This window comes from Pyxidicoccus caerfyrddinensis (assembly GCF_010894405.1).
Lineage (GTDB): Bacteria > Myxococcota > Myxococcia > Myxococcales > Myxococcaceae > Myxococcus > Myxococcus caerfyrddinensis.
On record NZ_JAAIYA010000003.1, the window covers coordinates 674,984 to 731,373 of the forward strand.

The 56,390-nt window shown below is 71.4% G+C and carries 50 protein-coding genes and 1 pseudogene (2 of these 51 running past the window's edge); 29 read left to right on the top strand and 22 right to left on the bottom strand.

The genetic code is table 11. The features are described 5' to 3' along the window. The 11 genes from G4D86_RS09910 to G4D86_RS09960 all read left to right on the top strand — a co-directional run. Positions 1–171 carry the end of a group I truncated hemoglobin gene (locus G4D86_RS09910; RefSeq protein ID WP_240360148.1) on the top strand. The gene continues 213 nt to the left of window position 1, outside the view, so 171 of the gene's 384 nt are visible here — the last part of the coding sequence; its start codon lies off the left edge, out of view; its stop codon occupies positions 169–171. 18 nt (positions 172–189) lie between these two features. Beyond that, positions 190–1,194, top strand: coding sequence for an FAD-binding oxidoreductase (locus tag G4D86_RS09915; protein ID WP_163991946.1), 1,005 nt, complete (start codon positions 190–192; stop codon positions 1,192–1,194). A 2-nt stretch (positions 1,195–1,196) separates the two neighbouring features. Then, positions 1,197–1,643, top strand: a complete 447-nt coding sequence (locus G4D86_RS09920) for an RrF2 family transcriptional regulator (RefSeq protein WP_163991948.1) — start codon at positions 1,197–1,199, stop codon at positions 1,641–1,643. Between the two features lies 1 nt (position 1,644). Continuing rightward, the gene (locus G4D86_RS09925; RefSeq protein ID WP_163991950.1) at positions 1,645–1,905 is read left to right on the top strand and encodes a hypothetical protein; all 261 of its coding nucleotides are present in this window, start codon (positions 1,645–1,647) and stop codon (positions 1,903–1,905) included. 393 nt (positions 1,906–2,298) lie between these two features. After that, positions 2,299–3,327 carry an ADP-ribosylglycohydrolase family protein gene (locus tag G4D86_RS09930; RefSeq protein WP_163991953.1) on the top strand — a complete coding sequence of 343 codons (1,029 nt, stop codon included), beginning with the start codon at positions 2,299–2,301 and terminating at the stop codon, positions 3,325–3,327. A gap of 187 nt (positions 3,328–3,514) precedes the next feature. Further along, positions 3,515–3,919, top strand: a complete 405-nt coding sequence (locus G4D86_RS09935; protein ID WP_163991955.1) for a phage holin family protein — start codon at positions 3,515–3,517, stop codon at positions 3,917–3,919. Next, positions 3,916–4,425 carry a hypothetical protein gene (locus G4D86_RS09940; RefSeq protein ID WP_163991957.1) on the top strand — a complete coding sequence of 170 codons (510 nt, stop codon included), beginning with the start codon at positions 3,916–3,918 and terminating at the stop codon, positions 4,423–4,425. Before G4D86_RS09935 ends, G4D86_RS09940 begins: the two co-directional genes overlap by 4 nt. A 51-nt stretch (positions 4,426–4,476) precedes the next feature. After that, positions 4,477–5,814, top strand: a complete 1,338-nt coding sequence (locus tag G4D86_RS09945) for a cytochrome ubiquinol oxidase subunit I (RefSeq protein WP_205519514.1) — start codon at positions 4,477–4,479, stop codon at positions 5,812–5,814. Continuing rightward, entirely contained in the window at positions 5,804–6,808 is a 1,005-nt protein-coding gene (locus G4D86_RS09950) for a cytochrome d ubiquinol oxidase subunit II (protein WP_205519515.1), read from the top strand. The genes G4D86_RS09945 and G4D86_RS09950 overlap by 11 nt, the downstream gene beginning before the upstream one ends. A 437-nt stretch (positions 6,809–7,245) precedes the next feature. Beyond that, positions 7,246–10,023, top strand: coding sequence for a hypothetical protein (locus G4D86_RS09955; protein WP_205519516.1), 2,778 nt, complete (start codon positions 7,246–7,248; stop codon positions 10,021–10,023). Positions 10,024–10,255: 232 nt separating this feature from the next. Then, positions 10,256–10,723, top strand: a complete 468-nt coding sequence (locus G4D86_RS09960; RefSeq protein ID WP_205519517.1) for an RrF2 family transcriptional regulator — start codon at positions 10,256–10,258, stop codon at positions 10,721–10,723. A 10-nt stretch (positions 10,724–10,733) separates the two neighbouring features. On the opposite strand, the gene G4D86_RS09965 is transcribed toward G4D86_RS09960, so the two are convergent. The 3 genes from G4D86_RS09965 to G4D86_RS09975 are packed head-to-tail and all read right to left on the bottom strand — an operon-like array spanning position 10,734 to position 13,081. Beyond that, a complete protein-coding gene (locus G4D86_RS09965; protein WP_240360149.1) occupies positions 10,734–11,249 on the bottom strand; it encodes a hypothetical protein in 516 nt (171 codons plus the stop codon). A 57-nt stretch (positions 11,250–11,306) separates the two neighbouring features. Beyond that, entirely contained in the window at positions 11,307–12,077 is a 771-nt protein-coding gene (locus G4D86_RS09970; protein ID WP_163991965.1) for an SDR family NAD(P)-dependent oxidoreductase, read from the bottom strand. Between the two features lie 38 nt (positions 12,078–12,115). Next, positions 12,116–13,081 (bottom strand): alpha/beta hydrolase family protein, encoded by a 966-nt coding sequence (locus G4D86_RS09975; RefSeq protein ID WP_163991968.1) that lies wholly within the window; start codon positions 13,079–13,081, stop codon positions 12,116–12,118. A gap of 107 nt (positions 13,082–13,188) precedes the next feature. Here G4D86_RS09975 and G4D86_RS09980 point away from each other — a divergent pair, with 107 nt between their 5' ends. Continuing rightward, a complete protein-coding gene (locus tag G4D86_RS09980; RefSeq protein WP_163991970.1) occupies positions 13,189–14,088 on the top strand; it encodes a LysR family transcriptional regulator in 900 nt (299 codons plus the stop codon). Between the two features lie 39 nt (positions 14,089–14,127). Here the strand turns inward: G4D86_RS09980 and G4D86_RS09985 are convergent, their stop codons facing one another. From G4D86_RS09985 to G4D86_RS09995, 3 genes are all read right to left on the bottom strand, one after another. Further along, positions 14,128–15,717 carry a glucose-6-phosphate isomerase gene (locus tag G4D86_RS09985; RefSeq protein WP_163991972.1) on the bottom strand — a complete coding sequence of 530 codons (1,590 nt, stop codon included), beginning with the start codon at positions 15,715–15,717 and terminating at the stop codon, positions 14,128–14,130. A gap of 160 nt (positions 15,718–15,877) precedes the next feature. Further along, complete coding sequence (locus tag G4D86_RS09990) at positions 15,878–16,774, bottom strand: sterol desaturase family protein (protein ID WP_163991974.1); 897 nt, start codon at positions 16,772–16,774, stop codon at positions 15,878–15,880. Between the two features lie 10 nt (positions 16,775–16,784). Continuing rightward, the gene (locus G4D86_RS09995) at positions 16,785–17,450 is read right to left on the bottom strand and encodes a TetR/AcrR family transcriptional regulator (protein WP_163991976.1); all 666 of its coding nucleotides are present in this window, start codon (positions 17,448–17,450) and stop codon (positions 16,785–16,787) included. A gap of 140 nt (positions 17,451–17,590) precedes the next feature. Here G4D86_RS09995 and G4D86_RS10000 point away from each other — a divergent pair, with 140 nt between their 5' ends. Then, entirely contained in the window at positions 17,591–18,454 is an 864-nt protein-coding gene (locus G4D86_RS10000) for a sulfotransferase domain-containing protein (protein ID WP_163991979.1), read from the top strand. 119 nt (positions 18,455–18,573) lie between these two features. After that, positions 18,574–19,659: an alpha/beta hydrolase gene (locus G4D86_RS10005; protein ID WP_240360150.1), complete on the top strand. Its 1,086-nt coding sequence runs from the start codon at positions 18,574–18,576 to the stop codon at positions 19,657–19,659. 73 nt (positions 19,660–19,732) lie between these two features. Here the strand turns inward: G4D86_RS10005 and G4D86_RS10010 are convergent, their stop codons facing one another. After that, a complete protein-coding gene (locus tag G4D86_RS10010) occupies positions 19,733–21,079 on the bottom strand; it encodes an amidohydrolase family protein (RefSeq protein WP_163991981.1) in 1,347 nt (448 codons plus the stop codon). A gap of 399 nt (positions 21,080–21,478) precedes the next feature. Between G4D86_RS10010 and G4D86_RS52725 the strand changes: the two are divergent. Continuing rightward, positions 21,479–21,688, top strand: a pseudogene (locus G4D86_RS52725) (M23 family metallopeptidase); the annotation flags it as partial. Positions 21,689–21,919: 231 nt separating this feature from the next. On the opposite strand, the gene G4D86_RS10020 reads toward G4D86_RS52725, so the two are convergent. Both G4D86_RS10020 and G4D86_RS10025 read right to left on the bottom strand, forming a co-directional pair. Further along, a complete protein-coding gene (locus G4D86_RS10020; protein ID WP_163991983.1) occupies positions 21,920–23,617 on the bottom strand; it encodes a GTPase in 1,698 nt (565 codons plus the stop codon). A 758-nt stretch (positions 23,618–24,375) separates the two neighbouring features. Further along, positions 24,376–24,540, bottom strand: coding sequence for a hypothetical protein (locus tag G4D86_RS10025; protein ID WP_163991985.1), 165 nt, complete (start codon positions 24,538–24,540; stop codon positions 24,376–24,378). 244 nt (positions 24,541–24,784) lie between these two features. Here G4D86_RS10025 and G4D86_RS10030 point away from each other — a divergent pair, with 244 nt between their 5' ends. Continuing rightward, positions 24,785–25,681, top strand: a complete 897-nt coding sequence (locus G4D86_RS10030) for a dimethylarginine dimethylaminohydrolase family protein (protein WP_163991987.1) — start codon at positions 24,785–24,787, stop codon at positions 25,679–25,681. Further along, positions 25,674–26,471 (top strand): hypothetical protein, encoded by a 798-nt coding sequence (locus G4D86_RS10035; protein ID WP_163991989.1) that lies wholly within the window; start codon positions 25,674–25,676, stop codon positions 26,469–26,471. Before G4D86_RS10030 ends, G4D86_RS10035 begins: the two co-directional genes overlap by 8 nt. A gap of 1 nt (position 26,472) precedes the next feature. Here G4D86_RS10035 and G4D86_RS10040 read toward each other — a convergent pair whose 3' ends face one another. After that, positions 26,473–27,126 (bottom strand): MBL fold metallo-hydrolase, encoded by a 654-nt coding sequence (locus G4D86_RS10040; protein ID WP_205519518.1) that lies wholly within the window; start codon positions 27,124–27,126, stop codon positions 26,473–26,475. Between the two features lie 145 nt (positions 27,127–27,271). Here G4D86_RS10040 and G4D86_RS10045 point away from each other — a divergent pair, with 145 nt between their 5' ends. Both G4D86_RS10045 and G4D86_RS10050 read left to right on the top strand, forming a co-directional pair. After that, positions 27,272–29,176 carry a lipase maturation factor family protein gene (locus G4D86_RS10045; RefSeq protein ID WP_163991993.1) on the top strand — a complete coding sequence of 635 codons (1,905 nt, stop codon included), beginning with the start codon at positions 27,272–27,274 and terminating at the stop codon, positions 29,174–29,176. A 138-nt stretch (positions 29,177–29,314) separates the two neighbouring features. Beyond that, positions 29,315–30,175, top strand: a complete 861-nt coding sequence (locus G4D86_RS10050; RefSeq protein WP_240360151.1) for an Ig-like domain-containing protein — start codon at positions 29,315–29,317, stop codon at positions 30,173–30,175. 267 nt (positions 30,176–30,442) lie between these two features. Here G4D86_RS10050 and traB read toward each other — a convergent pair whose 3' ends face one another. The 6 genes from traB to G4D86_RS10080 all read right to left on the bottom strand — a co-directional run bounded on the left by traB (position 30,443) and on the right by G4D86_RS10080 (position 39,127). Next, entirely contained in the window at positions 30,443–32,080 is a 1,638-nt protein-coding gene (gene traB, locus G4D86_RS10055) for an outer membrane exchange protein TraB (protein ID WP_163991995.1), read from the bottom strand. After that, the gene (gene traA / locus G4D86_RS10060) at positions 32,077–34,323 is read right to left on the bottom strand and encodes an outer membrane exchange protein TraA family protein (RefSeq protein ID WP_163991997.1); all 2,247 of its coding nucleotides are present in this window, start codon (positions 34,321–34,323) and stop codon (positions 32,077–32,079) included. The genes traB and traA overlap by 4 nt, the downstream gene beginning before the upstream one ends. 48 nt (positions 34,324–34,371) lie before the next feature. Continuing rightward, positions 34,372–35,520: a glycosyltransferase family 4 protein gene (locus G4D86_RS10065; protein WP_205519519.1), complete on the bottom strand. Its 1,149-nt coding sequence runs from the start codon at positions 35,518–35,520 to the stop codon at positions 34,372–34,374. 132 nt (positions 35,521–35,652) lie between these two features. Further along, entirely contained in the window at positions 35,653–36,726 is a 1,074-nt protein-coding gene (locus G4D86_RS10070) for a hypothetical protein (protein ID WP_205519520.1), read from the bottom strand. A gap of 78 nt (positions 36,727–36,804) precedes the next feature. Next, positions 36,805–37,200, bottom strand: coding sequence for a helix-turn-helix transcriptional regulator (locus tag G4D86_RS10075; protein ID WP_163992002.1), 396 nt, complete (start codon positions 37,198–37,200; stop codon positions 36,805–36,807). A gap of 184 nt (positions 37,201–37,384) precedes the next feature. Then, positions 37,385–39,127, bottom strand: a complete 1,743-nt coding sequence (locus G4D86_RS10080; protein ID WP_163992004.1) for a GTPase — start codon at positions 39,125–39,127, stop codon at positions 37,385–37,387. Positions 39,128–39,238: 111 nt separating this feature from the next. Between G4D86_RS10080 and G4D86_RS10085 the strand changes: the two genes are divergently transcribed. Continuing rightward, complete coding sequence (locus tag G4D86_RS10085) at positions 39,239–40,603, top strand: thioredoxin family protein (protein ID WP_163992006.1); 1,365 nt, start codon at positions 39,239–39,241, stop codon at positions 40,601–40,603. A gap of 3 nt (positions 40,604–40,606) precedes the next feature. Here G4D86_RS10085 and G4D86_RS10090 read toward each other — a convergent pair whose 3' ends face one another. The 3 genes from G4D86_RS10090 to G4D86_RS10100 form a co-directional block, all read right to left on the bottom strand. Then, entirely contained in the window at positions 40,607–41,770 is a 1,164-nt protein-coding gene (locus tag G4D86_RS10090) for a metallophosphoesterase (RefSeq protein ID WP_163992008.1), read from the bottom strand. A gap of 21 nt (positions 41,771–41,791) precedes the next feature. Then, complete coding sequence (locus G4D86_RS10095; RefSeq protein ID WP_163992010.1) at positions 41,792–42,916, bottom strand: helix-turn-helix transcriptional regulator; 1,125 nt, start codon at positions 42,914–42,916, stop codon at positions 41,792–41,794. A 345-nt stretch (positions 42,917–43,261) separates the two neighbouring features. Next, entirely contained in the window at positions 43,262–43,612 is a 351-nt protein-coding gene (locus G4D86_RS10100; protein ID WP_163992012.1) for a hypothetical protein, read from the bottom strand. Between the two features lie 276 nt (positions 43,613–43,888). Here G4D86_RS10100 and G4D86_RS10105 point away from each other — a divergent pair, with 276 nt between their 5' ends. The 3 genes from G4D86_RS10105 (at position 43,889) to G4D86_RS10115 (ending at position 48,196) form a co-directional block, all read left to right on the top strand. After that, entirely contained in the window at positions 43,889–44,248 is a 360-nt protein-coding gene (locus tag G4D86_RS10105; RefSeq protein WP_163992014.1) for a hypothetical protein, read from the top strand. Positions 44,249–44,318: 70 nt separating this feature from the next. Beyond that, complete coding sequence (locus G4D86_RS52730) at positions 44,319–45,245, top strand: hypothetical protein (RefSeq protein WP_240360152.1); 927 nt, start codon at positions 44,319–44,321, stop codon at positions 45,243–45,245. Beyond that, positions 45,242–48,196, top strand: coding sequence for an Lnb N-terminal periplasmic domain-containing protein (locus tag G4D86_RS10115; RefSeq protein WP_240360153.1), 2,955 nt, complete (start codon positions 45,242–45,244; stop codon positions 48,194–48,196). Before G4D86_RS52730 ends, G4D86_RS10115 begins: the two co-directional genes overlap by 4 nt. Here G4D86_RS10115 and G4D86_RS10120 read toward each other — a convergent pair. Further along, positions 48,087–48,656 (bottom strand): hypothetical protein, encoded by a 570-nt coding sequence (locus G4D86_RS10120; RefSeq protein WP_163992016.1) that lies wholly within the window; start codon positions 48,654–48,656, stop codon positions 48,087–48,089. The genes G4D86_RS10115 and G4D86_RS10120 overlap by 110 nt on opposite strands. Positions 48,657–48,921: 265 nt before the next feature. Between G4D86_RS10120 and G4D86_RS52735 the strand changes: the two genes are divergently transcribed. Beyond that, complete coding sequence (locus G4D86_RS52735) at positions 48,922–49,443, top strand: hypothetical protein (protein ID WP_240360154.1); 522 nt, start codon at positions 48,922–48,924, stop codon at positions 49,441–49,443. Positions 49,444–49,584: 141 nt separating this feature from the next. On the opposite strand, the gene G4D86_RS10140 is transcribed toward G4D86_RS52735, so the two are convergent. Further along, on the bottom strand, positions 49,585–49,920 hold the full coding sequence (locus tag G4D86_RS10140; RefSeq protein ID WP_205519522.1) for a PilZ domain-containing protein: 336 nt from the start codon (positions 49,918–49,920) through the stop codon (positions 49,585–49,587). A 126-nt stretch (positions 49,921–50,046) separates the two neighbouring features. Here G4D86_RS10140 and G4D86_RS10145 point away from each other — a divergent pair, with 126 nt between their 5' ends. Together G4D86_RS10145 and G4D86_RS10150 are read left to right on the top strand one after the other, a co-directional pair. Continuing rightward, the gene (locus G4D86_RS10145; protein ID WP_163992024.1) at positions 50,047–50,550 is read left to right on the top strand and encodes a GreA/GreB family elongation factor; all 504 of its coding nucleotides are present in this window, start codon (positions 50,047–50,049) and stop codon (positions 50,548–50,550) included. 84 nt (positions 50,551–50,634) lie between these two features. After that, positions 50,635–51,543, top strand: coding sequence for an MBL fold metallo-hydrolase (locus G4D86_RS10150; protein WP_163992026.1), 909 nt, complete (start codon positions 50,635–50,637; stop codon positions 51,541–51,543). Between the two features lie 51 nt (positions 51,544–51,594). Here G4D86_RS10150 and G4D86_RS10155 read toward each other — a convergent pair whose 3' ends face one another. Beyond that, entirely contained in the window at positions 51,595–52,311 is a 717-nt protein-coding gene (locus G4D86_RS10155) for a class I SAM-dependent methyltransferase (RefSeq protein WP_163992029.1), read from the bottom strand. Between the two features lie 122 nt (positions 52,312–52,433). Between G4D86_RS10155 and G4D86_RS10160 the strand changes: the two genes are divergently transcribed. The 3 genes from G4D86_RS10160 to G4D86_RS10170 form a co-directional block, all read left to right on the top strand. After that, positions 52,434–53,546 carry a vWA domain-containing protein gene (locus G4D86_RS10160; protein WP_163992031.1) on the top strand — a complete coding sequence of 371 codons (1,113 nt, stop codon included), beginning with the start codon at positions 52,434–52,436 and terminating at the stop codon, positions 53,544–53,546. A 101-nt stretch (positions 53,547–53,647) separates the two neighbouring features. After that, complete coding sequence (locus G4D86_RS10165) at positions 53,648–55,111, top strand: choice-of-anchor D domain-containing protein (RefSeq protein ID WP_163992033.1); 1,464 nt, start codon at positions 53,648–53,650, stop codon at positions 55,109–55,111. Continuing rightward, positions 55,111–56,390 carry the 5' portion of a hypothetical protein gene (locus tag G4D86_RS10170; protein ID WP_163992035.1) on the top strand. The gene runs 199 nt beyond the window's last position, so the window shows 1,280 of its 1,479 coding nt (coding positions 1–1,280); its start codon is at positions 55,111–55,113; its stop codon lies beyond the right edge, outside the window. The genes G4D86_RS10165 and G4D86_RS10170 overlap by 1 nt, the downstream gene beginning before the upstream one ends.

Consider the following 56,390-nt stretch of genomic DNA (forward strand, 5'->3'; position numbering starts at 1 on the left):
ATGCGTGCGGGGCACGCGCACCTCGTGAAGCACGGGCTGAACGACATGCACTTCGACGCGGTGGCGGGCCACCTCAAGGAGACGCTGGAGGAGCTCGGCGTGGCGGCGCCGCTGGTGGCGCGCGTGCTGGCCATCGCGGAGAGCGCCCGCGCCGACGTGCTCAACCGCTAGGACTTTGCGAGGCTCGCCATGGCGAAGGTGAAACATGAGTCGCGCTGGTATCCGCTGGAGTCGGGAGAGAGCGTCCTGGACGGGCTGCTGCGGCAGGGCGTGTCCGTCCCCAACTCCTGCCGCGCGGGCGCCTGCCAGTCCTGCCTGATGAAGGCGGTGCGCGGCACGGTGCCGGAGGCCGCGCGCGTGGGGCTGAAGGACACGCTCGTGGCCCAGGGCTACTTCCTCGCGTGCACCTGCCGGCCTCCGGAGGGCACGGAGCTGGAGGTGGCGGGCGCGGAAGCGCTGCGGGTGCCGGCGCGAATCACCTCGCTGACGCTGCTGTCCGCGGACGTGCTGCGGGTGCGGCTCGTCACCGACGCGCCCTTCGAGTACCGCGCGGGGCAGTACGTCTCGCTGGTGCGCGCGGACGGACTTGCCCGCAGCTACTCCGTGGCGAGCCTCCCCCGCGAGGGCGAGCTGGAGCTGCACGTGCGCCTCCTCCCGGGCGGCGCGATGAGCGGCTGGCTGGCCGCCGATGCGCGGCCGGGTGACGCCGTCCAGCTCCAGGGCCCCGTGGGGAGCTGCTTCTACGTCCCGGGCCGCCCCGAGCAGCCGCTCGTGCTGGCGGGCACGGGCACGGGCCTGGCGCCCCTGTACGGCATCGTCCGCGATGCGCTGGAGGCAGGTCATTCCGGTCCCATCTGGCTCTTCCATGGGGCGCGCGTGCCGGAGGGGCTGTATCTGCGCGACGCGCTGCGCGAGCTGGCCGAGCGCCACCCTCAGCTCCACTACCGGCCGTGCGTGCTGGCGGGCGGCAGCCGGGACGTCGCGGAGGGGTCGCTCGACGTGCTCATCCGCACCGAGTGTCCGAAGCCGGTAGGCTTCCGGGCGTACCTCTGCGGAGACCCCCAGTTGGTGCTATCCCTTCGCAAGAAGCTCTTCCTGTCGGGGCTCTCGCTGAAGGACCTCCACGCGGACTCCTTCCTGCCGAGCGCTCCCAAGGCGGAGGTCGTGACAAACTCCCCCGCCGGAGTCCGCTGACCGTGCACCTCACCCTCCACGCCGACTACTCGCTGCGCGTCCTGCTCTACCTCGCCACCCGTCGCGGGAAGCCCACGTCCACGCAGGAGATGGCGGACGCGTACGGCATCTCCAAGCACCACCTGGTGCGGGTGGTGCAGACGCTGGCGGGGCAGGGCTTCGTGGACGCGCGCGCGGGGCGCTCGGGGGGCGTGACGCTGGGGCGCGAGCCCAAGGACATCAACGTGGGCAAGGTGCTGCGCGCCGCCGAGCCGGACTTCCACCTGGTGGAGTGCTTCGACCGCGAGCGCAACGGCTGCCCCATCAGCCCCGCGTGCGGCCTCAAGGGCGTGCTGGCCGAGGCGCGCGAGGCCTTCCTCGCCGTGCTGGACGGGTACACGCTCGCGGACCTGCTGGAGCGCTCGCGCCCGGACCTGGCGGACTTCTTCCTGCCCGCGCGCGCGGGGTGACATGACGTCCGGCACGCTGGAGCTGTTCCACCGCATCGCCGACCCGCCCTCCGCCGAGGCGCGGCGCTACGTCGTCGACTATGCGCTCGAGGACCGCGTGGCCTTCCGCAACGTGGCGTTTCGCGAGGCGGAAGAGGACTGGCTCCGGCGGGGGGGCCACACCACGCCCGCGCTGTGGGACGGCACGCACCTGCACCAGGGAGCCCAGGCGGTGCTGGCGCGTTTGCAGGCCGTCGTCAACCTCGGACGCGACGACGCGTGATGCGGGCAGCGCGCGTGTGCCGACATTCGCGCGCCGCTGCCACCTGTGCACCCGTCGTGCGCCACGCGTGCGTGCGTGAAGCTTCTGGAGTTGGACACGTGTGCAGGTGCGTGGATGCGCGCGTGGCCACGCACTTGCCGCGCGCGTGCTGGTTGCGGTAGTCAGCCCGCCCCCGCACGTGCGTGAGTGCGTCTATCGCGAGGGGGAGGGTGGACGGTGATGACGGCGTGGGTGATGGTGTATGGGGACGGTCCGCCGCTGGCGCGGTGCACCACCTGGCCCGCCGTGCGCGCGTCAAGCCCCGGCATGTTTCTTCTCGTTCCGGCGTGCGCGCGTTTCTCGCGCTTCTCGCTGGCCGTCCGGCCCTGAGCCTCGGTTAATCTCCACGACCCCATGCCGCTGACTCCCGCCGAGCGCCAGGACAGGTTCCATGCGGCGTTCGTGGGACTCGCCATCGGCGATGCGCTCGGCTTCCCGCTGCGCGGCATCCCGCCGGCGAGTCTCGCGCGGCTGCCCAACCTGGCGGATGACTTCGCGCCCCGTCCGCGCGGCAAGTTCGCCAAGGGCCAGTTCAGCGACGACACGCAGCTGCTGCTCGCCGCGGCGGAGAGCGTCATCCGCGAGGGCAAGGTGGATGGGCGCAGCGCGGCGGCGCACCTGGCGTGGCTGTGGCAGGAGGGCATCATCCTCCAGCCGCCCAAGAGCCTGTCGGACGCGCTGCAGCGGCTGGCCGGCGGCACGCCGTGGATGAGCGCGGGCGCGTCGCTGGGCACCAGGTGCCCGTCGGTGCTCAGCCGCGCGCTGGTGGTGGGCCTCCTGGAGAGCGGCCACCGGGCGCGCCTGCCGCACGACGCGGGCGTGCTCACCGTCATCACCCACAAGGACCCCGTCTGCGCCGCGGCCGCCGCCGCCTTCGCGCAGGCCGCCGCGCTGGGCATGGAGGCGGAGGCGCTGACGCCCGCCGCCTTCTGCGAGGAGCTGGCGCTGGCGGCGGCGGTGCACGACAAGGGACTGGCCGAGGAGGTGCGCCACCTGCCGCGCCTTCTGACGTGGGACACCGCGCGCGCGCTGGGGCAGCTGCGCAAGGTGGGTGTTCCCCCCAGTGAGCTGAAGGGCGTGGACGGGCTGCCGGCGCACGTGGTGCCGGTGCTGCTCACCTCGCTGTACGCGGCGCTGAAGGTGCCGCACGACTTCCGCGAGGCGGTGGCCCTCACGCTGCGCTGTGGCGGCGAGGCGGACGTGGCCGCGGCCCTCACCGGCGCCCTCATCGGCGCGCACCTGGGCACCCGCGCCATCCCCGCGCGCCTGCGCAAGCAGGTGCTGTACTCGGAGAACCTCGTGGACACCGCGGACCGCCTCTTCCGCGCCCGCCAGGTGCGCGAGACGCTGGCCACCGCGCTGGCCCACCACCGCCGCCGCTGATCTCCGTCCGGTTCCGGTAGGGACGCTGGCTGGAGGGCAGGCGGGCGGCCATGGCTCCCCACAGGGCCGGGACTTCTCCCATGAGCGACGGCTGCCCACCTTGTGCGAAGGAGCGGGGCCGCATGGGTGCCGGCCAGGCATGCGAGCGCACGGCGACCCCGCGAAGTCATCGCAGGAGGCACACGTCGTGGACCTCGAATCGGAACGCCTGGAGCGCAGTCAACTGGAGTCGCTCTCCACGGCGGAGCTCATCCGGCATGCCCTGGCGGAGTCCCGCCTGCTGGTGAAGGCCGAGCTGCTGCACGCGAAGAAGGAGCTGCGTGACGAGCTGAAGGCCGCGCGCACCGCGGGCATCTTCATCGGGGTGGGCGCGGTGCTGTCGCTCATCGCCCTGTCCTGCCTCTTCGTGGGTGCCGGGCTGGCCATTCCGATGAGCGAGCCCTGGAACGTGCTGGTGATGGGCGTGGCGGTGCTGGCGATTTCGGGCCTCCTGCTGTTCCTGGGTGTCAAACGGCTGCCGAAGAAGCCGCTGGCGCACACGCAGGACCGACTGAAGATGGACTACCAGCTCACGCGGGAGACGCTGCAATGAACGGCAACGGCCGCGACAAGGAGGCTGGCGGGCCGGTGGAGATTGAACGGCACGCCGACCACCACATCACCCGGGGCATGGATGACCGGAAGCAGGTGGAACAGACGGCGGACCGCATCCGCGACGAGCTGCTGCTGACGCTCGAGGAGCTGGACCGCCGCCGCGAGCGCGCGCTCAGCGTGCGCTACCAGGCGGGGCAGCACAAAGACCTCCTCATCGGCGTGGGCGCCTTGGCGATGGTGGGCGTGGGGCTGGGCGTGGGCTACGCCATCTATCGCTCGCGCCACCGCGAGGAGCTGCTGCGCCGCCAGCGCCGCATCGCCCTCAAGCGCGCCTGGGAGCACCCGGAGACCGTCGCCTACGCGGCGAAGCAGCGTCCGCTCGGCGCGGAGCTGGGGCGCAAGCTCGTGCTCATCTTCGCCACCGCGCTCGCCACCCGCATCGCCCAGAACTCCGTGCGCTCACTGGTGCCCGTCGGGCAGAAGCCCAACTACGCTGGAGGGTAGAAGTAGAATACGTAATTGCGACAAAACCGCGCATAAAGCAGACTGATGTCCATGACGGACCTGCTCTATGCGCGGGCGCAGATGGGCCTGTCGCTCGCGTTCCACATCGTCTTCGCGGCGGCGGGTGTAGCGCTGCCCGTCCTGATGGTGCTGAGCGACTTGAAGGCGCGGCGCACGGGGGACGGTGACTACCGGCTCTTGAGCCAGAAGCTGGCGAAGGGGACGGCCATCCTCTTCGCGGTGGGCGCGGTGAGCGGCACGGTGCTGTCCTTCGAATTGGGCCTGCTGTGGCCCGAGTTCATGGGGCAGTACGGCGAGGTGATTGGCCTGCCCTTCAGCCTGGAGGGGGTGGCCTTCTTCACCGAGGCCATCTTCCTCGGCATCTACCTGTACGGGCGCGAGCGCGTGTCGCCGGGCCTGCACCTGTTCTCCGGCGTCATGGTGGCGGTGAGCGGCGCGGCCAGCGCGTTCTTCGTCACGCTGGTCAACACGTTCATGAACAACCCGTCCGGCTTCACGCCTGGCCCGGGCGGGCCGACGGACGTGCAGCCGCTGGTGGCCATGTTCAGCCCCGGCTGGCAGTACCAGACGGCGCACGTGCTGCTCTCCTGCTATCAGGCGAGCGCCTTCGCCATGGCGGGCATCCACGCCTTCGTGCTGCTGCGCCACCCGGGCGCGGACTTCCACCGCAAGGCGCTCTCCGTGGCGCTGCCGCTCGCGTGCCTCACCGCGCTGCTCCAGCCGGTGGTGGGCGACTTCTCCGCGAAGCACGTGGCGAAGGCGCAGCCGGTGAAGCTGGCCGCCATGGAGGGCCACTTCGAGACGGAGCGCGGCGCGCCGCTCCTGGTGGGCGGACTGCCCGACGTGGAGACGGGGACGGTGCCCTACGGCCTCGAGATTCCGAAGGGCCTGTCCATCCTCGCCTTCGCGGACCCGGACGCGGAGGTGAAGGGACTCAACGACTTCCCCCGCGACGAGTGGCCCCCGGTGGCGAAGGTGCACCTGTCCTTCCAGGTCATGGTGGGCACGGGCAGCTTGATGGCGCTGCTCGCGCTGGTGACGCTGGCGCACCGGTGGCGCAAGAAGGCGTGGCCTGACGGGCGGCGGATGACGTGGGCGTGGCTGCTGGCGGGGCCGCTCGGGGTGGTGGCGCTGGAGGCGGGGTGGCTCGTCACCGAGTGGGGACGGCAGCCGTGGATTGTCCGAGGCATCATGCGCACGGGGACGGCGGTGACGCCGGTGCCGCACCTGGCCGCGCCCTTCTGGACCTTCACCGCCGTGTACCTCTTCCTCGGCGTCACCGTGGTGTTCCTGATGGTGCGGCAGGTGGCGGGCACGCTGCCGGGCCGGCCTGGCCTCGCGAGCGGAGGTGGCGCCCATGTCCACTGAGCTGTTGCTGGGCTTCGCGGTGGCGGGGACGTTCGTCCTCTACGCGCTCTTCGGCGGCGCGGACTTCGGCGGCGGTGTCTGGGATTTGCTCGCCTCCGGCCCGCGCAAGCAGGAGCAGCGGGCGCTCATTGCCCACGCGCTGGGCCCGGTGTGGGAGGTGAATCACATCTGGCTCATCGTCGGCGTGGTGCTGCTGTTCGCCGGCTTCCCGCGCGCCTTCGCGGTGCTCAGCGTGGCGCTGCACGTGCCGCTGACGCTGCTGCTGCTGGGCATCGTCTTCCGGGGCGCCGCCTTCACCTTCCGCACGTACGACACGCGCGGGGACACGGCGCAGCGGCAGTGGGGGCTCGTCTTCAGCATCGCCAGCGTCATCGCGCCGCTGCTGCTGGGGATGTGCGTGGCCGCGGTGGTGGGCGGCGACATCCGCGTGGAGGGCCGCGCGGTGGTGAGCGGCTTCTTCGGGCCGTGGCTCACCCCTTTCGCGTGGGTGGTGGGCGCGCTGGCGCTGTGTCTCTTCGCCTTCCTGGCGGCGGTGTACCTCACGCACGAGGCTCCTACGTCGGAGCTGCGCGAGGACTTCCGGCGGCGCGCGCTGGGCGCGGGTGTGGCCGTCTTCCTCGCGGCGCTGGCGGTGCTCGTCTTCGCTCGCGAGGGCGCGCCCCGCGTGTGGCAGGGCCTGCTGCACGCGCCGTACGCGCTGGCCCTGCACGCGGGCACCGCGCTGTCGGCGGTGACGGCGTTCGCCCTGCTGTGGACGCGGCGCTTCAAGTGGGCTCGCGTGGCGGCGGCCACGCAGGCGGGCCTCATCGTCCTCGGGTGGGCGGCGTCGCAGCACCCGTACCTCGTGGTGCCGGACGTCACGCTGAGCGGCGCCGCCTCGGGCCCCACCGCGCAGCGCATGCTGCTGGTGGCGCTGGGGGTGGGCGCGCTCACCGTGCTGCCCTCGCTCGCGATCCTCTTCCGCGTCTTCCGGCCGGGGCCCGTGGGGAAGTGAGCCGTTTCACAGGCCCAGTTTGCCTTTCGTGATACTCGTGTAAATCCTGCGAGCTTTGGCCAGACATGGATTGTCTGGTTTGGGTTTCAGCCGCGTCTCGTTTTCTCATTCCGAGTCAAGCGCCGTAAAAGTCCCGTCCTGCTGGATGCCGTGCGCAAGGATTTTCGCGCTGTGCGTCCGGGGCTTCGCACCACTCGCCGCGCCGCGACGGCTCCCTACGTGATGATGGGCTGGCTGTAGCTTTGCCGTGTCTGGATTTGCCCGGGTGTGACGAGCCGTGACGGCGTCCAGGCCGCGCGTAGCTCTGGCCTCCGAGTGAAACAAACCCATGGCGGCGGATGTGGGCCTTAATTTGTTTCACGCAAGGAGTTGCACTCGTCGCGTTGATAAAGGCAGACAATGGAGAAGCACCGCTACTCCTGACTCGGAGGTCGCCGATGGGTGTCATCACGCGCGCCGTCGTACTGTTGAGTCTCCTCGCGGTCCTGGCTCCGGGGGCCTCGCGGGCCTCGAGCTCCTTCGTGAACTGGGAGGACCCGCACGTCCACCCGCTGGAGCTGACGCCGGACGGCTCGCGCCTGCTGGCGGTCAACACCGCGGACAACCGGCTCATGGTGTTCGACCTGACGTCGAAGCGCGGGCCGGAGCTGGTGGCCTCCATCCCCGTGGGCCTGGACCCGGTGTCGGTGCGTGCGCGGAGCAACTCCGAGGCCTGGGTGGTGAACCACATCTCCGACAGCGTGAGCATCGTCGACCTGCGCAACGGCTACGTGCGCGCCACCGTCCAGACGGACGACGAGCCCGCCGACGTCATCTTCGCGGGCCGCCCGCAGCGGGCCTTCATCACCTGCTCGCAGGTCAACCGCGTGCTGGTGGTGGACCCGCACCGTCCGGACAAGGAGCCCAAGCGCATCACCCTGAAGGGCGAGGACCCGCGTGCCCTCGCCGCGAGCGCCGACGGCCGCTTCGTCTACGCCGCCATCTTCGAGTCCGGCAACGGCAGCACCCTCATCGGCGGCGGCTCGCTGATTCCGGAGGCGTTCCCTCCCAACGGCGTGGGCGACGCGCGCGGCCCCTACGGCGGCATCAACCCGCCGCCCAACGCGGGCACGGCCTTCGTGCCGGCGCTCAACCCGGCCAACCCGCCGCCGCCCGCCGTGGGCCTCATCGTGAAGAAGGACGCCCGGGGCCGGTGGATGGACGACAACCGGGGCGACTGGACGGACCTGGTGAGCGGCGCGCACGCCTCGGCGTCGGGGCGGCCCACCGGGTGGGACATGCCGGACCGCGACCTGGCCATCATCGACACCGACACCCTGGGCGTCACCTACGCCACGCGGCTGATGAACCTCAACATGGCGCTGGCCGTGCACCCCTCGGGCTCCGTCACGGTGGTGGGCACGGATGCCACCAACGAGGTGCGCTTCGAGCCCAACGTCAACGGCCGCTTCCTCCGCGTGCTGATGGCGGTGGTGGACCCGCGCCGGCCCGGCGCCCGCGCGGTGCATGACCTCAACCCGCACCTGGACTACTCGAAGCCCACGGTGCCGCAGGCGGTGCGCAACCTGTCCGTCGGCGACCCGCGCGGCGTCACCTGGGACTCCAGCGGTGCGCGGGCGTACGTGACGGGCATGGGCTCCAACAACGTGGTGGCCATGGGCCCGGGCGGCTCGCGCCTGGCGCAGGTGTCGGTGGGCGAGGGGCCCACGGGCATCGTCTTCGACGCGGACCGGGAGCGGCTCTATGTGCTCAACCGCTTCGGCGCCAGCCTCTCCGTGCTGAGCACGGACCGGCTCCGTGAAGTCTCCCGGGTGCCGTTCTTCGACCCGTCGCCCGCCGCCATCAAGGCGGGCCGCAAGCACCTGTACGACACGCACAAGACGTCCGGCCTGGGGCACCTGTCCTGCGCGTCGTGCCACGTGGACGCGCGCATGGACCGGCTGGCGTGGGACCTGGGCGACCCTTCGGGCACGGTGAAGGCGCTGGACGGGCAGAACCTGGGCATGGGCCTGGGCATGCCGCCCTTCGACTCGTGGCACCCGATGAAGGGCCCCATGACGACGCAGACGCTCCAGGACATCATCGGCAAGGAGCCGCTGCACTGGCGCGGTGACAGGGCGAGCCTGGAGGAGTTCAACCCGGCCTTCCAGCACCTGCAGGGCGACGACACCCAGCTCACCCCGAAGGAGATGGCGGAGCTGCGCTCCTTCCTCGCGACGCTGACCTTCCCGCCCAACCCGTTCCGCGAGCTGGACAACTCGCTGCCTCGCAACCTGCCGCTGCCGGGCCACTTCACCACCGGCCGCTTCGGCCCCGCGGGCCAGCCGCTGCCCAACGGCGACGCCGCCAACGGCATGGCCATCTTCCGTCCGCCGCGCCTGCTCGCGCAGGGGATTTTCGCGTGCAACACGTGCCACACCTTCCCTTCGGGCATGGCCACCAACATGCAGTTCAACGGCGCCATGTGGATGGACCTGCCGCGCGGCGAGAAGGGCGAGTTCCACCACGCGCTCGTGTCCACCGACGGCAGCACCAACGTCACGCTCAAGGTGCCGCAGCTGCGCAACCTCTACGAGAAGGTGGGGCTGGACTTCACGCAGAAGGAGAGCCTCGCGGGCTTCAGCTTCATCCACGACGGCAGCGTGGACTCGCTGGCGCGCTTCGTCACCGAGCCCACCTTCTTCCCGAACAATGACCAGGAGGTCGCCGACCTGGTGGCGCTGCTGCTGTCCTTCTCGGGCTCGGACCTGCCGAAGGGCTCGCCGACGGAGTTCTTCCTGCCGCCCGGGCCGGACAGCCAGGACACGCACGCGGCGGTGGGCCAGCAGGTGACGCTGGGCTCCACCGGGTCCACTCCCGCGCAGCTCGGACGCGTGCTGCTCTTCATGTCCCTGGCGGAGAAGGGCCGGGTGGGCCTGGTGGTGAGCGGACGCCAGAAGGGCCAGGTGCGCGGTTACGCCTACGCGGGCAAGGGCATGTTCCAGTCCGACCGGGCGTCGGAGAAGGTGAACGCCTACGTGCTGATGGCCCGCGCCCACGAGGGCAGCGAGCTGACGTACACCGTCGTCCCCGCCGGCACCGAGTGGCGCATCGGCGTGGACCATGACGAGAACGGTCTGCTCGACCGCGATGAGGAGGACCGGGTCGCGCGTGCGGACCTGTCTTCCGACGACGTGGCCGAGCTGGCGGTGAGCACCATGGACGCGACGCGGTAACGTCCGCTCCCCGGCCTGAAGGAGGGCAGGGGAGCGGAGGTCTGGAAGTCAGTGTTTACGCACCCTTGCCCACCCTCGGGCGTGTCGCGAGCGGAGGCTTGAAGTCACCCACCCCGGACGCGCGGTGCGGGCGCCGGGTTGACATGCCATCGCCCCTTTCCGCGCGAGGGGTTGCGCGCGCAATCCCAGGGCGATACGTCACCCATGGGTTTCATCCGAGGGTGGAAGACACGTGAACTGCCGCTTCACCATGGCCGCGCACATGCTGGGAATGCTGGCCTGCGCCGAGCGTGAGGCGAAAGGCTCGCTGACGTCCGAGAGCATGGCGCGCAGCATCCAGACGAACCCCGTCGTGGTGCGGCGGCTGCTGCGAGACCTCGCGCGCGCGGGCCTGGTGGAGACGAAGCGCGGCGTGGGCGGCGGCGTGTCCCTGGCGCGCGGCCCGGAGGAAATCACCCTCCGCGACGTGTACGAGGCGGTGGAGGAGGACGCGGAGCTGCTTGGCCGCTACCCCACCGGGCCCAGCCAGTCCTGCGACATGGCCCCCATGGTGGCTGAGTACCTGGAGGGCGTGGTCGGCCGCGCCGAGACGGCCTTCAAGCAGAGCCTGGAGACCACCACGCTGGCCATGATGTCCCGCGACCTGGCCGCGCGCGCCCGCCGCAAGAGCAGCCCCCGCCGCCGCGCGGCCGGGGCCTGAGCCGCACGCGTCAGGAAGCCGCGGGAGGCCAGACGGCCTTCGGCTCCTCGTCACCGATGGCTACGAGCACGCTGGCGCCTTCGAGCAAGTCCTCGGAGTCCAGCGCCTCCACCACGGTGCGCACGCCCGCGTCCGGGTCCATGACGCGGCAGTGCACGCTGAGGCGCTGCTCCTTCATCTCTCCGCCCTCGACTTCGCCATTGCCCGTCCAGCCGAGCGCGTCCGTGAGGAGCTCCTCCACGGCGACGCGCTTCTCCAGGTCATGGCCGGAGCCCTTGCCCTCCACGGCGTACTGGACGACGAGGGTGTGCATGGTGTCCGGGTCGGGCTCGTCATAGCCCTCGTCCACCAGCGGGCCGGCGGCCTCGGCGATGGCCATGTCCGGGTCCTCGTCAGCGGGCACGGGCTGCTGGCGCTCCTCGCCCACCTGACCCACCTGGCCCTGGTGCACGGTGAGCACGCCTTCGTGCACCCACGCCTCCCAGTAGCGGAGCGAGTCGCCTTCCTTCTTGTAGAGCTTCAGCACGCGTGCGGCCTCATGCGAGGGGCCCTGCATAACACGGAGCGCGACAAAGGCTCGCCGTCAGAAGGCACGGCCCTGTCCTCCATCCACCGGGAGGGTGGCCCCCGTCACCCAGCGGGCTCGCTCGGAGCACAGGAAGGCGACCACGTCCGCCACCTCCTCCGGCGCGCCGAAGCGGCCCCAGGGCAATTCGTCGCGGACGAGCTTCGCCACCTTCTCCGGGTCCGCCTGCCGGCGTTTGTCCCAGCTTCCACCGGGAAAGAGGATGGAGCCCGGGGCCACGCCGTTGACGCGGATGCGGTGGCGGGCGAGGTCCACCGCCATCTCCTTGGTGAGCGCGGTGAGGCCCGCCTTGGCGGTGGTGTACGGCGCGCTGGTGGCGTACTCGCGGCCGTAGATGGAGTTGATGTGGATGATGCAGCCGCCGCCCTTGTCGCGCATGACCTCCACCGCGCGCTGGCTGCACCAGACGGCGGACATGAGGTTGCGGTCCATGACGGAGGCCCACTGCGCCACCGTCGCGGAGTCGAACGCGCCCGCGCCGCCGCTGCCGCCCACGTTGTTGACGAGGATGTCCAGCGTGCCGAAGGCCCGCACCGCCGCGTCCACCGCCGCCACCGCGCCGGCCTGCGTGGCCACGTCCGTCACCACGGTGGTGACGTCCGCGCCCGAGGCGCGCAATTCCGCCGCGGTGGCCTCCAGCGCCTCCGCGCCGCGCGCGGTGAGGCACACCCGCGCCCCCTCACGCGCCAGCACGGTGGCGATGGCCCGGCCGATGCCCCGGCTGCTGCCGGTGACGAGGGCCGCCCTTCCTCTGAGCTCCAGGTCCATGGGCTCGGGTTCTACCGCTTCGGCCGGTGGCCGGGGTGTTACATGGAGGCCCGCGCGTACCTCGGGGACAGCGCCTTGTCCGCGAGCCAGTCGGCGGCATCCGCCCAGAGCGAGCCACGGAAGGGCTCGCGGAAGAAGCCGAAGTGGCCGATGGGCTGGCCCAGCTCCTTCGGGGACAGCAGCCGGTGGTCCACGAGCGCATCCGCGAAGAAGGACAGCAGCGCGCTCACCGCCTCGGGCGAGCCGATGGGGTCGTCCGTGAAGCTGTAGGCGCGCAGCGGCAGGTACAGCGAGGCGTAGGCCTCGCGGCGCGGCTCGCCGCCTTCGCTCAAGAGGTAGTCCGGGGCCAGGCACCAGCGCGCCCACTGCTCGGCCACGCCCGCGGGCAGGTCCTCCGCCGTGCCGGCCCAGCCGGGCAGCTTGCCGAAGGACTTCACCAGCAGGGGCGCCAGCACGCGCCAGTTGAACTCCATGCGCACCCGCTGGGGGAACAGCCGGTAGTAGCCGGAGCCCGACGCCACCGTGAGCAGCGCCGTCACCTCGCGCGCGTTGTCCGCCAGCCCGAGCAATTGCCCGCCCGCGCTGTGCCCCACCACCAGGATGCGGCGGCCCGGGAAGCGCTCGCGCACGGTGTCGATGGCGCCCGCCAGGTCCAGCGCTCCAAAGTCCTCCATCCGCGCCCCGAAGCCCGTGAGCGACTCCGGACGCGAGCCGCCGATGCCCCGGTAGTCATAGGTGACGGTGGGCAGGCCCCGCCCGGCGAGGTACGTGGCGAAGCGCGAGTAGTACCGCTGCCGCACCCCCATGGCGGAGCTGATGAGCACCACGGCCCCCAATTCCGCGCCCGCGTGGGGGAAACACGTCCCGGAGAGCACGTAGCCGTCGCGCCCCCGGATGGGGAAGGGAACTCCCCGGCCGGTGTCCAGGGTGAGGCCCGCCTCGTCCTGCGCCGTGTTCCGCACTGCCGGGCCCACCGACTGCTCCAGCGTCGCCGCGTGAGACATGTCCGTCCTCCTGTTTTCCGCGTGGGGCCGCCGTGCGTGCCCCCGCATGGCGGGGATAACTCCGGCAAGGCTGCATGGATGCAGCACTTTGCTGCATTCTTGCAGGCATGGATCTGCGATGGGATGACCTGCGGTACCTGCTGGCGGTGGCGCGCCAGGGCTCGCTCGCGGGCGCGGCGCGCGAGCTGCGCGTGGATGCCACCACGGTGGGGCGGCGGCTGGACGCGCTGGAGAAGTCGCTGGGCACGCGGCTGGTGCTGCGCGGCGCTCGGACGCTCGCCCTCACGGAGGCCGCGGAGGCGGTGGTGGCCCGCGCGCGGGAGATGGAGGACGGGCTGCGCCTGCTGCACGACGCGGTGGCCACGGAGGCCCGCGCCGTGGGCACCGTGCGGCTCACTGCCACGGAATACCTCGCCCAGGCCCTGCTCGCTCCGCGCCTGGGGGAGTTGCACACGCTGCACCCCGGGTTGGACTTGGAGCTGGTGTCGGGGAGCGAGCTGGTGGACCTCCAGCGCGGCGACGCGGATCTCGCGCTGCGACTGGCGCCGCCCCGGGGGGACGCGCTGGTGGTGCGCAAGGTAGGGGAGGTGGCCTTCGCCATGTATGCGGCGCGCGGCTACCTGCGCCGCCACGGCGCGCCCCGGCCCGGGGACTTCCACGGGCACTGCGTGCTCGTCTACCGCGCATCCCTCACCTCCGGTGCCGAGTCCGAGGAGCTGAAGCGACTGACGGCGGGCGCGCGACGGCTGCTCCAGAGCAACAGCTCGGTCGTCCTGCGCGAGGCGGCCGCGGCGGGGCTCGGCGTGGCGCTGTTGCCGTGCCTCAGTGGAGAGCGGGACTCACGGCTGACGCGCGTGGGCGCGGGCGTCCTGGCGAAGCGGCCGCTGTGGCTGGTGTTCCATAAGGACTTGCAGAAGAGCCCCCGCGTGCGCGCCGCCTCCGACTGGCTGGTGGAGCTGTGCCGGAAGGAGCGCGCGGGGCTCGCGGGGACGGAAGGCGGAGCGTAGGGAGCCCGAGAAATCGGGCTCCCAGCAGCCCACCTCACTTCACTTCACGCGGAACCGTGCCTCGGCGGGGCTCGCTCCGCCGGAGCGCTGCACGCCCCGGTCCGGGTTGGCGGCCAGGTGCTCCAGTATCTTGAACACCGTCTCCACCTCGGCCGGCATGCCGATGTCGGCGGCGAGCTGCTCGGCGGAGCGGGCCTCCGCGCGGGCCTCGCCCAGGCGGGCCGTCAGCTTGCGCTGCAACTCCAGCACCACGCCCGCGGCCTTCTTGCCCGCCTCCACGCCCGGCTGGTGGTAGGCATTGATGCGCACGAGGCTGGCGTAGAGCCCCACCGCGCGCTCATACAGCGCAATCAGCGCGCCCACCGTGCGCGGGCTCACGTCCGGCACGGTGAGGGTGAGCGACTCGCGGCCCTTCTCGAACAGCGCGCGGCGCGTGCCCAGCAGGAAGCCCAGCAGGTAGTCCCCGCTGGTGACGCCGGGTTCCACCTCGAAGGCGGGGCCCTGGCGGTCCTTCAGCACCTCGATGAAGGTGACGAAGAAGTTGTGCACGCCCTCGCGAAGCTGCTGCACGTACGCGTGCTGGTCCGTGGAACCCTTGTTCCCGTAGACGGCGATGCCCTGGTTCACCACCTTGCCATCCAGGTCCCGCTCCTTGCCCAGCGACTCCATGACGAGCTGCTGGAGGTAGCGCGACATCAGGAGCAGCCGGTCCTTGTACGGCAGGATGACCATGTCCTTCGCGCCGCGCCCTTCGCCCGCCTGGTGCCACATCAGCGCCAGCATCGCGGCCGGGTTCTTCAGCACGTCCCGCTGCCGCGTCGCCGCGTCCATGTCCCGCGCGCCCGCCAGCATCCCGTCGATGTCCAGCCCCTGCAGCCGCGCCGGCAACAGGCCCACCGCCGACATCAAGGACGTGCGCCCGCCAACCCAGTCCCACATCGGGAAGGTGCGCAGCCAGCCCTGCTTCCGCGCGGTGTCATCCAGCTCGCTGCCCGCGCCCGTGACGGCCACCGCGTGCTTGCCGAAGTCGAGCCCCTTCGCCTGGTACGCGCGCCCGGCCTCCAGCATGCCGTTGCGCGTCTCCTTGGTGCCGCCCGACTTGCTGATGACCACCGTCAGGGTCTGCGCCAGCCCGTCACCGAGCTGCTCCACCACCCGGTCCATGCCGTCCGGGTCCGTGTTGTCGAAGAAGGACACCTTCATCGCGTCCTTCGCCGAGCCCAGCGCGTCCGCCACCAGCTGCGGCCCCAGCGCCGAGCCGCCGATGCCCACGAGCAGCAGGTGCGTGAAGCGCTGCGCCTTCTGCGGCTTCACCGTGCCGGCGTGCACGTCGCGCGCGAAGGCGTGGATGGCCGCCACCGTGTCGGTGATTTCCTTCTTCAGCCCCGCGTCCGGCGTCAGCTCCGGCGCGCGCAGCCAGTAGTGGCCCACCTTGCGCTTCTCGTCCGGATTGGCGATGGCGCCCTTCTCCAGCGCCTCCATCTCCGTGAAGGCCTCCTCCATGCGCGGGCGCATCCGCTCCAGGAAGTCCGCGGGGAACTGCATGCGCGAGACGTCGAGCGAGAACCCCACGGACGGCACGACGCACAGGTAACGCTGGTACCGCTCCCACAGCTCTCGCTCGGTCATGGACGGCTCCTCTTTCGCGCGCAAAGGTGCCGGGTGGCTTAGCGCCTCCGCATGCGGGTGGGAAGCCGCTCGCGAGGGCAGTGGGGAGTCCTGGCCCCCACGGAAGGCCAGTGCTCAACACCTCACGGTGCGCCTGGGGCAATGCCGCCTGCGGCGGCGGCTATGCCGACGGCCGCGCGGCCTCTGGTGACGGCGGCGGCTCGGGCGGCGCGGACGTCGCCGGCTTCCAGGCGGGGTTGCGGAAGATGTAGCCCAGCCGCTGGCTCAGCGGGCCGGGCTTCTTCGCGTCGCGAATGATGGCCGCCACCTCGTGGGTGGCGATGCGCAGCGGGTTGTACGTCTCCAGGTTCTTCGTCAGCCCGTACACCGGCTTCTCGGTCTCCGGCTCGAAGGTGCCGAAGAGCCGGTCCCAGAGCATCAGGATGCCCGCGTAGTTCTTGTCGAGGTAGCGCGGGTTGGCGCCGTGGTGCACGCGGTGGTGCGAGGGCGTGTTGAAGAGCCACTCGAACGGGCGCGGCAGCTTCACGATGGCCTCGGTGTGAATCCAGTACTGGTAGAGCAGGTTGAGCCCCTGCTGGATGAAAATCATCGCCGGGTGGAAGCCCAGCAGCGCGAGCGGTGCCCAGAACGGCCAGCTCGTGGGAACGAGCCACGGCTGTCGCAGCGCCGTGGAGAGGTTGTAGTGCTCGCTGGAGTGGTGCACCACGTGCGACGCCCAGAAGAAGCGGCTCTCGTGGTGGACGCGGTGGTACCCGTAGTAGCAGAGGTCCTCCGCGAAGAAGAGCAGCACCCAGGCCACCACGCCCGAGCCCATGCGCAAGGGCGTCCACTCGTAGAGCGCGAGGTAGCCGGCGAAGGCGACGAACTTCCACCCCAGCGACAGGGCCGAGTAGCCCAGGCCCATGGTGAGGCTGGCAATGGTGTCCTTCCAGGTGTGGCCCACCACTGGGCGGCCCGCGTCCTTCAGCTTCTTCACCCAGAACGCCTCGGCGATGACCGTGAGGACGAAGACGGGGATGACGGGGGTGAGCACATCGGGGATGTGAGCCGCGTCCATGACGGGCCTCCTATGGACGGGAGCGGCGGCGAGGCCGCTCCGGGGTGGGTGAGAACGCGGCGCGCAGGAAGCGCGTCAGGGTGTCCAGCATGCGGCGGTGCGCCGGGTCATTGGGGCGCGCGCTGCCACCGACGACGGCGCCCTGCACCGCGTCCAGCGCCAGCTCCACCACGTCGTCGAACTCCGGGTGCGTGGCGGCCACCTCGGGGAACAGCTCACGCGCCACGCGGTGCAGGTTCTCCCGGTGCGGCCCGTCCACCGCCTCCAGCGCCGAGCGCAGCTCCGGGTCCGTGCGCGCCGCCACGTACAGCTCCACCGCCGCCTGCAGCTCCGGCCGCTGGTACGCGGCCCACAACATGTCTACCGCCGCCGCGACGCGGTCTCTTCCCGCCGGCCGCGCCCCCACGCCCGCCAGGTAGTCCTGGATGATGCGCGGGAAGAGGTGCTCCACCGTCGCCGCGAGCAGCTCCTGCTTGGTGTCGAAGTGCGTGAAGAGCGCCCCCTGCGACAGGCCCGCCCGCTTCGCCACCTCCACCGTCGTCAGCCGCGCATGCCCCAGCTCCACCAGCGCGGAGAGGGTGGCGTCCAGCAGCTTGCGCCGCGTCGTCTCACGGCGCTCCTGCTGGGTGCGGCGAGGCGGTCTTGACGCCTCTGGCGCGGAGTTCTTCGGGGCCATTTCACGGAGAGGATAACTCCGAACTTAACGAGTGACCAGTCACTAAGTTGGATGCAGGCGAGCGAGCCAGGGCCGTGCTGGTTGGGTGTACCATCCCGTCCCCCCTCTTCTTCCGTGGTTACAGGACTGAGACCCTGCGCATGCGGTGGCTGACGAAACCCTTCCTGATGTTCGTGTCCGGGGTGGTGTTCATCTCCGGCCTTGTCTTCAACACGAGCCGCACGCTGCGGGAGTTCATCCGCTTCCGCACGGGGTTCCGACCCCGGCCCGACGACATCTTCATCGCGACGTACCCGAAGTCGGGCACCACCTGGATGCAGATGCTCCTGGTGCAGTTGCTCGGAAAAGGTGACGTGGACTTCGACCACATCCTCCAGAAGTCGCCGTACCTGGAGGAGCTCATCCGCAACGAGAACCTCGACTACATGGAGAAGATGCCGTCGCCGCGCATGTTCAAGACCCACCTGCGGTACGGGGACCTGAAGCCGGCGAAGAGCGCGCGCATCATCTTCGTCACCCGCGACGCACGGGACACCTTCATCTCCTGCTACCACCACTACGAGATGCTGCGCCGGTTCCGCTCGCCGTTCGACCGCTTCATGAAGCGCATGGTGAGCGGGAACGGCTTCTTCGGGAGCTGGTACGGGTACATGCGCTCGTGGATGCCCCACCGGCACGACGCCAACGTGCTGTGGCTGCGCTACGAGGACCTGCGCGGCGACCTGGAGGGCCAGGTGCGGCGCGTCGCCGCCTTCCTCGGGGTCCCCGTGCCGGAGGAGCGCATGTCGGACCTCCTGGAGAAGTGCAGCTTCGAGTACATGAAGCAGCACAACCACAAGTTCGACTTCCGCATGGGGCTGTACGGGGAGGACCCGGGAGCCTTCATCCGCCAGGGTGGCACCAAGCCTCGCCAGCCCATCCGCGAGGAGCACGTCGCCGAGCTGGAGAAGAACCTGGCGAAGCTCCGCGGCGACCTGAAGCTGAAGGACACGGAGACCTTCTAGTCGCGCCTGGGCGGGGAGGGAGGCGGCCCTCCCCCTGACGGCGGCCGCTCACGAAGGTTTTCAGACCGCTCAGCCAGGGTGTCGCCGTCAGGCCCGCGCGGGCCGGCATGCTCGGCGCCATGGCTTCTTCTTCCTCCATTCCCGTGACGCACGTCGCGGCGGCGCGGCGCGGAGTCGGGCTCGCACTCCTGCCGGGGCTCGTCGTCGCGCCGGTGGCCGTGCTGCTGATGGCCACCGCGGCCTTCATCGGCGCCTCGCCCTCGGGCTGGGGCTACGCCGTGGGCTTCGCGCTCGTGTCGGTCGGGCTCATCTCGCCACCTCGACGGCGGGGGCTGGCGCGGGCGGGGCTTGCCCTCATGGTGCTCGTGGCGCTGGGGCGGCTGGTCTTCGCACGGGGCACGCAGGTGGAGACGTTGCGGCTGCCGGACGGGGGCCACCGGTGGGTGAACCGGCTCGTCGCCGAGCAGGATGGGACGCTGCTCGCGGGGCATGTCCTGGTGCGCTCCGGCCGCCTGCCGCGCTCGGACGCGCGCGACTTCATCCCCGCGCTGGAGTCGGCCTTCGAACGGATGGACGCGGCCGAGGGAGAGCTGGCCACGCCCGCCGTCGCCACGTACCTGGGCCTTCAGTCGCCGGAGTCCTTCGACGCGCTGGTCATTCCCCCGAAGGGTGACGCCACGCCACGCACGGCGGTCGTCTTCCTCCACGGCTTCGCCGGCAACTTCGCGGTGTATTGCTGGGAGATGGCGCAGTCGGTCCAGGCCATCTCCGCGCTCACTGTCTGCCCCTCGGTGGGACCCGCCGGGGACTGGTGGTCACCCCGGGGCGAGCGCACGTTGAACGCGACGCTCGAGTGGCTCGCGGGCCGGGGCGTCCGCCGCGTCTATCTGGGAGGGCTCTCCAACGGAGGCGTGGGCGCGAGCATCCTCGCGGGTCGCGTCTCCCATCCGCGCCTGGAGTTGCGCGGGCTGGTGCTGGTGTCCGGCGCCGATTCACGGGCTCCCGCTCCGTCCGTGCCCACGCTGATGGTGCAGGGGCGGCATGACTCCATGATGCCCACCCGCTCCATGCGCGCCTACGCCGAGCGCCTGGGCCGGCGCGGGACGTACGTGGAGCTGGACAGCGGGCACTTCGCCTTCCTCGACCGCCATGCCGAGTGCGAGCGCGCCATCTCCACCTGGCTCGTCCAGCGCGAGCGGGAGTGAGAGGAGGAGGGGACGCTGGGGCGCACGACGCCGCGCCTCGGGCACGGCGCTCAGTGCATCGCCGGGATTCCGCTCACGGTGCCGGCGACTTCACCGCGGCCTCGACCTCCGCCAACATCGCGTCCAGCTCCGCGCGCGGCAGCCACCGGCCGCGCAGCACCACGCCGCGAGGAGCTTGCGTGTGGCGTACGTCCTCCCGCGGGTCCGCATCCAGGAGCAGCAGGTCCGCGCGCTGGCCGACGGCCACCGTGCCCCACTCGGCGGACTCGCCCAGGTACTCCGCCGCGTTGCGCGTGGCCGCCTCCAGCACCGCGCGCGTCGGCAGGCCCGCCGCGGCCAGGGCCTCCATCTCCCGGTGCACCGCGAAGCCCGTCACCATGAAGAACTGCGGCGAGTCCGAGCCCACCAGCAGCCCCGCTCCCGCCGCGTGCAGTCCCCTCACCACCTGCCGCCGCAGCTCCACGAAGCGCTGCCTTCGCGCGGCGGGTGCCCCCGCCAGCTCCGGGTCCGACAGGTCCTTCGTCCACGCCTCCACCGCGGCGGCGGGCACGTAGCGCAGCTCCGGCCGCGCGCGCAGCGTGTCCACCCGGTCCGCGTTGGAGAGCAGCTCGAAGAGCTCCATCGTGGGTGAGCTCCACACGCCCGCCTTGCGCGTCGCCTCCGCCAGCGCGGGGATGCGCGCCGCGTCCATCCGCTCCACCGCGTCGGTGAAGTCGAGCTGGTCCACGACGGCCTTGTCGCCCGGCGGCAGCAGCGCGGACAGCCAGCCGTCGAGGTGCTCCAGTTGCTGGCCCGACTCCAGCGCGTGCGCGAGCCCCACGTCCTGTGTCACGTGGCCGCTCACGCGCAGCCCCTGGGCCTTCGCCTCGGCCATCATCGCGTCGTACGTCTCGCGTCCCAGCCCGCCGTGCGTCTTGAGCAGGTCGAACCCGGCCGCCTTCTGCTCACGCACGCGCTGCCGGGCCTGCTCCGGTCCCTGCACCGACTTGCCGTGGAAGGACGGGCCGGCCACCAGCAGCCGGGGCCCGAGCACCTCGCCCTTCATCACCCGCGCGCGCAGCTCCAGCCCCGTTGGCGCGGCTCCCAGCGCCCGCGCGGTGGTGACGCCGTTGGCGAGCAGCAGCCGCAGCTGCCGGCCCGCCGCGTCTTGCGCCTGCCCGGTTCCCGGCTGGAGGTGCAGGTGCATGTCCACCAGCCCGGGCATGAGCCAGCGCCCGTGCCCGTCCACCCGCGCCGCGCCCTGGGGCACCGGCGTAGAGGCCGAGGGCCCCACTGCGATGATGCGCTCGCTGTCCACGAGCACCGTTTGATCCCGCAGCGCGTCAGTGCCGGTGGTCATCGGGAGCACCGTCACCCCCACCACGGCCAGGGTGGCGGACGGTGCGTGTGACGGCCCTTCCGGAGCGGTAGTCCCCCTCATTTCGGGTCCGCCACGGCAGGACGCCAGGCAGACGAGCAGACAGAGGCTCCAACCCCACCGCTGTGATTTTCCCTCGGAAGCCATGCGCGGAACCCTCCATGGAGGAGAACGGAGCATAGGCCCCCCGGTCGCGTAGCACGCGGGCTTCTGGGAAAATGCGCTGGGAAATATCGGGGGCACTTGCCTCCGTTTCCAGCCCGCCCCGATATGAACCTTTCCGCTCTCCTCCTTGGTTCTCTCCTGGCTTCGGCCCCCGCGGTTCCCCCCTCGACTGCTTCCCTGCAGGGCGACATGCCCGAGGTCGGCGTCCCCTTCGCCTGTGGTCGCATCTACACGGTGAGTCAGGGTCACGACACCGGTAGCCATCAGTACAACGACACCTTCGCCTGGGACTTCCGCATGCCGGACGGCACCCCCATCGTCGCGGCGCGTGACGGGGTGGTGCGGCTGGCGCGCGGTGACAGCTCCACGGGTGGCTGCGACGAGAAGTTCGCGCCGCAGGCCAACTACGTCGTCATCTCCCACGGGGATGGCCTGGAGACGCAGTACCTCCACTTCAGCGCGGTGGTGGTGAAGCCTGGAGAGCGCGTGCGCGAGGGCCAGCTCATCGGCTTCTCCGGTTCCACCGGCTGGGCCTGCGGTGCGCACCTGCACTTCAAGGTGGCACGTGAAGTGGGCAAGGGCTGGAACAACCCATCCGTCCCGGCGCGCCTCGCGGGCTTTGGCGACCCGGTGCGCGACACGCGCGTCTCCGCGCCCATCTGCAAGGACGCGGGCCAGCAGACGCTCATGGCCAACAACGAGGGCGCGCACGCGCCGGGTCAGGCCGTGGACTCGATGTCACCTGAGCGCCAGCAGGCGCTTCGCGGCCTCCCGCCCGGGGCGCAGTCCATCATCGACGGCCTCAATCAGCCTCCCGCCCAGGGCGGCCAGGGCCTCGACGAAACGGCCACGCCCCGCCGCACCCGCACGGCGAGCGGCCCCAGCGAGACTCGCTGACGCCAGCAGCGCGCCTGCTCCGGAGAGCAGCGCGAAGAAGGCCCCCGCGTTGATGAAGTACTCCAACGACAGCAGGGGGCCTTCCACGTAGGCCCGCACCACGCGGTAGCCCACGTGTCCCAGGAGGCCGAGCAGCGGCAGGTTGATGAGTGGCAACACCAGCCAGCGCGCGGTGCGCCACCAGCCGGCCACCGCCTCGCCCACGCCGGTGGTCGCCGTGTAGCGCCAGGCCCCGGCGCGTGCCGCGCGCACCGCGTCCAGCAGTGCGTCCACGTCCGGCACGCCCAGCAGCGCCGGCTCCAGGCCGCCGGCCCGCACCACGCTGCGCGCCTCCGCCAGCGCCGTGCGCGCGGCGGACTCCACGCCGAAGTCGTCCTCGAAGGGCTCCACCACCGCGGTCTCCGCGGCACGGGCGCGCGTGCGTCCGCGCACCGCATCCAGCGCGGTGGAGGCCGCCGCGACGGCCAGGCCCGCGGGCAGGCTGGCCCGTCCCACGAGGGCCGCCGCGCCCAGCCCGCTCGCTCCCCACAGGGACAGCCGAAGTCCCCAGGCCGCGGGGCCCCAGAAGCGGCCTCCCGCCTGACGCCGCACCTCCGCCGCGAGGTGCCCGTGGGCGAGCCGCAGCCGCGCGTCGAAGTCCGCGCGCAGGCCCTCCGCGGCCTTCTCCAGGCCGGAGCCCAGCGCGTCGCGGGTGCGCGCGAGCAGCGCGTCCGTCTCCTTCAGCGCGGCGTCCACGCGTGAGTGGACCTCTTCGAGCGCGCCAATGGCATTGGTGCGCCGCACGCGCGCGGCGACGGCCTGGGTGGCCAGCCCGCGCAGGTGGAAGAGGAGGGCGCCGAACTCGCCGGACACGTCGCGGCCGTCCTTCGCGGCGAGCGCGCTGATGGCGAAGACGGGCACGTCCTGCTGCGGCAGGCCGTACTGCTCGGAGGCCACGCGGCGCACCTGGGCCTTGAGGGACTCGCGCGACTCGGGGGACAGCTCGTCCGCGAAGTTGAGGATGAAGACGAGCGCGCGGCGGCGGGCGAACTCCGCGAGGAACTCCACCTGCGAGGCCTCGGCCACGCTGCTTCTGTGCATGACGACGAGCGCCACGTCCGCGCGCTCCAGCGCGGCGCGTGCGACGTCGCGGTGGGTGGTGGCCACGCTGTTGAGGTCCGGCGTGTCGATGAACACCTGTCCGCCCCAGAGGCCCTGTGGCCCGGGCGCGTACCGGACGACGCGCGCGCCCGTCTGGGCCAGTGCGTCCGCGGAGGCGCCTTCTGGAGCGAACACGGTGGCGGCGGTGCTGGTGGGCCGGTCCACGCCCTCGCGCGACAGGGGCTGTCCGGCCAGCGCGTTGAGGAGGGTGGACTTGCCCGCGCCGGTGGCTCCCACGAGCGCCACGCCGAGCGGTGCGTCCTTGCGGGCCACGCCGCGCGAGTAGTCGTCCACGAGCCGCTCCAGGCGCGACGCGTGCGGTTGCAGCGCGGGCAGCTCCAGGGCGGCCTTCAAGAGGGTGCGAAGGGCTTCGGGGTCGGGAAGGCTCGTCTCGTCCACGTGGGGTGGGAGCCTGTCCCGGCCACGGCCGGGTGACTACGAAGAAGATGCGCCGAGGGTGCGCCAGCGTGCACTTCGCGGGACGGATTCAGGGCGTGGGTGCGGCTTGCACGGAATCGGGTGACAGGGCCACCCGGACGGCGGACGGCGGACGGCGGACGGCGGAAGGAAGGTTCATTCCGCGAGTCCTCCGCCCGCAGGGTGGAGCGGAAGGAAGGTTCATTCCGCGGGTCCTCTGCCCGGCGGCTGACGGCAGCGGAAAGAAGGTTCATTTCGCGAGTCCTCCGCCTGAAGGGGGCGTGGAAGGAAGGTTCATTCCGCGCGTCCGCCACCTGAAGGGGGCGTGGAAGGAAGGCTCATTCCGCGAGTCTTCCGCCCGCAGTGGTGGCAGCGAAAGGAAGGTTCATTCCGCGAGTCCTCCGCCTGAAGGGGGCCGTGGAAGGAAGGTTCATTCCGCGAGTCCTGCGCCCGGAGGGGTGTCAGCGGAAGGAAGGTTCATTCCGCGAGGCCTCTGCCCGAAGGGGCGCGGAAGGAAGGCCCATTCCGCGCGTCCGCCGCCTGAAGAGATGGATCGGAAGGAAGGTTCATTCCGCGAGTCCTTCGCCCGGAGGAGGCAGCGGAAGGAAGGTTCATTCCGCGAGTCCGCCGCTCGGAACGTGAGGGAGTCCTGGGAACAGTCGCGTCCTGAAGAGGCCGGAGGTGGGAGTGGACCGGCGGGAGCCGATGCGAGGCTCCCGCCGGGGTAGAGGACTCAGCGCTTAGCAGCCGGAGCAGCCGTTGGGCTCCTCGCCACAGGCGAGGGTGGTGAACTCCGGGCACTTCGGCGGCTTGTCCTTCTGCGGTTGTCCCGCGCCTCCGTGGATGCGGGCCAGGTCCTGCACGAACAGCTCCTTCACCTTCTTCAGCTTCTTGTCGGTGCTCATGCGGGTGCTCTCCGTGTTGAGGGGCGCGTGGGGTGTCGGCCCGTGCGTGCGCCCGTGGTGTCGCCTCGGGCCGCTTCGGCAAGGAGGAGAACGGTGGACGTCCGCGCGCCTTTTCCGTCGGAAGCCTTTACAGGCCGGTGCGCCCGGGCAGGCGCCCTGCGTGGAGGGCTCGTTCGGAAGGCCGCTTCGGGGAATGCGCGCGGGTGGCGGTGCGCGAGGCGCCAGGAGTAGAAGTGAAAGAACCATGGACCTCTTCCTCATGTCGCCGCCAGGGCGCGCGTGGGCCCTGCGCGGGCGCAACAACTTCCGCAGCCGCGAGGCCCCGCAGGTGGACGCGCGCCAGGCCCGGCTCGAGTGGCTGGCACTGGCGCGAGAAATCGAAGCGCGCAGCGGCACGGTGGTGGCGCTGCCGTCACCTTCCGAATTGCTCACCGGCATGCCCTACGCCGCGGAGTGCGGGCAGGTCGTTCCGCGCGAAGGTGCGCCACCGTTGTTCCTGCTACCGCGCATGATGAGCGCGCACCGGCAGGCCGAGCGCGAGCACTGGGCTCCGCTGGCCCGCCGCATGGGCATGGAGGTGGTGGACCCGGGCGTGGGCATCTGGGAAGCGCACGGCGACGTGGCCACGTTCGACGGTGTCACGCTGCTGTTCTGGGGCGGGCGCACCACGCTCGACGGGCTGGAGGCCGCGGCGTCCCACTTCCCCGGCGAGGTGCTGCGCGTGCAGGTCCGCGAGCCCGCCTTCCACGGCAACATGGCCGTGCTGCCGCTGTCCGCCGTGGACCGGCTGATGGTGTGCCCGGAAGTCATCGCCCCGGACTCGTACGCGCGCCTGCGCGAGCGGTTCGGTGAGCAGCGGTTGCTCGTGGTGACGGAGGACGAAATCAAGCACTACGCCACCAACGGGCTGCCGCTCGGAAGGGACCTGCTCGCGCCCTCGGTGGTGCAGGACGCGGTGCGCGCGCGGCTGGCCCTGCTGGGCATGCGCGTGGTGCCGCTCACCATGCGCGAGCTGTGTGAGAAGGGCGGTGGCTCCTCGCGCTGCCTCGTGTCTCGCGCGGAGGTGGACGCGTCGGCGGTGCGGATTCCGGACGAGTACCGGCTGGAGACTGTCGCGAAGGACATCGAAGCCGATGCGTGAGGCGAGCGCACTGACGAGGCAAGCGGAGGCATTCCTCGCCCAGCACCCGGGCGTGTCGATGATGGCGCTCGGCTCGGGCGAGCACGCGGACTCGCTGGACCTGTCACCCCTCGGGGTGCCGGTACACTACCTGCCCGCCGAGCGGAACCTCGACCTGGCGATGCAGTACCTCGCGCTGAACCAACTGGCCTTCGGCGGCATCGGGGTGCCGCGCTGGGTGCTGTCCGACTTGTACCTGCTGCCGGGAGCCATCGGCCTGCTGCGGTGTCCGGCGCGCATGGTGAAGCCCGAAGTACGCGAGCAGCTGGGGCTGGCCGACGAGGACCCGACCATCGGCGCGGCGTACTTCGCGGCGCCGTCGGTGACGCCGGGCCTGTTCATCGGCGTGTCGCTGCTGAGCTTCCTGCCGGGCACCGGCGCCGCGGCGTGGGTGAAGGTGCTCACGCTCAACATGCTGCGCGCGAAGCGGCTGCGCGGCGTGGCCCAGTGGGACAACCCGAGCGTCCGCGTCCACGCGCGGCTCGGCCCGTTGCGCCTGGTGGGCCGCGTGCCCGGAGGACACGAGTACGGCGAGCGCACCTTCGTCTACGAGACGGACGTGTCGGACGGTGCGCGCGTCGCGGAGGCCATGGAGCGCAGGTCGTCCCCGGCCCCCACGCGGCGCATCTCCGTCACCGACCTGCCCACGCTGAGCGGACTGCTGGACCGCGCGGAGGCGGGCGAGGTGCTGCACCTCGTTCCACCCGGTCAGGACGCGGGGCACGTGCTGGTGCGCGAGGGCGCGCTCTGACTCAGGGCGCCGGCGCGGTGGGGGACTCCGAGTCCTCCTCCAGCGCGCGGCGCAGCGCCGCGGCGCCCTCTCCGACGATGGGCGCGCCGTGCGCGAAGCACACCGTCTGTACCGGCAGGTGGTCGAGGATGCGCTGCACGCTGTGCCGCGTGCGGAAGGGCTCGTCCTGGTACTCGCTTGGGACGAACTCCGGCGTGCCCCGGCCCGCATGCGTCAGCAGGTCCGAGATGAAGGCCACGCTGCGCGGGTGCTGCTGAATCCACAGCGTGTACATGGCCTCCGTCGGCCCCGGCGTGTGGAAGGAGACGATGCCCGCTGGCAGCGTGTCGCCCGCCACGTAGAAGAAGTCCGGTTTCTCTTCCAGTCCCTGCGCGCCCTCCGGCGCCCACACCGGGGCACCGAAGTCCTTGCGGAAGCGCCACGCCGAGCGCTGGTGATTGCCCGCCGTCAGGACGATGGCGGTCACCTTGCCCAGCCGGCGCAGCAGCTCCTCGTCGATGGGCAGCGGGTCGATGAGGACGACGGCGCCGTCTTCATCCACCACCGCGTACGCGTCGCTCCGCGCGCCGCCGATGCGCTCGTCGGAGAGGGTCCAATGGTGGACGCCGGGGACCACCTCGACCACCCGCTTTGCCTTCCCCTTGGGCTCGCTCATGCCGAGAAACGTAGGCACCCCGTCCACGTGTCACCTGGACCGACGGACGGTGGGGCCGCGGGCTCGCCGGGCCTCCTGCTCCGGGGGCGGCCAGTCCGGGAGGGGAGGGGCAGCCACCGTCCCTCCGTGGACACCACCTTCCCTCATGGTGGAGCGACTCCTGCGTGGGACGGCCTCGCGGCCGCTCGTACTCTTCGATGGGGACTGTGGCTTCTGCCGCCGCTGGGTGGCGCGGTGGCAGTTGAGCACGCGGGGGCGCGTGCGCTTCAAGCCGGGCCGCTGGTGGCTTCGCCAGGCGCTCGGCATTCGAAAGTCGGACCTGCGGCGGGCCATGCAGTTGGTGGAGCCGTCCGGCCGCCTGTCGCAGGGCGCCGAGGCGGTCTTCCGGATGCTCGCCTGGTCGCCCCGGAGGGGGACGCGCGCGGTGGCGAGGCTGGGGCTGCTGCCCGGCGTGCTGCACGCGGCGCGCGGTGTCTACGCCGTCATCTCCCGCAACCGGCGCACGGCCGCGCGGGTGGACTCCTGGCTCTTCGGACGCACCGTGGTTCCGCATGAGTACCGGCTGGTGCGCTGGGCCTTCCTCCGGCTGATGGGCGGCACGTTCTTCATCGCCTTCACGTCGCTGGGGCGGCAGGTGCTCGGGCTCTACGGCGCGCGCGGCATCCGCCCGATACGCGAGCGATTGGACGCGCACCTGGAGGTGGAGCCCGGCTGGCAGCGGTGGCGGCTGACGCCTTCCGTGTTCTGGCTGGATGCGTCCGATGAGGCGCTGGTGCGTGGGTGCCGCGCGGGCCAATTGCTGTCATTGGCACTCACCTTCAACATCGCGCCGCGGCGCAGCGCCATGCTGCTGTGGGCGCTGTACCTCTCCTACGTGGCCACGGGTCGCGAGTTCCTCTCCTTCCAGTGGGACGTGCTGCTGCTGGAGATGGGCCTGTTGTCCGCGCTCACCGCACCCGGTGGTCTGAGGCCGGGCCTGGGCCGCGACGCGCCCTCCGCGTTGGACGTGTTCCTCTTCCGGCTGCTCGTGTTCCGCCTCTACTTCGGCTCCGGCGTCAGCAAGCTCCAGTCGGGTGACAGGACGTGGCGCGAGCTGACGGCGATGGACCACTACTACGAGACAGCGCCGCTGCCCACGCGCGGCGGCTGGTACGCGCACCACCTGCCGCAGTGGTTCCACCGCGCCACCACGGCGGCCACGCTGGGCCTGGAGACGGGGCTGCCGTTCCTCACCTTCGCGCCCCGGAAGGTGCGGCAGCTCGCCTTCTGGGTCTTCGCCGGGCTGCAGGGCAGCATCGCGGCCACGGGCAACTACGGCTTCTTCAACGTCCAGGCGCTGGCGCTGGGGCTGTGGCTGCTGGACGACGCGGCGCTGCGGCACGTGCTGCCGCTCGAGGCCGACGCGCCCGCCCGGCCCCGCCGCTGGTGGCGCACGGTGCTGTCCGCGGTGGTGGCCGCGCCGGTGGTGGCGCTCGGCGCATCCGAGGTGCTCCGCCGCTTCGACTGGTGGCCGCGCCGCTCGGAGCGCGTCCTGGGCGCGCTGGGGTGGCTGGAGTCCCAGGCGCGTCCGCTGCGCTCCGTGAATCCGTATGGCCTCTTCAGCGTGATGACGGTGGAGCGGCCGGAAATCCTCATCGAGGGCTCCGACGACGGAGAGCACTGGAAGGAATATCCCTTCCGCTACAAGGTCGGAGACCTGGGGCGTCCGCCCCGGTGGGTGGCGCCGCATCAGCCGAGGCTGGACTGGCAGATGTGGTTCGCGGCGCTCGGCGCGCCGACGGGCTGGTTCCTCGCGTTGATGGGCCGGCTGCTGGAGGGCTCGCCCGAGGTGCTCGAGCTGCTCGCAAGCAATCCCTTCCCGGACAAGCCGCCGCGCATGGTCCGCGCGGTGCTCTACGACTACAAGATGTCGGACTTGGAAGCGCGGCGCCGCGCCGGCACTTGGTGGAAGCGCGAGCGGCTGGGCCTCTACGTCCCGCCGCTGGCCCTGGCCCCGGGGCCCCGGCCGACGGGCCGCGTCCCCCGGCTGCAACGGGACGCGGAGGCGTGAAGGCAGGTGCGCCTGCTCGGACGGTGGGCCTCCGGGCTGCAACGGGACTTCCGGGGCGTGCGGTGCGCGGAGCAGCAGGCGTGCGTTCGTGGACGGAGCGGGTCCCTTTTCTCACCGGGGTCTGCCCACGGCGTTAGGATGGCCGCTGCTCTCCGCCCCCTTCGTGCCGTGAAGACGCGCCTTCCTCTCCCTTCCGTCCTCGTCCTCGTCCTCGGGCTCCTGAGCGCCTGCGGGCCCACCCCCGACACCATCACCGTCGAGCCGCTGCCGACGAAGTACCTGCGGACGCCGGGGCAGAATGTGAAGCTGGAGTACGTGGTCCTCGACACGGACGGCCAGCGGATGTCCGAGCCGAAGCTGCGGTGGACGAGCTCCGCCACGGACGTGGCCCTCGTGCAGGAGGGCGTGGTGACGGTGCGCAAGTCGGGCAAGACGACCATCGGCGTCACCGGCGGCAAGATTCGCACGGCGATTCCGCTGGACCTCACCATCCTCAACTCGCTCGACGTGAAGGCGCCGGGCGCGGACTTCATGGAGGTGGGCCGCATCATCAAGCTGCGCGTGGTGGCGAGGAACGAGCAGGGCGAGTCGCTCGCCGACGCGGCGCCCGAGTTCCGCTCCTCCGACGAGGCGGTGGTGCGCGTGGAGGACGGGCAGCTCGTGGCCGTGAAGCCGGGCACCGCCACCGTCACCGCGACGCTGGGGCACCTCAACCGCGCCATCGCGGTGCAGGTGGTGCCCCCGGACTTCGCGCGCCTGGGCCTCAACCTCACGCACCATGTCTTCCAGAAGCCGGGCCAGTCCGTGATGCTCCAGGCCCGCGCCTACAACCGCAACGGCGCCGTGCTGGAGAGCGTGCCGCTGGAGTGGTTCACCTCGGATGCCGCGGTCGTCACCGTGTCGGCCGATGGCCGCGTGACGGCGGTGGGGACCGGCCATGCCGTCGTCTCCGTCGTCGCTGGCCGGCGGCGCAGCGCGGCGGAGTTCGTCGTCCCGTAGCGGGCTGACCGCGGAGCGTGCCGCGGCTTCCCACCGTGGAAGGAGCGCGGGACGTGCGCGATCGTCCTGCCCGGTTTCCTTCGTGGATGGAGGGTGCGGCCGCGCGTCCTGTCACCGGGGCGAGGCCGTGGGCGCAAGGCCGGCTCGCCCCCCGTTGCCCGTCGCCGCGGGGCCCGGCTCCGCGCCTCTTCCGAGCGCGAGCCGCACGTCCACTTCACGCGTGAGAGGCGCCTCTCCTCTTCGCGAAGAGGAGAGGCGCGCGCTCTGCTACTTCTTCGGCGCCGGGGCGGGAGCCTTCTCCTTGGGCGTCAGCAGCTTCGGGCGGGCGCGCTTGAGCTTCTTGTCGAGCGCCTCGTCCGGGCAAGGCGGGCGGGGCCCGTCGCTCGGCGGCTGAATCGTGAACTCGACGCGGCGGTTGAGCGCCATGCCCTCTTCCGTCGCGTTGTCCGCCAGCGGCTTGCTACGGCCGAAGCCCTGCGAGCACAGCCGCTCCGCCGCCACGCCGCTCTCGATGAGGAAGCGCACGACGCTGGCCGCGCGCCGCTTGGACAGGTCCAGGTTGTACGCGTCGCTCGCGCGCGCGTCGGTGTGGCCTTCCACGAGGATGCGGTCGACCTCCTTGTTCTCGTTCATCACCCGGGCCACTTCCTCGAGGATGGGGAAGGACTCGGAGAGGATGACGTCCTGGTCCGTGGCGAAGTTCACCTGCTCCAGGATGACAATCTTGTTCCCGTCGCGCCGCGCGAGCGGACACCCGTCGCGTCCACGGCTGCCCGCCGGCTGGTCCGGGCACTTGTCGAGCCGGTCCACCACGGCGTCGCCGTCCCTATCCGTATCCGGGCAGCCCGAGTTCCCCACGGGGCCGGCCAGGTCCGGGCAGAGGTCGCCCTCGCCAATCACGGAGTCGCCATCCGGGTCCACCGGAGGCGGGGGCGGAGGCGTCGGCTCCGGCGGGTCCTTGAAGCGCTCCAGCGCCTCCCACTCGCGCGTCTTCGCCGGAACCCAGATGATGGACGTGAAGAGGCTGAGCGTGGGCGACGCGAGCGAGCATCCGCAGCCCGCACCGCCGCCGAACGTGAAGGTGAGGCCGGTGGAGCTGTACCAGCGCAGGCCGAGGAGCAGCTCCGCGGGCACCTGCCGGGGCTCGTCCGGCAGCTTCTCCAGGCCCACCGCGCCGTGCACCATGCCCACGGCGGTGATGCCGCTGCCACGGAGGAGGGGCACCTCGGTGCCCACGCCGAAGGGCATCATGTCGCCCACCGACGCTCCGTTGAAGACATGGTCCGGCCGCTTCCAGAAGCCGCCGTTGAGCGCGAGCAGGATGCCGTTGCCGAAGCGGTAGTCGAGCACCACGCCCGGCGCCCACGTCAGTTCCCCGTCACCGGCGAACGCGTCCTGCGCGCCGGTGGGGAAGCTCACGTTGAGCGTCAGCGCGGCGCCGAAGCCCTTGCCCTCGGCGGGCCGGCGCAGGCCGGGGATGGCCACCTTGCCGGTGAGCCGCAGGTCGCCGAGGACGAAGCTCTCCACGCTCCCCTCGGTGCCGATGACCTCCAGGTTCTGCCCGCCCTGCGCGAGGATGAGCGGCATGTCCACGCCCACCTCGGCCCAGTCGAACAGGCCCACGCTGGCCATGGCGTCCAGCTGGAGGCGGTTGCCGACGAGGGAAATCTTCCCCAGGTCGCCGCCCTCGGGGACGAGCGTCAGCGGGTTGAGCGAGTAGCTGAAGTACGGGCCGCCAGCCACGGACAGGTGCGACAGCGGGCGTGACTGCGTCACGACCACCAGGTCCTGCGGGGCGCCGGAGGGACGGAATATCTGGACGTTGAAGCGCGTGTCCGGCTGGGCGGTGGCGGCGGTGGACAGCCCCAGCGCCAGGAGGAGGAGCGGAAGGTGCGAGGGCTTCATCGGGCGCGGCGCTGGTTCCGGAGGAGCATGAAGCCCGCGGCGAGCAGCACCAGGAAGGTGGTGCTTCCCGCGGGAGTGGCGTCGGCGGTGGTGCCACAGCAGAAGGCGCCACCCTGGGGCTCGGTGCCGGGCTTGCGGCGCCCGCGCTCGCACTCCTGCGTCTTGGACGAGCAGTACTCCATGCCGAGGCAGTCCCCGCTGTCCTCGCAGGAGGTGGAGCAGCTGTTGGTGGAAGTGTCGCAGGTGCCACCGCAGGGGCAGTGTGCGTCGGCGAAGCACTCCACGCAGGTGCTGCCGTTGCAGACGAGTCCCTGCTGGCACGTCACAGCGCACGCGCCGGCGTTGTCACAGGTGCGGGTGGTGGGGTTGCACACGCCGCTGCCGCAGTCCGAGTCCTCGCGGCAGCCCACGCAGGCGCTGCCCTGCACGGAGCCGTCGGAGAGGCAGAAGGGCGTGTCGCCCTCGCAGGCGCCGCAGCGCTCACCGCAGTGCCTGTCGGTGGTGCACGCGCTGCACTCGCCGCTGAGGCAGAAGCTTCCGTCGCCGCACTCCATGTCGTTGCGGCACTGGACGCAGACCTCGCCGTCCAGACAGAAGGGACGCTCACCGGGGCACTTGGCGCAGCCGGGGCCGCAGCTGTCCGCGGTGTTGCACTCGGGCACCGCGTCCACGCAGCGGCCGTTGAGCGCGTCGCACTGCTGGCCAGGGGCGCATTGGCTGTTGCTGGTGCACTCGACGCAGGACGGAGAGGCGCCGGGCGTCAGCGCCGCGCACTGGGTGCCGTTGGGGCAGCAGTTGCAGGAGTTGCCCGCGCACGAGTCATTGGTGGCGCAGGGGGAGCACTGGTGGTTGGAGCAGATCTCGCCGCGCGGGCACTGCGAGTCGTCATTGCACTCGTTGCATTCGTGGGCGGTGGGGTCGCAGACCTGGTCGCCGGGGCATTGGTCGTCGGTGGTGCACTCCACGCAGGCGGAGTTGGGCACGTCGCACACGGCGCCGGGGCAGTCGCTGTCGTCGTTGCAGCCAGTGCACTGGTTGGTCGTCGTGTCGCAGCGGCCGTTGTCGGGGCAGTCCGCGTCGTCGTTGCAGCCGCGGCAGACGTTGTCCGAGAGGTCGCAGCGGCCGTTGAGGGGGCAGTCACCGTCGTCGTTGCAGCCGCGGCAGGTGTTGTCCGTCAGGTCGCAGCGGCCATTGGCGCACTGGGTGTCGTCCGTGCACTGCACGCACTGGGTGCGGCCGTTGAGGTTGGCGCAGTGGGGCGTGGACTGGCCGCAGGGAGAGCAGGAGTCGCCGCACTGGAGGGACGAGTTGCACGGCGCGCACAGTGCAGCAGCGTTGCAGTAGTAGTACGAGCCACAGCCGCCGTTGTTGGGCGCGTTGACGTTGGCGCGGCTGCACTGCTCGCAGCGGTCGAGGTTCTCCGGGTAGGACGGAAGCCCGTTCTCGGTCTGGAAGAACTGCGCGGGCTGCAACAGCTGGAAGCCCGAGCTGAACAGGTTGACGATGGGCGGCTGGTTCGCGGCCCGCTCGAAGTCCGTGAATGGGCTTGCCAACATGCCCATCTCCAGCGCCGCATGTTCACCAATCTCGGCGTAGAGGATCTCAACGGGGTAGATGCCGGGCTGGTTGAAGGTGACCGCGTTCGTCGTCCGCCATGTCGCAAAGCCGAGCTGGGGAGGGCGGTTGATGACCTGGTACGACTGGCCCCGGTCGTAGATGACCAGGCTGACGGCGTCGTCCGAGTAGAAGCCGAAGTGCAACAACTGACCCTCGAGCCCGGCGGGGATGTTCAGGTAGCCGCGGAAGCGCGAGACGAAGGAGGTGACCGCGTCGTTGTCGTTGATGATGTTGAAGCTGCAGCCACCTGTGGAGCAGCGGGGCGCGGTGACCTGGCTGACGAAGTCGCCGTAGCTCAGCGTGCGTCCGTCGTTGAGGTTGTTCGACAAATCGAACGGCGTGCGCAGCACCGTGGTGACACGGCTCTGCTTGCTGGTGGGCTCCTCGATGAACCCATTGATGCCATCGATGTACGTGCCGCGCGTCTGCGGATACTCGCCCAGGGTCCGCGTCCACACATTGGACGCGACGCACAGGCCGTGGCCGCTGCCGCTCAGTGCAGGCGCTATCGGAGGACCTTGAACGGTGACATCCGCCAGCTTCTGACCCAGGGCGGGGGATGCCGTGAGACACACCGTCACCACGGCGAGCGCGAGACGCGCGATGCGGAACAGGGGGGATTTCAAAGCGGCGCTAGAATGCTGGATTCCTCTGACAAGAGCAAATTCAAGCGCTTACTCCATGGATGGGTGTGTGCCGGACGGCTGACACAACGTGGCAGGTCTTCTCCGATTCTCACGACCTGGGGGTGTTCGAAGCAGGTCGATGAGCTCCTCCACGATGCGTTCGGTGGAAAACCGCTCCTGGACGAAGCGCATCCCCGCCTCGCCCATGGCACGGCGCTGCTCCCGCGGCAGGTCGGCGGCGGTCACGAGCGCGTCACGCCACGCGGCCTCGTCACCTGGAGGAAACAGGAATCCGGTCTCACCCTCACGGAGCGTCTCGGGCAGGCCGCCAATCCGGCTGGCGAGCACCGGGACTCCGCACGCCTGGGCTTCAATCGAAACCCGCCCGAAGGGCTCCAGCCACTCCGAGGGGACAGCCAACACATCCATGGCCGCGTAGAGCGGCCGCATGTCCGCCGTCCAACCTCGCAGGATGTGCCGCCCGTGAAACTCCGATGCAATTGTCTCCAGCAACCGGGAGTGTGCGGCTTCCTCACCCACCCACAGTGCCCGCAGCGACGGGCGCAGCGGCATGGCCTGGTTGCAGGCCGCCGCCAGCCGGAAGGCCCCCTTCTCCGGCTTCAGCGCCCCGACGAAGCCGACGAGCACCGCGTCCTCACCCACACCGAGCGCCCGGCGGGACTCCGCCCGCAGTGCCGGGTCCGGGCGGAAGCGCTCCACCTCCAGCGGGTTGTACAGAAGTCTCACCCGCTCCCGAGCTACGCCCTGTTCCACCAGGAACGAGCGCATGTTTTCGGAGACCACGATGAAGCGGTCGGCCCACCGAGGCAGCAGTGCGCGGGACATGGGCTTGAGCCGGCTGTTGAGGTGACGGAACAGGGCCACCGGCGTTCCGGTGAGCCGGCCCAGCGTGAGCAGCGGCCAGTACTCGTGCCCGAAGCTGCCCACCAGCCAGTCCGCCTTCACCCGCTGGATGGCGCGAAGCACACCGCGTGCTCCGCGCACGTCCGCCGCGTTGCGGAAGATGCCGGGTTCCACGGGCAGGCCGCTCGCCGTCAGCTCCCGGGCGATGTAGCCGCCGGGGCGTGCAACGGTGAGCACGGTGTGTCCGGCTCTAGCGAGCGCTCGGACCAGGCACACCAGATGGGTTTCTGTTCCCCTCGCGCCGGCACTGGTGCCGACGAAGACGAAGTTCATGGAGGCCAGTTCTTTCGATGGCACTCCTCCCCGGCCAGAGGCACCCGTGGGGTCCTACGCGGATGTCACCGGAGTTAGCACATCCCGCGTTCATGCCGCCAGCGGGCCCGGCCCTTCAAATGGGCCCGTCACTCACGCCCGGCGGCAGCTCACGTCGCCATCCTGCGAGCGGATGAGCGCGGCGGTCAGCTCGGTGCCGAGGGCCGCGCAGAGCACCTCGAAGGTCCTCCGCCTCGCGCCTCCGACGACGATGGAGGGCTGACTGGTGAGGGTCTCCGGGTGTCTCACGAAGATGTTGTAGCCGACGATGCACCCATCCGCGCGCAGCACCGTGATTCCGTCCGTGGCCATCATCCCCCGCAGCAGCTGCGCCGTGGCGCGCACCGCGGTGGAGGCGGCATCGGTGGGGTCCGCGTGGTAGCGCTCCAGCAGCGCGACGATGTCCAGCGGGCGCGGCAGGATGATGCCGTCCACGAACAGCATCGAGCCCGCGCGCTCCCGAGGCAGCACTGCCACCAGTGTGCCGTGCGAGCCCTGCATCACCTCGAAGAGGACGCGGCGGAAGAAGCCCCGGGCGCGCTCGCGGCTGGCGGTGGCCACTCCATCCGTCACGGCCTCGGCCAGCTCGTCCAGCACCTCCGGCGGGGACGACGCCTCCACGCGCGCGCCCGACAGGTACACGTGCCGGCACAGCCCACCGCACGCGCGCAGCTCCAGGATGTTGTCCGCGAGCTGGAGCACGCCCACCACGCCCGCGCCTCCGTCGCCCGACCTTCGCAGCCGCTCCAGCGGTGTCTCCGCCAGGGGGAACGGGTCCGTGCGGAAGACGCCGTACGCGAAGCCCTCCGGCACCCGCAGCAGGTACAGCGCCCACCAGCGGCCCTGGCCCAGCGGCGCGCACTGCTTCAGCGCCCGCTGAATCGTGGCCCGCGAGCGCGGACCGATGCCGATGCCGATGGGGTCGTGCCCGCCGAGCTGCGCCAGCATCTGCCCCAGGTCGTCACAGACGAAGGCCATGGGGAACAGCGGCGCGCCTTCCTCGCGGTAGCGCGACAGCGTGACGATGAGCTCGCCGATGGAGTCCGCCGTCTGCGCACACGTCATGCGGGCTTCGTCCAGGAACGTGCCGACCGCGTCGGTCAGCAGGTGGCGGAAGGACAGGACGGGAGGTGGCGACCCCGGGGCCGCCGGGTCCGAGCCATTCATGACGCCTCCAGCATGGCGCATTGCCGCCGCTCACGCACGGACGGAGTGCGGCCGCGCACGCCTGCCTGCCCTCTCCCGTCAGCGCGCCTGTCGCTTGAGGCTCACCAGGAACTTGCGCAGGGCCCGCCACTCGTCGGGCTCGAAGCCCTGGAGGGTGCGGATGAGACGGCGCAGCTCGGGCGGGTGCTCGGCGTAGGGAGGGGGCGGCTCGGCCACCTGCCAGGGGCCGGGAGGCAGCGTGCCCGCGGGCAGCCCCAGCATCCGGTCCGCGGATTCCTGAAGCACATGGCATAGCCGCCAGAAGGTGGGGATGCTGGGGAAGGCGCGTCCCCGCTCGATGCGGCCGTAGACCTCGGTGGCCAGGTCGATGCGCTCGGCCACGTCCGCCTGGGTGAGCTCCTGGCGCACGCGTGCCGCCTGAGCGTTCCTGCCCAGCGTCTTCTTCAGTGACGACTTCTCGCGCTCACCGAGCATACCTGCCAACCCATCCTGTAAAGTCCTGGGCCGTAGATACGACTTAATGGATTGGGGGCACAGGACATGCGGAGTGGGGCCGGCGGCAGGACCCGGCAGGTTGCTGTTCCGACCCGATTCCTCCCATCGGAATGCCAGACCCTACCCGTCCAGGAGGCACGGTCTCCACAGCAGGGCGGAGCGCTCAGGCCAGTCCGGCCCGTGCCTCGTCCAGCTTCGCCGCCGTGCGCGTCCAGTCGTTGGCCAGCCCGTCCAGGTGCGCCAGGACGCCGGAGAAGAACCGCGCCTCCAGCGCCCGCGCCAGGGTGGCTCCGTGCGCGTCCGCCCACTGCCGGGTGACGCGGGCCCGCACCTGCGCGCCCAGCAGGTCCACGAAGCGCTCCATCAGCGGCGTGGACAGCAGCGTGCCCGCCCACACCACCGCGTCATGGCCGAAGCCGCCCGTGGCCACCGTCACCACCGCCGCCGCGCCCGACGGCACCGAGTACACCAGCGTCGTCAGCGTCTGGAGCAGCTCCTCCCGCATGCCTCCCTGAAGCTCCGCGGACACCAGGTCGCGGCAGTAGGCGTACAGCGTGGCCCGGTCCGCGGCATGCGCGTGCAGTGAGTCGAAGCCCAGCGGCTCCTCCAGCTTCGCCAGCGTCACCGGGCCGAAGGCCTCCGCCAGCTTCGCCTTCGTCTCCGCGTCTCCGCGCCACGCGGCCACCTCCGAGGCCATGGCGTCCACCAGCTTGCGCACGCCGTCCTTCATGGACTCGTCCACCGCGTGCGTGGGTGTCTCCGCGCCTTCCGGCTCCGGCCCGGTGAAGGACTGGCGCACCTTGCGGCTGACGAAGGTGAGCGCCGTGGCCAGCCCCCGGAAGGGCAGCCGCACCCACTTGTGGAACTGGCTGCGCGCGTCCAGTTCGTCCCGGAAGGCGTCGATGAGCACGTCCGCCGGTACCGCCTTCAGCGCCGCGCTCGCGCCCACGCCGTTCAGCTCGTGCCGCAGTCGTTGGCGCAGCCGCTCGGGCTCCTGCGCCGCGCGTGACGCCGCGCGCGCCACCACGTCCAGCTCCGCGCGCGCGTCCGCGAGCGACGCCTCCAGCGCCCGGGCCTTCAACTCGCGCGCGTGCTCGGCCTGGCCCAGCAGCGCGGACAGGGGAGGGCGCCCGTCCAGCGGCTCGGTGGCGAGCGGCTTCAGTCCCGCCTCCACCTCCGGCTGGTGCGGCGCCAGGTAGCGCGCCAGCGGCGGGTGGCCCACGTCGGCGGCCAGCTTGTCCAGGTGCCCGCGCGCCACCTCCTCGCGCGTGGCCTCGTTGTAGACGAGGAGGTACGGCCGCCCGTGCCCCACCGCCGCGCGCAGGAAGTCCACCAGCGCGGCGTTCTGGTACGTCTGCCGGCTCACCACGAAGACGAGCACGTCCACGGTGACGAGCAGCGCCTCCGCGCGCTCGCGGTTGTCGCGGTACACGCTGTCGAAGTCCGGCGTGTCCATGACGAGCAACCCGCGCGGCACCGCGTCCGACAGCACCAGGTACAGCCGCCCCGCCGGGCCCGGCTGGTCCACCGGCGCCACGTCGCCCGACGCCACCGGCACCGTGTCGTAGCGCCGGGTGAGGAAGTCCTTCAGCGCGCCGGTCCACGTCTCCGGGTGCGCCGCCGCGAGGCACTGCTTGGTGAGGCCGCCCTCGGGCCGCGCTGGGGACAGCGCCGCGCCCACCAGCGCGTTGAAGAGGGTGGACTTGCCCACGTTGTTGGGGCCGGCGATGGCCACCAGCAACAGCGGGGCGTCCGCGGAGCCCAGCCGGGGGAGCAAATCCCGGCGCAGGCGCTCGGCGAGGCGGCGCGCGGCGTCCGCGTCCGGGGCCTCCGGGAAGCGCTCGGGGGCGGGGAGGGCGTCGAGGGCCGACGCGAGGAAGGTGCGCAGGGTGTACGGGTCTCTCATCACCGGAAGTCCGCGCGCACCAGAGCACGCGCACGGCGCCCTGCCCAGGAGACAGCACTCGTGGGTGTCGGCCGAGGACAGAGGCGGGGCAGTGGCGCTAGGGTCGCCCCCATGCGCATCCCTGCTGCCTGCCTGCTCCTGATGGGGCTCGTTGCCTGCACCGCCGCCAACACCAACGCGCCCGCGGACGAGGCCCATGCCGGTTCTCCGCTGCCCTTCATCGACGACGACTACAGCCGCGCGCTCGCCGAGGCGAAGGCGAAGGGGCTGCCCCTCTTCGTCGACGTCTGGGCGCCGTGGTGCCACACCTGTCGCTCCATGAAGGCGTACGTCATGTCCGACAAGGCGCTGGCCCGGCACTCCGGCCGCTTCGTCTGGCTGGAGGTGAACACCGACCTGACGACGAACGCGGCCTTCCAGGAGAAGTACCCGGTGGAGTTCTGGCCCACGCTGTACGTCATCGACCCGCGCCAGGAGAAGCCGCTGCTGCGCTTCGCCGGCAGCGCGACGGTGGACCAGTTGGTGAAGCTCTTCGACGACGGTGAGCGCGCATATAAAGGAGGCGTCACCGGCGCCGAGGCGCTGCTGGCGCGCGGCGACGCGCTGTATGCGGAGGGCCGCGCTGCGGAGTCCGCCGACACACTGTCCGAGGCCCTGGCCGAGGCGCCCGCCGACTGGTCCCGCCGGGGTCGCGCGGTGGCGTCGATGCTGACGGCCATGTACGGCGCAAAGCAGTACGAGCCATGCGCGCGCAAGGCGTTGGAGGAGCTGCCGAAGACGCCACGCTCGATATTCTGGGCCAGCGGCGCGTCGCTGGGGCTGTCCTGCTCCCTGTCGCTGGAGGAGGGTTCCGCGGCGGCGAAGGAGCTGCGGCCCGCCCTGGAGGCGAAGGTGGCCGAGGCCCTGGCGCCTCCAGCCATCGAGATGGCCGCTGATGACCGCTCTGACCTGTACGGCGTGCTCGTGGAGGCGCGCGAGGCGGCGAAGGACGAGGCCGGTGCGAAGGCCCTCGCCGAGGAGTGGCTGAAGTACCTCGAGGGCGAGGCCGCGAAGGCGCCCAACCCCGAGGCGCGCACCGTCTTCGATTCGCACCGCATGGGGGCGGCGATGAAGCTGGGCGCGCCCGAGCGCGTGATTCCGGCGCTCGAGCAGAGCGAGAAGGATTTGCCCCAGGACTACAACCCGCCCGCGCGGCTGGCCACGCTGTACCGCATGCAGGGGCGGCTGGACGACGCGCTCGCCGCGAGCGACCGCGCGCTGGCGCGGGTGCAGGGGGCGCGTCGCCTCACGGTGCTCTCCGGCCGCGCGGACATCTTCGTCGCGCGCAAGGACCCGGCCTCTGCCGCGAAGACGCTGGAGGAGGCCATCGCCTTCGCCAAGACGCTGCCCGCTTCGCAGGTGTCTCCGCGCGCGGTGGCCGGGCTGGAGAAGAAGCTCACCGGGCTGCAGCAGGCGGCGCAGCCGGCGCCGAAGTAGCGCTCAGCGCGCGGCGGCGCGGGTGTCCAGGTCGAACAGCTCGTAGTCCTCGGGCGGGCACTCGCGCATGCCGCCGTCGGTGAAGACGAGCATCGCCGCCTCCGGGCTCGGTGGCGGCGGTGCGCCGTGCGCGTAGTCCACGCGCGTCCCATTCGTGACGAGGTGGCGCACCACGCCGTCGCGTGCCTCCGCGGTGGAGAAGCCCAGCAGCTCGCGGTTGCGCTTGTCGCGCGTGTGCCCCACCACCTGCGTCAGCCCGGCGGGAAGCCGCCTCGGGTCGAAGCGCCGGCGAGGCGTCCCCCGCACGCGCTCGGCGTCCTCCGGCTTCAGGCTGGGGCGGTGGTAGAAGATGCCCACGCCCTCGCCGGTGGCCGCGTCGCCGGGATGGTGCAGGCCCGGCACGGACAGCGGCCCTCCCGTCCACGCCGCCACCGCCGCGTCCATCGCCCCGTTCAGCGCGTCCGCCACCGCGCCCGCGTCCGCCCGTCGCGCTGGCGGCAGGCCCGTCACGTCCAGGTCCTCGTGGGTGACGCCCGCGTGCAGCACCAGCAGTCCCGGCCCGGCCGCGTACGCAGTGCGGAAGCGCCGCACGCGCAACAGGTGCTCCACCCACGTGCGCTGCGCCTCGCGGAAGTTGCCGAAGTCGCGCGCCACCAGCTCGGCCGTGGGCACCCGCGGCCAGCGGGCGAGGAACGCGCGCTCCGCCGCCTCGTCGGTGTGTCCACCCTGGTAGACCCGGTCCGCCTCCGCCTGCGCGGCGGCGAAGGTGGCGTCCGTGAAGTCCGCGAGCTCGCCCACGCGGCCGAGGTCATGGTTGCCCAGAATCATCACCACCTGGTCCGCCGGGTGCGCGGCCAGCCACGCCACCAGGGACAGGGCGCTGATGGCCCCTGCCTCGCGCTCGTACGGCTTGCCCCAGTCGAAGTGGTCACCCACCGAGACGAGCAACACGTCGGGCCGCAGCCATCCGTCAGCTCCCAGCACGTCGTGGTACGCGAGGATGGCCAGCACGCGGTCCAGGTCCGCCTGCGGGTCCCCCATGACGAGCCTCCGCCTCCGGGGCCGTCCATCCGCGGGAGTGGAGTGAGGGCCCTTCGCCACGGCCTCGGCGGCTCGGGCGAAGGCTGCGTGGATGCGGGCGTCGCGCGGGTCGTTCACGGCGCCCATCTTAGGCCCGGAGCCGGCGGCTCAGGAGGTCTGGAAGAAGCGGGCGATGAGCGCCGAGCGGCTCTCCACCTGGGCCTTGCTCAGCAGGTGCGTGACGTGGACCTCCACCGTGCGCTCCGCGCAGCCCAGCCTCGCGGCGATGGACTTGTTCGTCTCGCCCTGGACGATGTGGGTGAGCACTTCCGACTCACGCGCCGTGAGCGACCAGCGCGCGGACAGCGCATGCACGCGCGCGGCGGCGCTGGACGCGGTGCCGGTGTCGATGGCCAGGTAGTGCGACGGCAGGCCCGGAGTGCGCAGCGGGGTGAGCGTCAGCGGGCCGGAGCAGGGAACGCCCTGCGCGCCGTGCCTGAGCTGCTCCATCAACTCCGGCTCGCCGCGCTCCAGCCTCATGCGCCCGGCGGCGTTGGCGTGCACCACGCGGCCGCTGGAGCTGACCACCCAGGCCGCGCGCCCGAGCGCCTCCATCGCCACCTCCAGCGCGGTGGACATCAGCCCCGACTCGCGCAGCCGGGCCTCCATCGTCAGCCGCCGCTGCAGGGCCGGCGTCAGCGCCTGGAGCAGCCGCTGCTCGCGCTCGGTGAAGGGCTCCTCGCGGCCCAGGCCCACCCAGCCGAGCAGCGCCGGGCCCTCGCACACCAGCGTGCGCAGCCAGGCCATGTTCTCCACGCCGAGCTGCCGGAACACCGTGCCGGAGCGGGTGAGCGCGCGCTCACGCACCGCCTCCAGCTCGCCCTCGCTCAGGCCCAGTCGGCGTCCCACCTCGCCCGCGGGCAGGTCGGGCAGCGGCATCCGCTGCGCCTCCGTCTCCGCCAGCGAGCGGAAGTGCAGGGCGCGGTTGCGCTGGGCCGGCTCGGGGCGGGCGGGATCAAACCAACCCCACGGGTCACCCACCGCGGAGATGGAGCCGTCGAGCAGTCCGTGGACGCTCGCCGCCGACAGGGAGAAGCCCTGGCTGTGCGAGTAGCTGGCGTTGTTGCGGTCAGGGCCTACATCCACGCCGTAGGCCACCGCGCGCTCGGCCTTCATCACCTCGCGCAGGGCTCCCAGTACCGACGGGAGCGACTCCGCGCTGGGTTCGGCCTCCGCGACCAGGACCTCCAGGTCCGCCAGCAGGCCCTGCTCCTCGGAATTCAAACGGATCAAGATTTGCGGAGTATACGCCCAAGGACAGGGTGGCCGTCACGGGTGACCCTGGCGGGCCCCCCAAGCGTCCGGGTCCTGACGTCTGATGGGTCCGCGCCCCGGGGGTGATATCCGACCCGACGGTTTTCCCGTATGGACCTGTGAACACAATGCAGTGAGACTCACAGTGTCGGCTCCCGGGGGGGAGGGCCGGTACCGTGGTGCGTGAGCGCGCGCCGGGTGCTCGACCTCCGGGTGCCCGGCGCGCTGTTCCGTTACCCGGCTACCCCGACCCATGAGCGTGCGGCGGCGGGCCTTCCAGCGGCCGGTCGAAGGCAGGCCTGGACGGCGGCGCCGTGAGCGGCGTCAGGTGACCGGACGCAGGAAGCGCGGAAGGCGCCTGGTCGGCACCACCCTCTGGAGGAAGTGCAGCGAGCCGAGCCCCAGGTACGCCAGGCCGAACGCGAGCGTCGCCCAGCCAATCCACGCGCTGAGGTCATCGGTCCCCAGGCCCACCAGCCCCCAGATGCAGAGCGCAGTGCCGACGGTCCACGGCGCGGCGGTGCGCAGGTGGGGACGGCTGAAGGCGGCGCCGAGCGCGAAGAGGGCCGCCGCCAGCACTCCGAAGCCGAACCAGCTCGGCTCGCCGGTGGGGAAGATTATGGCCAGGGCCAGCAGCGCGCTGAAGAGTCCGAGGATGGAGAGTCCCAGGGTCATGACATGGCTCCACGAAGTACCTGGAGGAAGGGTGGGGTCACACCCCCCTGAAGCCAAGCGCGTGGCTCTTCCTGGCGAAGCGCTCCGTCGACCCCCTGGCGCGTAGCCGGCAACGCACTTCCGACAAGCCGGCTTCGCGCCTTGCCGCGCGGCGTCGTGGGCCAAGGCCGCGAAACCGCTCCTTCTTCGCCTCCGGCACACGGCTGGCTACGGAAGGCGATCCGCAACAGCTGAACAAACGCAATTAGGGAGGAAGTGCTCTCGAAGGGAGGCAGGATGGGGAGTGATTGGAATTCCGCCGTCACCGGAGTGGCTCCCCACCTGGCTCGCGCAGCGCGTCTGTCGCATGAATATCTGCGCATCCACCTCGGCCGGTTCCGCGAGGACGTGAAGCGGGGCACGGGCCCCACGGTGGAATCGCTGGCCCTGGTGGTGATGCTGCGCCGGGAGCACGTGCCGCTCTTCGGGAGGCTGCTGCAGTCACATCAGGACGAGCTGCTGGCGCTGGCGGATGCGCGCACGCTCACCCCCGCGCGCTCGCTGGAGTTGATTCAGCGCGTGGGCTCGCTGGTGCGCGAGGACCCGCTGCTGCGACGGGACTTCGAGGCCGCGCTGGGGGCGCACGCGGCGCACTGAGTACGCGCCAGGCATGACCGTGCGCCGGCCGGGCCGCGCGGAAACGAACGGACATCCAGAGAGGTGCGGGATGAAGACGAAGAGCTCCGCGAAGTGCGCGCTGTGCATGGCCGTGGTGATGGCGGTCTCCGGCTGCAGGACGCCCGCGGCCATGGGCTCACGGGGACTGAGCGCGTCGGACACGGGCGCCTCGGCCGCGGACTCCAGTGAGGGGTCGGACTCGGGCTCGGGCGACTCGAGCCAGGGGGACTCCAGCAAGTCGGGCTCGGGCGACTCGAGCCAGGGGGACTCCAGCAAGTCGGAGTCGGGAGACTCCAGCAAGGGCAACAGCTCGGAGGAGGGAGGCTCCAGCGACTCGGGCGGCAGCTCGGAGTCGAAGAGCTCGGAGTCGAGGAGCTCGGAGGCGGATGGCTCCAGTGAGAGCCGCAGCGGCTCCAGTGAGCGGACCTCGCGCAGCTCCGAGGAGGGTGGCTCCAGCGAGGGTTCCAGCGGGACGGAGAAGGCGGAGGGCGAGGCGTCGCGCTCGAACTCCGACAACAGCAGCCATAGCAACAACGACAACGTGGTGTCGGCGGTGACGGTGGGCGTGGTGGTGGTGGGGCTCGGCGTGGTCATCTGGCAGGCGTACGCGGCGGCGGAGCGTCGCCGGGGCGTGGCGCCGAAGGAGCTGGGCCGCTCGGCGCAGGTGTACCTGCGCTCGCGCACGCACCAGCTCCGCGAGGACCTGGCGCTGGGGGCGGGCCCGACGGTGGAGGACCTGGCGGCGGCGGCGCACATCCGCCGGGAGAACCTGGGGACCTTCGGCCGCGTGCTGCGGGCGCACCGGCAGGAGCTGCTGGCGATGGCGGACGCGCGCAGCCTCACGCCCGCGCGGGCGCTCGCGTGGATGGAGCGCGTGGGTGAGCTGGCCAGCGCCGACCCTCGCCTGGACGAGGACCGCCGTGCGTTCCTCCTCTCCGCGCCGGGAGGAGCGGAGACGGCGGAGGTGGCGCGTTGAGACGCCGGGCGGCCTGGGTGCTCGGCCTGCTCTGCGCGCTACCCACCGTGGCACTGGGAGCGTCTTCCGGACGCGTGGAGATGATGGACGGCTCCGGCATGGTGGTGCCGGCGCCGCAGTGGTCCACGCAGACGCTGAAGCGCTCGATGCCGATGACTCCCGTGGGCGATGGCCCCATGCGAGCGCGGGCCCTGGAGCGTTCGAGCCCGGTACCGCCGGAGCCGCCCGTTGCCGCGGAGGACAACCTCCCCGCGCGCGTGCGCGCACTGGAGCTCTCCGGCGTGGTGCTGCGGGGCGCGGCGGCGCGGGACGTGGCGCTGGTGACCGAGGTGGAGGCGGGACTCCAGGCACTGCCGCCCGCGATGCGCCGCCTCCCCGGAGGCCCGCTGGAGTTGGTGCTGCACGAGCAGCCCGCACCGCTGGGACTTGGTGACGGCACACCGGAGCGACCCGACTGGACGGAAGGGAGGGCCCGCTTCCACCTCTACCGGTACGCACCGTCCAACGAGCACCGCGCCACGCTGCGGCTGTCCCGGCTGACGGACGCGGAGTTGGAGCAACTGTGGCGCCGCCGCGCGGTGGTGCACGCGGTGGTGCAGCGCTGGGACGATGACCGCGGCTGGAGCGGCACGCCGCTCTGGCGCCGGCTCTCGGGCTGGCAGAAGCCCTTCGAGCGGCCGCTGGTGTGGAAGGAGGAGGCACGCCTCACCTACGCCGGAGCCTTCAGCCGCGCGCTGGGACAGCGGAGCGCCTCGCTGGACCTCGTCACCTTCGCGGAAGAGCTGCTCGTCCCGGCCGAGTCATTGCGCGCCGACGCCCTGCTGGTGGACGACCAGGTCCGCTGCCAGGAGTTCTCCAAGGCCCGCGCGCTGGCGGAGCAGATTGAGTCCTCCGGCCTGGGCGCGCTGCCGCCGCGAGGAAGCTGCCCGTCCTTCGACGCCTGGGCGGAGCTGGAGTCCCTGTCCCACTTCGAGGTGCTGCTGGTGGCGTCCACCGGCCGCCAGCCGGAGTCCCTCTTCGGCCACATGCTGCTGCGCCCGGTATGGCGCGAGGGCGCGGTACCGCGCGGCCCGAACTTCGAGCGCGTGGTGCAACTGGTGGCGCTCACCGGCATGGAGTCCAAGGGCCTGGGCTACCTGGTGAAGGGGATGACGGGCGGCTACGACACCGTCTTCCTCACGGGGACGATGGGAGACCTGTCCCACGAGGCGCTGGAGCTGGAGCAGCGCTCCATCCGCCGCTTCCGCCTGCGCCTCACGCGCGGCGAGGAGGCGCGGATGCTGGAGCGCGTGTGGGAGCTCGAGCGCCGTGGCTACATGGGCTACTACTTCTTCACCGACAACTGCGCGAGCGCGCTCCTCTTCCTCCTCAACGGAGCGATGGAGGGCGGGAGGAAGGTGCGCGCGCCCGGCACGTTCTGGGTGCTGCCCACGGCCACGTTGGACGCCCTGGCCCGGGTGGAGGTGGTGGGCCAGGACGGTCGCGCCGGACCGCTGCTGGAGCACATTCCGGACGCCTTCGAGTCCACGGGGGACCGCGCACTGCGCGCGCACGCGGCACGCGAGGACGCCCTGTCCACCCTGGCGGCGCACGTGGGTAGCGTCGAGCTCACGAAGCTCCGAGCGCTTCACGCAGACCTCCAATCGCCCGAGCCCGACGTGCGCCGCGCCGCGTACGACGCCCTGCCAGACGTGGTGCGAGCACTGCTCGCCTCGGCGCCGCCCCAGGCGCACGCGAAGGTGCGGGAGCAACTGCACGCCTACGTGGCCCACGCGGTGCGCGTGGAGCGCGCGGCGGTGGACCGCGCGGAGGGCGAGCGCCTGCGCATCGAGCGGGAGCAGCTCCTCGCGGTGAGGGTGCCGGTGCCGGGCTCGGCGGCGGCGGGCGTGCGCGAGCGCCAGCGCATCTTCGAGAACGAGGACGCCCTGCAGCGCAAGCTGGCCGTGCTGGACCGCACCACGCTATTGCAGGAGGCGCTCGCCACCGCGCCGCGCCGCCCGGCCACGCCGGAGGAGCTGCGCATCCTGGTCCGTGCCGAGCGCACCGAGGCCGCCTTCACCCGGGCCACCGAGGTGCAGGGCGCGCTCAACGACGGCGTGCTGGCGGAGGTGGACCCGGTGGCCTTCCTGGGCGAGGACCACCGTCGCAAGGTGGAAGCGGAGACCGCGTGGGCGGATGGGGCGCTGCGGGACTCGGGCGCGGGGCGCACGGTGGTGAGCATGGGTGTGGACTTCCCGGCGGTCGGCGGCGCGAGGCCGGTGGTAAGCGTGCGCACCGCGGGCATGGCCGAGGCGCTCGGCGACGCGCGCCTCCACGGCTTCCAGCCGAGCAGTGAGCTGCGCGTGCTGGACGGAGAGCTCTCGCTGGAGCCGCGCTGGGGCTTGCCCCGGCTGCTGGCCTCGGAGCTGACGCTGGTGGGCTACCGCACGCTGCTGCGCGAACTACCGCAGTTCCGCGAGTCCGCGTGGGACTCGCTGGGCTGGGGCGCGGAGGCGCGTGTGACGTCGAACCCGGCGCGCTCGCTGCCGCACCGGGCTTCGGTGCAGGCGGAGGCGCTCATGGTGCTGGACGAGAGCGCGCGCTTCTCGAGCTTCACTGCGGTGGGCGTGGGCGGCATGGCCACGATGCACTGGAGCCAGGCCATGCTGGCTCCTGCGGCGGGGCCGCGTCTCTCGGTGGCGCACCGCACGGGGCTGCCCGGCTCGGGGGCCAATGCGGTGCGGCTGGAGGCGGCCTATGCCCCCACCTGGCGCGTGGGCGACGCATACGTCACGCACGAGGCGGGAGCGTCACTCCAGGTGGAGTGGTGGCTGGGGCGGGCGGGGCCCTTCGGCGTGCTGCTCACTCCCCGCGCGCAGGTCCACTGGGAGGGGGCGGCGTCACGGTCTCCGTCGACCTGGCTGGACGGCTCGTCGGAACGCCGCCTGGCGCTGGGGTTGGAGATGCGCTGACGGCGAGGGGCTCGCGCCGCTGCATCAGGTCCCCTGTCACCAGCGGGCGGCTGGCCGCGCCCGCCACCGCGCCGATGAAGGTGCCGATGACGTGCAGCACCACGAAGCCCTGGAAGCCCAGTCCGTAGAAGAAGCGCCCGGCATCATGCTGGCTGAAGAAGTAGAGGACGGCGAGGGCGCCCGGCACCGCGACGGAGTTCACCGCGGCCGCCGCGAGCGCGCGCTTCATCCGGCCCGCGTGGTAGCCGCCGAAGGCACCTCCGAGGAGCCCGTTGAAGAGGGGAATCCAGAAGGTGACGAAGCTGGCGATGAACATCGTCAGGACGCTGCCGACGAAGATGTTCCGCTTGAGGACGACCTGCTCGGGCTTCATGGTGACGCCCGGGGGCAGCTCGGCGCGGATGAACTCGTAGTGGGGGGGTGGCGTCGCGCCCGCGTCGGGCTTGATGAATTCAGGCATGTGCGTCGAAGCTCCCAAGGGACAGGGTGAGGCAACGCTGGATGCCCTTGAGGTTGGGACGGTGGCGGGAACAAGGAAGGGCTGCTCGGCGCACCGATGGCCGGGCCACTCTGCGAGCCCTGGCGCACTCCCTCCGGAATACGGTTGCGCTGCGGGCCTCCCGACAGTGCAAGGGCGAAGATGGGCATGGACCTGGCGACGCGGTGGGTTGCGGCTATGCTGCCGCGCCCGGCCGCACCCCCTCTCATCCCGCACGGAAATTCCCATGAGCCTCCGCCGCACGCTGCTGACCGCCGTCCTGGCTTCGACCGCCCTCCTGTCCGCCTGCACCCTGCGCCCCCGCTACAAGGACGTGGTGGCGCCGGGCCCCACCGCCAGCGTGGCCGGGCAGACGGTGGCGCTGCGCGTGGTGAACACGGAGACGAACCAGCCCGTGCCGGGCGCCCGGGTGCTGGCCGGCGACAGCCGCTCGCGCCTGTCGGCCGTCACCGACACGGAAGGCCTGGTGACGCTCCAGGTGTCGCCGGAGCTGCTGAAGGAGAACCCGCTGTTCGAGGTGGTGCTGCCCGCGGGCGTGAAGAGCTACCGCCTGCAGCTCATGCCCTCGGGACAGTCGCCCGCGCCGGAGGGCACGCCCGCCACGCCGGAGGCGCCCGCCACGCCCGTCAGCCCGGAGACGCCTGCCACGCCGGAGTCGCCCGCGACGCCTGCCACGCCCGCCTCGCCTGAGTCGCCTGCCACGCCCGCGACGCCCGCCACCCCGACCGGGCCGAGCGCCGGCACCTGAGCCGGCGCCGTCCTCCTCCACGCGTGTGCTCAGCCGGGCTTCGCGTGGAGGAAGTCCACGGTGCGCTTCCACGCCGTCTCGGCGTTGGCTCGTGAGTAGACCTCCGGGCGCGTGTCGTTGAAGAAGGCGCGGCTCAGTGGCTCAGGTGAACCAGCGCACGAGCCGCTTGCCCTGCATCTTCCGGTACTCCTGCAGGCGGCGGCGGAACTCCTCGGTGACGTGCGTGAAGCGCACGCCGTAGCGCCCCCGCATGCGCTCACCCGCCGCGCGCCGCGTCCACACCACTTCACCCTGGAAGGGCAGCTCCGACTCGCCCACGGCGATGGAGCCTTCGATGGGCGTGCCCGGCTTCAGCGGCTGGAGCATGTCCGCGCAGAAGCCGCCCTCGGACACATCATGCGTGTAGACAGGCAACATCCCGCGCAGCCGGACGGTGAGCCGGTGCGCGAATCGGGGGAGATTGCGTGGCAGGGGCATGTCCGTGATTCTGCCATTTTTCACATTAGGCAGAAAAGAGGGCCGCCCACTGGACGGGCAGGCGTCCACGGCGGGGGCTACAAATCCCTGGAAGGACTGAGGAATCTCTCAAGGGTGGAGGCAGGCATGTCGAAGGCATTCACCAAGGAGGACGCGGGCGGGGACGAGGGGCTCCTGCCCGCACGGCCGCGTCCGGCGTCGGGGGAGAAGCGCTACATCACTCCGGAGGGCTACCGGGCCCTGCAGGAGGAATTGCTCGCCACGCAGGGGCCGGACACCGGGGCGGCGGGGCTGACGCCGCTGGAGCTGGGCACGCGGCGCAAGGAGCGGGAGCGGCGCGCGCGGGAGCTGGCGGCGGTGCTGGAGGAAGTGCGCGTCGTGGAGCCGGACGGGGCGCAGGAGGGCCGCGTCTTCTTCGGCGCATGGGTGGAATTGGAGGACGAGGACGGAAGCCGCGTGCGCTACCGCATCGTCGGGCCGGACGAGGCGGACGTGAAGGCGGGCCGGTTGAGCGTGGAGTCGCCGCTGGCGCGCGCGCTCCTGGGCAAGGAGGTGGGCGAGTCCGTGCTGGTGGAGCGGCCGCGCGGCGCGGTGGAGTACACGGTGACGCGGGTGGACTACGTGACGTGAGCGTGGCGTGCACAAAAGCAGGTGGGGTGACGTGCCTCCGGTTATGTTGCGCGACCTTCAATTCCTGCTTCGTGGAGCCTACAAATGAGAAGTCTCCTGGCCGTCCTGGTGGCGATTCCCTCGGTGGCGCTGGCGCAGCTCCCGGACCCGGCGAAGGGGAACGTGACGAGCGAGCCTGTCGCCGGCAACGTGCACATGCTGACGGGCGTGGGCGGCAACATCGGCGTGTCGGTGGGCCCGGACGGCCTGCTCATCGTCGACGACCAGTTCGAGGTACTGGCCCCGAAAATCAACAAGGCCCTCGACAAGCTGAGCAAGGCGAAGATTTCGTACGTGCTGAACACGCACTACCACTTCGACCACACGGGCAGTAACGGCGTGTTCGGCCGCGAGGGCCGCATCGTCGCGCAGCGCGAGGTGCGCACGCGCCTGATTGCCGGCGTGGACATGGGCCCCATGGGCAAGATTCCTCCCGCGAAGAAGGAGGCCCTCCCGGTCATCACCTACGACACGGGCATGTCCCTCTACTTCAACGGCGAGGAGATTCGCCTGACGCACCTGCCCGCGGGCCACACGGACGGCGACTCGCTGGTGTACTTCGCGGGCTCCAACGTGCTGCACATGGGCGACCACTTCTTCGTGGGCTCGTTCCCGTTCATCGACCTGAATAGCGGGGGCTCGGTGGAGGGCTACCTGGCCAACATCGAGAAGGTGCTGGCGACGCTGCCGCAGGGCGTGAAGATCATCCCCGGCCACGGTCCGCTGGCGGGCCGCGCGGAGCTGGAGAGCTTCGTGGCGGCCATCCGCGAGTCCGTGTCGCTGGTGCGCACGAAGCGCGAGGCCGGCAAGACGCTGGCGCAGGTGAAGGCCGAGGGCCTGCCGGAGAAGTTCAAGCCCTGGGGCGCCGGCTTCGTCAACCAGGACATGTGGCTGGAGACGGTGTTCACCAGCCTGGACAAGGGCGCGAAGAAGGTGAGCGCGCCCACGCCGTAGTCGTCAGCTGAGTCAGTGCCCGGGGCTCACCGCGACGCGGTGGGCCCCGTTTCATTTCCGCGTGGCGATGACGGTGCTGAGCGGCGTGAAGGGCTCGGGGAGGATGCCGTCGCGCACCTCGACGGTGAAGCCCTCCGCTTCCAACAGGGCGCGGGCGCGAGGCACCAGGAACGTCAGGTAGTACATGACGAACGGCGGTCGCCAGAGCGCGTTGCGCACGCGCATGGCGGCGTTGAAGCCCTTGGCCAGCCAGAAGCCCGGGTGGAGCTTCGAGGGCGGATGTGACGTGACGAAGACGAAGCGGCCGCCGGGGCGCAGCGCCCGGGCGATGCCGCGCACCAGCCGGGGCTCGTCCTCCTCGAGGATGTGGCCGAAGGCGCCGAAGCTGGTGACGACGTCGAACTCGCTGTGGAACGGAAGCTCCAGCGCGTCGCCGCGAGTGAATTCGAAGCGTGCGTCACCGGGTGCGCCGGAGAGGCGGCGGCTGGCCTCCTCGAGCATGCCCTGGCTGAGGTCGAAGCCGACGACGCGCTCGCGGGCGAGGGGCCGGAGGAAGCGCATCGCGGCGCCGGTGCCGCAGCACACGTCGAGCGCACTGCCGACGGAGCCGGGCGGCCCGAACTGCTCAATCGCGGCCTTGAGGACGGGGTCCGGGGTGCGGAAGGGCGTGTAGTCGAACTTGGGGGCGAGCAAATCGTACCCACGCTCGACGGAGGAGAGCGCCTGTTTGGCCAGCTCCTGGAAGGTGGGCCCTTGGCGGTGGAACATGGTGCCCTCGCATGTAGCGCATCTTCGGCCGGTGCAGGGGGCGCGGTGGTGGAAGTGGAAGGTGGACGACGCGAGCCCGGGCGGGGCGCGAGGCGGGGAGGATGGGTTAGGCTGCACGCCCCATGCGCCGTGCCGCCGCGGTCGCCTTCCTGGCGCTCCTCTCCGTGTCCTGCCGTGACGAGCGGCTCGTGCCTTCGCTGCCGCCGGGCTACCACGTGGACACGTACGCGCAGCGCTCCGCCTCGGCGGTGGACGTGCTGTGGGTGGTGGATGATTCGGGCTCCATGGCGCCGAGGCAGGAGGCGCTGGCGCGCAACTTCCAGGCGTTCATCGCGCTGTTCCGCGAGGGGCGCATCGACTTCCGGATGGGCGTGGCGACGACGGACATCTTCACGCGTCCGGGAGAGCTGGTGGGCGAGCCGCGAGTGCTGGCCCCGGACACGCCGGAGCTGGAGCGGGCGTTCGCGGACAGCGTGAGGGTGGGCACGCAGGGCAGCGCGTATGAGGCCGGCCTGGAGGCGGCGAGCCGCGTGCTGGAGCGCCAGGCGCGCGAGAACGCGCCGGTGCTGGAGGCGCGCGCCGCGTGCGAGTCGGGCTGTGCGTCGTCGGAAGCCTGCCGCGAGGAATGCGCGAAGGCGCATCCGGTGCCCTTCCTGCGTCCCGGGGCGTGGCTGTACCTGGCCTTCGTGACGGACGAGGACGACCGCTCGCCGCACGACGTGCGCACGTACTGGCGGATGTTCGAGCAGGCGAAGGGGATTGGGAATGATGGGACGGTGGTGGCGTCGGCCATCATCGGAGACGTGCCGGCGAACGGGTGCGGCGCGGAGCCGGGGACGCGCTACGCGGAGCTGGTGAGGCTCACGGGGGGCGAGGTGGGGAGCATCTGCGACGCGGATTTCGCGGACACGCTGCGCACGCTGGCGACGAGCGCGGTGGGCCTGCGGCGCACGTTCGCGCTGGAGCAGGCCCCGAAGGTGGAGACGCTCCGGGTGCGCGTGCGCCATCCGTGTGGCACGGCACAGGAGTCACTCCAGGGTTGCGAGTCCGTGGACCGCACTGCCTGCGAGAAGCAGTCGGCGGAGGCGTTGGACGCGGTGTGCACGCCGGTGCAGGGCGGGGCGGATGGATGGACGTACGAGCCGGCGAGGCGGGTGGTCTTCTTCGCGGGTGACTCCGTTCCGGGGCTCGGCACGAGGGTGGAGTTGGAATACGTGGAGGAGGACGCGTCGTGAGGCGTCGCTGCGACACGTCTCCACTGGCGTCGTGCGCCCGTGTTCTCCACAAGTTGTTCAGCTCGTTTGAGGCGCCTCGCGCGAATGCGGAACAGCACCTGGTGTCGCGTGCTCGCGTTCTCCACAAGTTGCCCATCCTGCTCCTCGCGCTCCTCTGCCTCCTCGGAGCCGCGTGTGGCGGAGACGGGCCCGCGCGCCCGGTGCTTCCCCGCTGGGTTGCTCCGGAGCCGACGCTCGACTTCGGCCCGGTGCCCGCGCTGAACGAGCGCACGGTGACGCTGCCGCTGGTGAACGCGGGCCGCGCATCGCTGCGAGTCCTCGGAGTCACGGTGCGCGAAGCGGAGACCCCCTTTCGCGTGGTCTCCGCGCCGCAAGAAGTCGCCGCGCAGAGCGAGGCCCCCGTGACACTGGCCTTCGTCCCTCCACGCGAGGCGGCCTACACGGCGACGCTGGAGCTGCACACGGACGACCCGGAGCAGGGCGCGGTGGAGGTCTCACTCCGGGGAGAGGGCCGCACCGCAGCCAGTATCGAAGTGGACCCGCAGCAGCTCGACTTCGGCCGGGTGTCGGAAGGAAGCGCTGCGGTGCGGACCTTCACGGTGCGCTCGCGGGGCAGCGCTCCTCTGGTCCTGGAGGAAATCGGGCTCACGAGCGACACCCCCGCCACCTTCGAGCTGCTCGGCTCGACGCGAACCCCGGCGGTGCTGGACACCGGCACCGAGGTCCCCATCACCGTGCGCTACACCATGCTCGTGGGGTCCATGTCCGAGCCCACGAACGGCACCCTGCGCCTGCGCACCACGGACCCCGACCACCGCGAGGCCACGGTGCCGCTGCGCGGAGGAATGAACCGCGCGCCCGTCCCTGTGATGGCACCGCTGGGAGCCAGTGCACCGGGTCAGGAGGTGACGCTCGACGCAACGGGCTCGCAGGACCCGGATGGAGACACACCGCTCACGTATCAATGGACCCTCCGCCAGCGGCCCGTGGGTTCCCAGGCCGCCATCGCCCAGGCGGGAGCAGCAAGCACCGTGCTGCGGTTGGACCCGCTGGTTCCAGGCGAGTACGAGGTGGAGCTGCACGTGACGGATGCGGCGGGGGCTCGGAGCCTCCAGCCCGCGACGGCCCGCGTGGTGGCGGTGCCCGCGCAGCGACTGCTGGTGGAGGTGTCCTGGAACAACGCGCTGACGGACCTGGACCTGCACGTGCTGCGCGGGGCGGATGTGGTGTTGGGCTCCGCGCCGGATGACTGTCATTACGCGAATCCGCGTCCGGACTGGGGAGCACCCGGCCCGCTGGACGACCCGGAGCTGCTGCGCGACCGGCTGACGGGCTACGGGCCGGAGGTGTTCGGCTACGAGAGCCCCGTGTCCGGGACGTACCGCGTGGCGGTGGTGCTGGCTCGGGGGAATGGAGCCGTGGACCCTCGCAGCGAGGCCACGGTGCGGGTGTACGACCGGGGCGTGCTCAAGGGCGAGTTCCGCCGCACGCTGGCGAAGCAGGGCGACGTGTGGACGGTGGCGGACGTGCAGTGGCCCGCGGGCATCGTCACGGAGGTGCCGTGATGGCGCGCGCACTCACACGCGTCTCGCTGCTGTTCGCCCTGTTCCTCGCGGCCTGTTCCTCCGACCCCGCGAAGCCCGTGCCCGATGCGGGCCCCGAAGTCTCCGCTTGCGAGCACCGCGACGACTGTGAGGGAGGCCAGGTCTGCGGGACGGAAGGCTTCTGCGGCCCGTGCGAGTCCAGTGGCCAGTGCCGACTGAAGGAACGCTGCGAAGCGGACGCGCGGGTCTGCACCCTCCGCGAGGGCTGGGGCACCGACTGCACGGCCAGCGCGGATTGCGAGCTCGGGATGTGGTGCCGGCAGGGACTCTGTCGCCAGCGCGCGGACGTGGTCCTCTGTCCCTCAGGCACGCGAGGAGAGTGTCCGACAGGCCAGCGCTGCAACACGGCGAACCTCGTGTGTGAAGAGGACCTGGGCTGCGTGGAGGACGCGGACTGCGGTTTGGAGGAGCGCTGCAATACGGGGCTGCACGCCTGCGTGCCCCGCTGCAGCGAGGCCACGGAGTCCCAGGTCTGTGCCTCCGGAGAGCGCTGCGCTGAAGGCCGCTGCGTCCAGTGCGAGGCGGATGCGGAGTGCGGGCCCGGCCTTCGTTGTGACGCCGCGGGACGCTGCGCGGCGTCCCCTCGTTGCTACTCGGACCGGGACTGCACGGTACACCTCCAGTGCCACGTGCCGAGCGGAGCATGCCTGCCCGAGCCACCGCCCTGCACCTCGGACGACGGCTGCGCGGCCGACCAACGCTGTGAAATAGGAACCGGCACCTGTGTATCGAGGGCCTGCGAGCCGGACACACTGGAGCCCAACGACACCATCCCCACGGCATCTCCGGTACGAGCGAGCCGATACCTTGGCCTCACGCTCTGCCCGGACGACGTGGACCACTTCTCCATCGCGTTGGAGCGAGGTGACCAGCTCGGGGTGAACGTGGAGGCGGACGCCTTCGCGGAGCCAGCCTTCACCACCACGCTCCAGGACGCGAGCGGAAGGGTGCTCGCTTCGGGACACTTCCTGGCGACGCATGTCGCGGCGGTCCCCGGCACATACACCGTGCGCATCGCGGCGCGGAGCAGTGCGGCGCGAGCGTACGACGTGGGCTTCTTCCTCTCACGGGGAACACCGTGCGACGACGACTCCCACGAGCCCAATGACACTCCCGCTACGGCGACAGCCCTGACGGCGGGCCTGTCGCTGGAAGGGATGCTGTGTCCGCAAGACCAGGACCACTTCCGTCTCACCGTGCCGGAGGGGCAGGGCGTGCGGGTGTCACTGTCGAACTACGT

Bases quoted from the DNA above. Each gene is read 5' to 3' on its own strand.
- G4D86_RS09915 (WP_163991946.1), top strand. From the start codon at position 190: ATGGCGAAGGTGAAACATGAGTCGCGCTGGTATCCGCTGGAGTCGGGA.
- G4D86_RS09925 (WP_163991950.1), top strand. From the start codon at position 1,645: ATGACGTCCGGCACGCTGGAGCTGTTCCACCGCATCGCCGACCCGCCC.
- G4D86_RS09930 (WP_163991953.1), top strand. From the start codon at position 2,299: ATGCCGCTGACTCCCGCCGAGCGCCAGGACAGGTTCCATGCGGCGTTC.
- G4D86_RS09940 (WP_163991957.1), top strand. From the start codon at position 3,916: ATGAACGGCAACGGCCGCGACAAGGAGGCTGGCGGGCCGGTGGAGATT.
- G4D86_RS09945 (WP_205519514.1), top strand. From the start codon at position 4,477: ATGACGGACCTGCTCTATGCGCGGGCGCAGATGGGCCTGTCGCTCGCG.
- G4D86_RS09950 (WP_205519515.1), top strand. From the start codon at position 5,804: ATGTCCACTGAGCTGTTGCTGGGCTTCGCGGTGGCGGGGACGTTCGTC.
- G4D86_RS09955 (WP_205519516.1), top strand. From the start codon at position 7,246: ATGGGTGTCATCACGCGCGCCGTCGTACTGTTGAGTCTCCTCGCGGTC.
- G4D86_RS09970 (WP_163991965.1), bottom strand. From the start codon at position 12,077: ATGGACCTGGAGCTCAGAGGAAGGGCGGCCCTCGTCACCGGCAGCAGC.
- G4D86_RS09975 (WP_163991968.1), bottom strand. From the start codon at position 13,081: ATGTCTCACGCGGCGACGCTGGAGCAGTCGGTGGGCCCGGCAGTGCGG.
- G4D86_RS09980 (WP_163991970.1), top strand. From the start codon at position 13,189: ATGGATCTGCGATGGGATGACCTGCGGTACCTGCTGGCGGTGGCGCGC.
- G4D86_RS09985 (WP_163991972.1), bottom strand. From the start codon at position 15,717: ATGACCGAGCGAGAGCTGTGGGAGCGGTACCAGCGTTACCTGTGCGTC.
- G4D86_RS09990 (WP_163991974.1), bottom strand. From the start codon at position 16,774: ATGGACGCGGCTCACATCCCCGATGTGCTCACCCCCGTCATCCCCGTC.
- G4D86_RS09995 (WP_163991976.1), bottom strand. From the start codon at position 17,450: ATGGCCCCGAAGAACTCCGCGCCAGAGGCGTCAAGACCGCCTCGCCGC.
- G4D86_RS10000 (WP_163991979.1), top strand. From the start codon at position 17,591: ATGCGGTGGCTGACGAAACCCTTCCTGATGTTCGTGTCCGGGGTGGTG.
- G4D86_RS10005 (WP_240360150.1), top strand. From the start codon at position 18,574: ATGGCTTCTTCTTCCTCCATTCCCGTGACGCACGTCGCGGCGGCGCGG.
- G4D86_RS10010 (WP_163991981.1), bottom strand. From the start codon at position 21,079: ATGAGGGGGACTACCGCTCCGGAAGGGCCGTCACACGCACCGTCCGCC.
- G4D86_RS10025 (WP_163991985.1), bottom strand. From the start codon at position 24,540: ATGAGCACCGACAAGAAGCTGAAGAAGGTGAAGGAGCTGTTCGTGCAG.
- G4D86_RS10030 (WP_163991987.1), top strand. From the start codon at position 24,785: ATGGACCTCTTCCTCATGTCGCCGCCAGGGCGCGCGTGGGCCCTGCGC.
- G4D86_RS10035 (WP_163991989.1), top strand. From the start codon at position 25,674: ATGCGTGAGGCGAGCGCACTGACGAGGCAAGCGGAGGCATTCCTCGCC.
- G4D86_RS10040 (WP_205519518.1), bottom strand. From the start codon at position 27,126: ATGAGCGAGCCCAAGGGGAAGGCAAAGCGGGTGGTCGAGGTGGTCCCC.
- G4D86_RS10045 (WP_163991993.1), top strand. From the start codon at position 27,272: ATGGTGGAGCGACTCCTGCGTGGGACGGCCTCGCGGCCGCTCGTACTC.
- G4D86_RS10050 (WP_240360151.1), top strand. From the start codon at position 29,315: ATGGCCGCTGCTCTCCGCCCCCTTCGTGCCGTGAAGACGCGCCTTCCT.
- traB (WP_163991995.1), bottom strand. From the start codon at position 32,080: ATGAAGCCCTCGCACCTTCCGCTCCTCCTCCTGGCGCTGGGGCTGTCC.
- G4D86_RS10065 (WP_205519519.1), bottom strand. From the start codon at position 35,520: ATGAACTTCGTCTTCGTCGGCACCAGTGCCGGCGCGAGGGGAACAGAA.
- G4D86_RS10070 (WP_205519520.1), bottom strand. From the start codon at position 36,726: ATGAATGGCTCGGACCCGGCGGCCCCGGGGTCGCCACCTCCCGTCCTG.
- G4D86_RS10075 (WP_163992002.1), bottom strand. From the start codon at position 37,200: ATGCTCGGTGAGCGCGAGAAGTCGTCACTGAAGAAGACGCTGGGCAGG.
- G4D86_RS10080 (WP_163992004.1), bottom strand. From the start codon at position 39,127: ATGAGAGACCCGTACACCCTGCGCACCTTCCTCGCGTCGGCCCTCGAC.
- G4D86_RS10085 (WP_163992006.1), top strand. From the start codon at position 39,239: ATGCGCATCCCTGCTGCCTGCCTGCTCCTGATGGGGCTCGTTGCCTGC.
- G4D86_RS10090 (WP_163992008.1), bottom strand. From the start codon at position 41,770: ATGGGCGCCGTGAACGACCCGCGCGACGCCCGCATCCACGCAGCCTTC.
- G4D86_RS10100 (WP_163992012.1), bottom strand. From the start codon at position 43,612: ATGACCCTGGGACTCTCCATCCTCGGACTCTTCAGCGCGCTGCTGGCC.
- G4D86_RS10105 (WP_163992014.1), top strand. From the start codon at position 43,889: ATGGGGAGTGATTGGAATTCCGCCGTCACCGGAGTGGCTCCCCACCTG.
- G4D86_RS52730 (WP_240360152.1), top strand. From the start codon at position 44,319: ATGAAGACGAAGAGCTCCGCGAAGTGCGCGCTGTGCATGGCCGTGGTG.
- G4D86_RS10120 (WP_163992016.1), bottom strand. From the start codon at position 48,656: ATGCCTGAATTCATCAAGCCCGACGCGGGCGCGACGCCACCCCCCCAC.
- G4D86_RS52735 (WP_240360154.1), top strand. From the start codon at position 48,922: ATGAGCCTCCGCCGCACGCTGCTGACCGCCGTCCTGGCTTCGACCGCC.
- G4D86_RS10140 (WP_205519522.1), bottom strand. From the start codon at position 49,920: ATGCCCCTGCCACGCAATCTCCCCCGATTCGCGCACCGGCTCACCGTC.
- G4D86_RS10145 (WP_163992024.1), top strand. From the start codon at position 50,047: ATGTCGAAGGCATTCACCAAGGAGGACGCGGGCGGGGACGAGGGGCTC.
- G4D86_RS10150 (WP_163992026.1), top strand. From the start codon at position 50,635: ATGAGAAGTCTCCTGGCCGTCCTGGTGGCGATTCCCTCGGTGGCGCTG.
- G4D86_RS10155 (WP_163992029.1), bottom strand. From the start codon at position 52,311: ATGTTCCACCGCCAAGGGCCCACCTTCCAGGAGCTGGCCAAACAGGCG.
- G4D86_RS10160 (WP_163992031.1), top strand. From the start codon at position 52,434: ATGCGCCGTGCCGCCGCGGTCGCCTTCCTGGCGCTCCTCTCCGTGTCC.